The organism is Leisingera sp. ABD4_442, assembly GCF_056160905.1.
In genome coordinates this window covers 1-55,657 of record NZ_JBSWYB010000029.1, presented here as the reverse complement: position 1 = coordinate 55,657, position 55,657 = coordinate 1, and the positions used below count along the sequence as shown (strand labels likewise).

Below are 55,657 nucleotides of genomic sequence, written 5' to 3'. Positions count from 1 at the left end.
CCTCACCTATGTGCCGAATTACTTTGACATCCTGCCGATGTACCTGGTTGTGCTGATGCTGATGCCCTTGATGATGGGGCTGGAGAAGGCAGGTCTTTGGGCTGTCGGCATGGCCTCTGTGCTGATCTGGCTGACCGCCAACCCCTATATCATCGGCCTGGGCCCCGACGGGTTGTCGCTGCCTGCCGAGCCATGGTCGGAGCGCGAATGGTTCTTCAACCCCTTCGGCTGGCAGCTTTTGTTCTTCACCGGCTTTGCCTTCATGAAGGGCTGGCTGCCGAAACCGCCGGTCTCCAAGACGTTGATCGTGCTCACCGCCGCCTTCCTGATCCTATCGGCGCCTTATGGCTCCTGGAAGGTTTTCACCTGGGTCAAGGCCGCCAGCCCCGAACTTGCCGACCTGATCAAGCCGGGCCGCGATGCCATCGGCGAGTGGCGCGAAAAGACCGATTTCGGCCTGCTGCGCTACACCCATTTCCTGGCACTGGCTTATCTCGGCTGGGTTGCAGCGGGCGAAGGCGGCAAACGGCTGATCGCGTCGGGCTCCTCCACCGCGGCGCGCATCTGGGAAGTGCTGCTGAAAATCATCACCAAAGTCGGCCAGCAATCGCTTGCGGTGTTCGTTTTCTCAATGGCGCTGGCCCGGTTCATCGGCTTTGCGCTTGACCAGACCGACCGCGCGGTTATGACCACGGCATTCGCAAATCTGTTTGGATTTTTCTTAATCATTGGTTGCGCTTATGGCGCCGCCTGGTTCAAGTCTCAGCCCTGGAGAGCCAAGAAATGAGCTCTTTTACCCGCCGTAGCTTCCTGGCCGCTGCCCTGGGCAGCACCGCCCTGTCCGCACTGCCTGGGATGGCCAGTGAAGCCATGCCGTTTTCCCGCAGCCTGGTGATCGAAAAGGCCCGCGCGCTTGCTGCCAAACCCTATGCCGAACGCCCGGCGGTGCCGCAGGACTGGCTGGATCAGTCCTACGACGACTACAAGGCCCGCTGGTTCCGCACCAAAGACGCCCTGTGGTCCAAGACGGACCGCAGCTATAACGTCGACTTCTTCCTGCCGGGCCTCTACTTCCCGCGCGCGATCCAGATCAACACGGTGACGGACGGCATGGCCGAACATGTCCCGTTTGACATCAACCTGTTCGACAAGAACGAAAAGGCACCGGACCTCACCACCGACGGCCACCTGGGCTATTCCGGCCTGCGCCTGCGCACCGATCTGGATGACCCCACCAAGAAGACCGAGTTCTGTGTATTCCAGGGTGCCAGCTATTTCCGTGCTATCGGCATCGGCAACGCCTATGGGCAATCGGCCCGCGGCCTGGCCCTCAGGACTGCCGACCCCGAAGGCGAGGAGTTCCCGGAGTTCATCGAATTCTGGCTGGAGGCCCCCGCCCCCGGCCAGCGCCACATGGTGGTGCATGCGCTGATGGATTCGCCCTCGGTCACTGGCGCCTACAGTTTCTCCGTCACCCCCGGCAGCAGCACGGTGATGGATGTGGAGGCCACCCTCTTCGCGCGCGAGGAACTGCCCCACGCAGGCCTGGCGCCGCTTACCTCGATGTTCCTGTTTGACGCCACCAACCGCCACCGTTTCGACGATTTCCGCCCTGCAGTGCATGACACCGACGGCCTCCTGGTTCTCAATGGCAATGGCGAAACCCTGTGGCGGCCGCTGGCCAACCCGAAACGCCTGCAGGTGTCCTCCTTCGTGGACGACAACCCGCGCGGCTTCGGTCTGATGCAGCGGTCGCGCAAACTGTCGGACTTCAACGACCTCGAAGCCTTCTATCACAACCGCCCCTGCCTCTGGGTGGAACCCAAGGAAGACTGGGGCAAAGGGGCCGTCACCCTGGTGGAAATCCCGGCGGACAAGGAAATCTACGACAACATCGTCGCCTACTGGCGCCCGCGCGAGCCTTATGCCGCCGGGTCGGAGATCAGCCTGAACTACCGCCTCACCTGGGGCGAGGAGCCGGTGCTGCCGATGCCGCGCGTGATCGACACCGCCGAGGGCGAGCGGATCTTTGGCGGCGCAGGCCGGATCATCACCATCGACTTTGACGCGCATCCGCTGTTCGAAGACGGCCCCGACGCTCTTGACGTCCACATCCATTCTCCCCATGTGGCGACCACCGATGGCGTGCTGCAGCGCAATCCGGAAACCGGCGGCCTGCGGCTTGCCTTCTATTTCGATCCCGGCGACCGGGATCACGTTGAACTTCGCGCCCAGCTCAGGAAGGATGGCAGCCCCGCTTCCGAGGTCTGGCTTTACAGGTGGACCGCATGACTGCATGTGATCTGATGCCCCCGGAACAGCCTCTGGCAATGCCGGAACAGGACTTCAGCAAGGACTTCCGCGATGCAGAGGCCCCCGGCGGCGCCGCACCGCGCCAGGTGGCGCTGTGGCGCCTGCTGGCGTTTTCGCCCGCGATGGCCGCAACCGGTGTTCTCACCTGGGTGATGGGCGGCTGGTTCACCGATGGCGGTTTCTCAGTGCTGGAAATGATCCTGCTGGCGCTCATTGCCTTCAACTTCTTCTGGATCGCTTTCACGGTCTCCACCGTACTGCTGGGCCTCTACAGCCTCTCGCGCCGCGAGCGCACCGCCACCCGCGGCGCTGCCCGCCCGATGAAGGTGGCGCTCCTGATGCCGGTCTACAACGAGGTGCCCTGGTACGTGCTGGGCAACGCCCAGACCATGCTGCAGGAACTTCACGGCCGCGGCGGGCTGCATGAATACGCGATGTTCATCCTCTCGGACACCCGTGACGATGCCATTGCCGCGCAGGAGCGCGCCAGCGTCGCGGCGCTGCGCAGCATGCTGCCCCAAGGCACCGAACTCTACTACCGCCGCCGCGCCGACAATGAGGGCCGCAAGGTTGGCAATATCGCCGATTGGGTGCGCCGCTGGGGCGCGGGGTATGAGGCGATGCTGGTGCTGGACGCCGACAGCCTTATGACCGGCCGCGCCATTGCCCGGCTGGCCGACGCGCTGGCCCGCGATCCCGGCGCCGGCCTGATCCAAAGCTACCCGCAGCTGATCGGCGCGCAATCGGTCTTTGGCCGGATGCAGCAGTTCGCCAATGGCGTCTACGGCCTGGCGCTGGCCGAGGGCCTGGCCCGCTGGGCCGGGCACGAGGGCAACTACTGGGGCCATAACGCCATCATCCGCACCCGCGCCTTTGCCGCCTGTGCCGGGCTTCCCCTGCTCAGGTCGCGCTTCGGCGGCGGCGAAAAGCTGATCATGAGCCATGATTTCGTCGAGGCAGGCCTGTTGCGCCGGGCCGGCTGGTCGGTGCGCTTCCAGCCCCGCATCCGCGGCTCTTACGAGGAAACCCCCGCCACCCTGATCGACCACATCCTGCGCGACCGCCGCTGGTGCCAGGGCAACCTGCAGCACCTCAATCTTCTGCACGCCAAGGGCTTCCGCGCGATCTCCCGCTTCCACCTGTTTGCCGGCGCCATCGGCTATCTGATGGCACCGGTCTGGTTTGCGCTGCTGGTGCTCTGGGCCGTGATCGGCCGCAGCGAGGAAGCCTCGGTGATCAGCTACTTCAGCGAAGCCAACCCCTTCCGTCCCAGCTGGCCCGACATGTCCGAGCCCAAGCATGTGCTGGTGATCCTGCTGATCTACGCCATGCTGCTGGCGCCCAAGATGCTGGCCGCGGCGGCACTGCCGCTGACCGGCAGCCGGTTTTCCGAATACGGCGGCCCGGTGCATTTTGTGCTGTCCTTCCTGTCCGAGGTGCTACTGGCCATCCTCTACGCCCCGATCCTGATGGTGCAGCAGATGATCGCGGTGTTCCGCACCGCCCTTGGCCTGCAGCGCGGCTGGGCACCGCAGGCGCGTGACGGCGGCAGTTATTCCTTGCGCACCCTTGTGACCTGCCACGCGCTGGAAACCGTCAGCGGCGTTGCGCTCTGGGCCGGGATCCTGACCAGCACCGTCTCGCTGTGGCTGGCGCCTATCGCGCTGTCATTGGTGCTGGCGGTGCCGCTCTCGGCGCTCTCCGGCGTTAAGACGGTAAACCGTATCCGCCACTGGATGGCCACGCGCGAGGAGTTCACCGAACCCCAGATCACCCGCGCCGCCCGTGCCGCCCGCGCCGACTTGAAGGCGCTGCTCGACGGCAGCACGCCCCGCGGCACCCCTGCAGAATAAGGCGAAAGCTCCCGCGCCCGCAGGATGCCCCGGCTTGTGCCGGGCCACCCCTGGCTGCCTTGGGCCCGGCGCCGCGCTGACGCGCGGCGCGGCTGCATCACAGGGAGATCCTTGCCTTTGCAGCCGTCCTTGCGCGGAAAAGAACGACCGCAGCGCGCCCTTAGGGCGCGCTGCCCGGCCCAACGCCTTGGCCGCAAATCTCTGATTTTCGGGCCAAAGGGGCGGGAGCCCTTGCCTGTGCCAGTACCTGTGCCGTCCGCCTCAGCGCACGGCGGGCTGATCCTCAAACCAATCCGCCATCAGCCCGGCCCAGGCCTTGGGAACCGTATGGCCGCCGTCAAACAGCACCAGCTCCACCTGCGCGCCCGGCCCGCAGTCCCAGCTGCGGCGCAGCAGGCCCTTAGCACTCCACGCTCTGTCCGGCGCGTGGGAGGCACAGCCATTGGCCTCGCGCCAGACTTCCAGTGCCGCAAAAACATCGCCCTGCTGCCAGCGCCCGCCGCCCAGGATCCGCCCCTCCAACGGCACCACCTCGTCGCGCCAGCCATGCACCTGCAGCAGCCGCACCGGCCCCTCGCAGCGCTCCGGCTGCGGCCGCCAAAACGCGCCTGAGACCGGCGCATAAGCCGCAAAAGCTGCCGGATCACGGCAGGCCAGATAATGCACCATGAAGGCGCCCGCGGAAAAACCGGCCAGAACGGTCTGCGATTGCGAGGTGCCAAACCGCGCGTTGGCATCCGCCAGCACCGAGGCAAAAAATGCCCCCTCGTCCCGCCCTTCGTCAAAGGGGCCGAACCCCCAGTTCTGCGGCCCGGTGCCATCGCGCTTACGCCCCTCTGGCGCAATCACCGCATAGCCGCGCGCCGTCAGCCCCTCTACCAGCGCCCGGTTGCGCAGCACGCTGCGGCCGCTGCCGCCATAGCCGTGCAGAAACATCACCACAGGCACCGCCTCTGCCGCGTCCCGGTCCGGCAGCACGATATGGTACTGGCCGGCCTCTACGCTGCAAGCCCCGGGCTCTGCCCCGCAACCCGCTGCAGCGGTGCTGCCCCATGTTGCGGCCAGCACTGCCGCCGCCACACCTGATATCACTGCCTTCATCATCCCTCCCACCGTGCGACCGGCAAATTGCCTGCAATCCATCCCGGCCCCGCAGCGGATCCCAGCATCCCCTCCGGCACGTCGATTACATTCGTGTAACCGGCCTCGGCCAGCGCCAGGGTCAGCCGGGCGGACCGCACCCCGCGCGCGCAGATCAGCGCCACCGGCGCAGCAGGGTCCGGCCCCGCCACCGCCTGCAGCGCCTGCAGAAAATCCTCGCGCCGCATGTCAATCTGATGGCTGCCCACCGGCACGCCTGAGGCCCGCCATTCCTGCGGTGTACGGATATCCACCAGGGTAATCTCCCCCGCCTGCGCCTGGGCAAATGCCTGGGCCGCACTCAGCCGCGGCTGGCCATGGGCCGGCGGCTGACGGCGCTGCCACCAGTATCCCGCTGCCGCCGCGGCCGCCACGCCGCCCAGCAGCATCAGCCGCCGCGTCACTTTTGGGTTTTCCGAATATGCCACCGGCATCTCTCCTCCACTGCCGCTGCGCCGCCTGCCCCGCCGCGGGAGCTTTCCCCTGATCTAACAGGCCGCGGCCCGGCAATCACCAGAAACAGGATGATTCCGTCGGTCAAGTTCTTGTTATTGCGCGTCTGCTGCCCAATTATGCCCGTAACGAGCGTATTCAATCCGCTTCCCGCTGCGGCAATATTACCGCATTCGGGGCGGCGGGGGTGGTTCTGAGCAAGAAAATTGCTTAGCACTGGCCTAAAAACGACGCGCCAACCCGACAGGAGACTTGCACGTGTCCCTTTTCCTGATTGCGGCCCTGCCCTTTATCGGAGCCGTCTTTCCCGCGCTATTGATCCGCGCCGGACGCAATGCGGCTGCCTCTGCCGCCGGGCTGACCACGCTGCTCGCCTTCATCGGCCTGATGCTGCACATCCCTGCCGTGTTCCGCGGCGAGACCGTGTTTGCCGCCGTGGACTGGCTTCCGGCCCTTGGCCTCAACGCGCATTTCTTCCTCGACGGGCTGGGCTTCCTGTTTGCGGCAATGATCCTGGGCATCGGCCTGCTGATCATCCTCTATGCCCGCTACTACCTGTCGCGCGAAGACCCGATGGGCCAGTTCTACAGCTATCTGCTGCTGTTCCAGGGCGCGATGGTTGGCATTGTTCTCTCGGACAACATACTGCTTCTGCTGGTGTTCTGGGAGCTTACCTCGCTCAGCTCCTTCCTGCTGATCGGCTATTGGAAACACCTGCCCGAAGGCCGCCAGGGCGCGCGTATGGCGCTGACTGTCACCGGCTCCGGCGGGCTGGCGATGATTGCGGGGATGCTGCTCCTGGGCCATATCGCAGGCTCCTATGACCTCAGCGTGATCCTGCAGAACAAGGAAGCGATCCAATCCTCGGATCTCTACCTGCCTGCGCTGATCCTGATCCTCTTGGGCGCCTTCACCAAATCGGCGCAGTTCCCGTTCCATTTCTGGCTGCCGCACGCCATGGCGGCGCCGACCCCGGTCTCGGCCTATCTGCACTCTGCCACCATGGTGAAGGCCGGGCTGTTCCTGATGGCCCGCCTCTGGCCGGTGCTGGCCGGCACGCCAGAGTGGTTCTATATCGTTGCCACCACGGGCCTTGTCACAATGCTGCTGGGCGCGGTGATTGCGCTGTTCAAGGATGACCTCAAGGCGCTTTTGGCGTTTTCCACCGTCAGCCACCTGGGCCTGATCACCATGCTGCTGGGCTTTGGCACCAAGATCGCCGCGGTGGCCGCCGTCTTCCACATCATCAACCATGCCACATTCAAGGCCGCCTTGTTCATGACCGCGGGCATTGTCGACCACGAGGCCGGCACCCGCGACATCAAACGCCTTGGCGGCTTGCGCCACCTGATGCCCGTCACCTTTACAATCGGTACAGTTGCGGCGCTGTCGATGGCCGGCATCCCGCCCCTCAACGGCTTCCTCTCCAAGGAAATGATGCTGGAAGAAACCGCCCACACCCTCTGGAACGGCTCGCACCTGCTCGTGCCCGCGCTGGCCACCGTGGCGGCGCTGTTCTCGGCGGCCTATTCCTTCCGGTTCATCGCGCATGTCTTCCTCGGCCCCAAACGCAACGACTACCCCGGCCACCCCCATGACCCCAACACCGGCATGTGGATCGGCCCGGCCTTCCTGGTGCTGCTTGTGGTTCTGATCGGCCTTGCCTCGGCCAAGATCGCAGGCCCAATGGTCGCCACAGCCGCCACCGCCGTCATTGGCGGAGAAAAACTGCCCTATTACTCTCTCAAGCTTTGGCACGGGCTGACCCCGGCCCTCTACATGTCCATTGCCGCCGTTGCGGGCGGTGCAGTTCTGCTGACGCTGCATGCCCCCCTTCAGCGCATCTGGAACGCCATGCCGCGGCCCGAGGCCAAGACCATCTTCGAGGCGCTCATCACCGCCTTCACCCGTCTCAGCCAATTCGTGACCGAAGGGCTGCATAACGGCGTCCTCACCCGCTACGCGGCGATCATGGTCTCCTTCACCGTCGCCATCGGCTATTTCGCCTACCGCGGCGGCACCCTGGGGGCTGAAACCCGTCAGATCCAGGATCCCGGCGCCCTGCCCATCACCGGCTGGTTTGCACTGGTGGTGGCAACCCTCTTTATCGTCGCCAAGCACCGCAACCGCCTGCTGTCGCTGGTGCTGATCGGCGTTGTGGGCCTGGTGGTCTCGATGTCGTTCAACTACCTCTCGGCCCCCGACCTGGCGCTGACCCAGATCTCGGTTGAGGTGGTCACCATCATCCTGATGCTGCTGGCCTTGAACTTCATGCCCAAGGAAACCCCGGTTGAAACCCCGGTCCTCACACGCCTGCGCGACGGTGCAATTGCGGTGGTGGCGGGCCTTGGGGCGGGCGGGCTGATCTATGCGCTCTTGATGCGCGACTTCGCCTTCCCGACCATCTCGGATTTCCACCTCGCCAATTCCTACAAGGGCGGCGGCGGCACCAATGTGGTGAACGTGATCCTCGTCGACTTCCGCGGCTATGACACCTTTGGCGAGATCATCGTGCTGGGCATCGCCGCCATGGTGATCTTTGCCCTGACAGAGGCCGTTTTGGGGTCCAAGGTCCGCGCCTACCTGCTGAACCGCGAGCCGGACCTGCCGCAGGCCGGCGACGCCCACCCGCTGATGATGGTGGTGGCAACCCGGGTGATGATGCCTCTGGCACTTATGGTGGCGGCCTATATCTTCTTCCGCGGCCACAACCTGCCGGGCGGCGGATTCATTGCCGGTCTGATAGCGGCCATTGCCATCATCATGCAGTACATGGCCTCCGGTTTTGCCTGGGCAGCCGAGCGGCAGCGCTACCCCTATCACGCCATCATCGGCTCCGGCGTGCTGATCGCCGCCGCCACCGGCATGGGTGCCTGGTTCAACGGCAAGCCCTTCCTGACCAGCGATTTCGGCTACCTGCACTGGCCGCCGCTGGAGGAGTTCGAATGGGCCACCGCCGCACTCTTTGACCTCGGCGTCTTCCTGGCCGTTGTCGGCGCGGTGCTCTTGGCACTCGAAAGCCTGTCGCGCTTTGCCTGGCAGCCGGGGATGAGCACGGAACACGCAATGGACATCAACCCGGCACGCGACGAAGCGGCCAAGACCGGGACGGAGGGATAACCATGGAACTTCTCGTTGCCTCTGCCGTGGGCATCCTGACGGCGGCAGGTGTCTACCTGATCCTGCGCCGCCGCAGCTTTCCGGTGATCCTGGGCCTGTCGCTCCTGACCTATGCGGTCAACGTCTTCCTGTTTGCCACCGGCAGGCTGGTCACCGGCGCGCCGCCGATCCTCAACAAGTATGAGGAGGTCGCCTATACCGACCCGCTGCCGCAGGCGCTGGTGCTGACCGCCATCGTGATCTCCTTTGGCATGACGGCCGTGGTGGTTATGATCGCGCTGGGGGCGTATCTGTCTTCCCGCGATGACGGCACCGCCATGCCCATTGAGGCAGACGGCGCAGAGGAGGACGCATGATGGAGCATCTTTTGATCGCGCCGGTGGTGCTGCCGGCCCTTGTTGCCCCCTTCATCATCATGGTGCTGCGCCACCATCTGGACCTGCAGCGGATCTTCTCGCTGGCCAGCGCAGTGCTGCTGGCAGGTGTCACCCTGGCGCTGGCCGCGCAGGCCGCTGACGGCACAGTAAAGGTCTACGAACTCGGCGACTGGCCCGCGCCTTTTGGCATCGTGCTGGTGCTGGACCGGCTGTCGGCGATGATGATCGTGCTCACGTCGCTCTTGGCGCTGCCGGTGCTGCTTTATGCCATCGGCTCAGGCTGGGACACCCGCGGCGCCAACTTCCACGCGCTGTTCCAGTTCCAGCTGATGGGCATCATGGGCGCCTTCCTGACCGGCGACGCCTTCAACCTGTTTGTCTTCTTCGAGGTGCTGCTGATCGCCTCCTATGGTCTGATGATCCACTCCGGCGGCACCCGCCGTTTCCAGGCCGGCGTGCAGTATGTGGTGTTCAACCTCCTGGGCTCCACCCTGTTCCTGTTTGCGCTTGGCACGCTCTATTCCGTGACCGGCACCCTCAACATGGCCGACCTCGCCGTGAAGGTCGCCCAGATCCCGGCGGAGGACACCGCCCTCTTGCGCGTCGGCGCAGTGATGCTCCTCTTGGTGTTTGCCATCAAGGCATCGCTCCTGCCGCTGCACTTCTGGCTGCCCTCGGCCTATGCCAATGCGCCGATGCCGGTGGCGGCACTCTTTGCCATCATGACCAAGGTCGGCGCCTATTCGATCCTGCGCATCTACACGCTGGTGTTCGGCCCCGAAGTCGAAGCGACCGCGGGCCTGACTGAAAGCTGGCTGCTGCCCGCCGCCCTTTTGACGCTTGGCGCCGGCGCCATCGGCGTCCTCGGCTCCAAGAAGCTGGGCCGCCTCGCCGCCTTCGGCGCCATCGCCTCCATGGGCACGCTGCTGATCGCCATTTCGCTGTTCACCCAGACCGCCGCCGCCGCCGCGCTCTACTACCTGGTGCACTCCACCCTGGCCGCTGCGCTCTTGTTCCTGGTCGCTGATCTGGTGATGGAGCGCCAAGGCCAGTGGATCCTGCCGCAGCTGCCCATGCCGCAGACCGGGCTGATCTCGGCGCTGTTCTTTGCCGCCGCCATCGCGCTGGCTGGGATGCCGCCGCTGTCGGGCTTCCTGGGCAAACTGCTGGTGCTGGACGCCACCCGCGGAGCGGCCCTCGCCCCCTGGATCTGGGGCGTGATCCTGGTAGGATCGCTTGTCACCATCATCGGCATGGCCCGCGCGGGATCGCTCTTGTTCTGGAAGGGCCACGGCCTGCCGCCCGAAGATACAGACACCAGCGCAGAGCCGCCGGTGGGCACATTGCCCGCCCGCCCGGCGCAGCTGCCCTTCGTGGCCTGCTTTGGCCTCCTTGGCGGGCTGATTGCGCTCACCGTCTTTGCAGGCCCCGCCACCCGCTACGCCGAGGCAACGGCAGCACAGCTCTATGCGCCCACGGCCTATATCGACACCGTTCTGGGGAGGACCGCGGAATGAAACTGATCTGGCGGCTGTTCCCGCACCCGTTCCTCACCCTTCTGCTGACCCTCACCTGGCTCCTGATGGTGAACCGGTGGTCGCTGAACTCGCTGGTCTTCGGCTTCCTGCTGGGGGTTGTGATCCCCTTCGTGACCCAGCCCTACTGGCCCAACCGCCCCACCCTGCGCCGCCCGTTCAAAATCGCGGAATACATCCTGGTGGTGCTCTTGGACATCGTGCAGGCCAATATCATCGTCGCCCGCATCGTTCTGTTCAAACCCAACGCCGACCGGCGCCCCAATTGGATCACCGTCCCGCTGGACCTGAAAACGCCGGAGGCGATCACTGCCCTTGCAGGTACCATCACCATGACGCCCGGCACCCTGTCGGCGGATGTCTCGGACGAGGGCCACGCCCTGCTGGTCCATTGCCTGGATGCCCCCAACCCCGACGCGGTGCGGGATGAAATCAAACAGCGCTACGAGCGCCGGCTGATGGAGATTTTCGAATGATCGAAAGCGCCGCCACCTTTGCCTTCGCCTGCTTCGCGCTCGCCATGCTGATGAACCTCTGGAAGGTCGTGACTGCCCCTGACGTCGCCGACCGTATCCTGGCGCTCGACACCATGTTCATCAACGCCATCGCACTGATGGTGCTGTATGGCATGGCGCTGGGGACTGAGATCTTCTTTGAGGCCGCGATGATCATCGCCATGCTTGGTTTTGTCTCCACCGTGGCCTACGCGCGCTTCATTCTGCGCGGCAACATCATCGAGTAAGGAGGCTGAGAGATGGAAACCCTTTTTGAATTCCTCGTTGCCGCCTTCCTGGTGACAGCCGGGATCTTCGGCATTGTCGGCTCCTTCGGTCTGCTGAAACTCAATGACCCGATGTCGCGCCTGCACGCGCCCACCAAGGCAACCACCCTTGGTGTCGGCGGCGTGCTGCTGGCCTCGATGCTGCACGCCGCAGCGTTTGAGAAGTATTTCTCCTACCACGAGCTGATGATCACCCTGTTCCTGTTCCTGACCGCACCGATCACGGCGAATTTCATTGCCAAGGTGCACATCCACCGGCAGGAAACCCGCGACACCATGCCCGAGGCCGGCGGCGACGATCACTGGGCCACCCATGACACGCCCGAGGATGAGGAACGCCGCCAGGCGTCCCAGACCCCGCCTGCCGAAGAATAAGCACGCCCAGCCAGGAAGGCCTAAACCGTGATCGACACCTCCCGCCTGCCGCTGACCCGTGACCTGGTTCTGGTTGGCGGCGGCCACACCCACGCGCTGGTCCTGCGCAAATGGGGGATGAAACCTCTGCCCGGCGCCCGGCTGACGGTGATCAACCCCGGCCCCACGGCCCCCTATTCCGGCATGCTGCCGGGCTTTGTGGCAGGTCATTACCAGCGGGACGAGCTGGACATCGACCTTGTCCGCCTCGCCCGTTTTGCAGGCGCGCGCGTGGTGCTGGGCGCCGCGGAGCATATCGACACCGCGGCGCAGCTCGTGCATGTGCCGGGCCGCCCGCCGATTGCCTATGACGTGGCGTCCGTCGACGTCGGCATCACCTCCGCCATGCCGGATCTGCCCGGCTTTGCCGAATACGGCATCCCGGCGAAACCTCTCGGCCGCTTCGCCGCCCAATGGGCTGCCTTCCGCGAAGGGGACGGCCCGGCCCGTGTTGCCGTGATCGGCGGCGGTGTCGCCGGGGTGGAGCTGATCCTCGCCATGGCCTATGCTCTCAAATCCCGCGGCCGTCTGGAACAAGCCACATTGATCGACAGCGGCGACGCCCTGCGCGCCATCGGCGCGACGGCCCGCCGCACTCTGCGCCGCGCCTTGGTCGAACAGGGGGTGCGGCTTGAGGAAAACGCCAAAATCGAACGTATCGAGGAAGGCTACATCCTGCTGCAGGACGGGCGCGAGATCCTGTCGGATTTCGCCACCGGCGCCGCGGGCGCCCGCCCCTACGGCTGGCTCACCAACAGCGGGCTGGAACTGAACGACGGCTTCATCCGTGTCAGCGAAACCCTGCAAAGCACAGCCGAAAACGTCTTTGCCGCCGGCGACTGCGCCCATATGGATTTTGCCCCCCGCCCCAAGGCCGGCGTCTACGCCGTCCGCCAGGCACCGGTGCTCTACCATAACCTGCGCGCCCTGATGACTGGCGATCCCTTGCGCAAGTACAAGCCGCAGCAGGACTACCTGAAACTGATTTCCATGGGCTCCAAGGAAGCGCTTGGCGAACGCTTCGGCACCACCCTCGCAGGGCCGCTGATGTGGACTTGGAAAGACCGTATCGACCAGGCTTTCATGGAGAAATTCCGCGACCTGCCCGCGATGGACCCGCCGGACCTGCCCGCAGAGCACACCCTGGATATGGAGGCGGCACTGGGTGACAAACCCATGTGCGGCGGCTGCGGCGCCAAGGTCGGGCGCGACGCGCTGCTCGGCACGCTTGCAGGGCTTGGCGGCACGGACCGCAAGGACATCACCCCCCTGCCCGGCGACGACGCGGCCCTTCTGACCACCGGCGGTGTCAAACAGGTGGTCAGCACCGACCACCTGCGCAGCTTCACCAATGACCCGGTGCAGATGACCCGCATCGCCGCTGTCCACGCGCTTGGCGACATCTGGGCAATGGGGGCCGAGCCGCAGGCCGCCACCGCCAACCTGATCCTGCCGCGCATGTCCCCCGCCCTGCAGGCCCGCACCCTGCAGGAAATCATGACCGCCGCCGCAGAGGCCATGCAGGCAGCAGGCGCTGCCATCATCGGCGGCCACACTTCGCTGGGGGATGAGCTGACCGTGGGCTTCACCGTCACCGGCCTCTGCCCCCGCCCCGCAATCACCCTTGCAGGCGCCAAGCCGGGCGATGCCTTAATCCTGACCAAACCCCTCGGCTCCGGCGTGCTGATGGCCGCAGAAATGGCGGGCGAGGCAAATGGTGAATGGGTCGCCGCCGCGCTGGAGCAGATGGGCCAGCCGCAGGGCACCGCTGCCCGGATCCTGCAGGATGCGCATGCAATGACCGATGTCACCGGCTTCGGCCTCCTGGGCCATCTCCTGGGCATTTGCGAGGCGTCCGGAACCGGGGCAGAGCTGTCCGCCAGCAAGATCCCCCTGATGCAGGGCGCCGCCGAACTGGCAGACCGCGGCATCCGCTCCTCTCTGTTTCCCGCCAACCAGGCTGCTCTGCCAGAGCTGAATACCTCTGGCTGGCAAGACCTGCTGTTCGACCCGCAAACCGCAGGCGGCCTGCTGGCAGCTGCAGCCGCTGATCAGGCTGAAAACCTGCTGGCGCAGCTGCACGCCGCCGGATACCCGGCCGCCCGCATCGGCAAGATCACAGACGGCACCGGAACCATAACCCTCAGCGCCTGACTTCCCGAAAGGGCTGAGGGGAAAGCCCCTCTTGGCCCTTCGGGGCCAATTCACCCCGGAGTATTTTCAGACCAGAAAGAAGCGCAAAGACCGGGGCTTCTGTCTTGTTGCAAATACCTGGTCCCGCTGCGCGTCAGCGCAGCGCCACGCCCAACGGGAGCGGGGTATCGCAGATGCCCCGGCGACGGGCGGGAGATCCCCTGTCAGAGACCAGACATGCACTGCGCCACTTGCGCCGCGGCGGCGTTCAACCCCGCCTCATCCAGCGTATCCGCTTCGACCGTGGCGGCCACCTCCGCGCCAATGGCCGCACGGGACTTGCGGTAAGCGGGGTCGTAGTGTTCCACCATCAGGGCTTGCGTCAACGCAGCCTTGTCCCCCGCCTCGATGCTGGCAAACCAGCCATCCACCACGGCCCCGGAACGATGGGCGCGCAGCGGTCCCAGCTTGTCCCTCAGGCGCTCCGCATCCGACAGGACATCGTCATAAGCTTCCACCAGATACCGGCAGCGCGCTGCCACCGGCACTTGCAAATCGATCCTAGGCGCCTGCTTCATCGCGTCCCAGACGGCGGGCGGGATGATCCGCTGGCCGATCTTGCTCGACTCAGCCTCCACCAGAACCGGGCGGGCCGGGTCCAGTTTCATCAGCGCGCCTGCCAAGGCGGATTCGAACCCCTTCTGCGAGGGTTGCGGCGCCGGCATATCCCCCAGAAGCGAGCCCCGGTGATTGGCCAGCCCCTCAAGATCCAGCACCTGCACGCCCAAGGCCCCGGCCCGTTTCAGCACCTCGGTCTTGGCCGATCCGGTATAGCCGTCCAGCGCCACCAGCCTATGCGGCAGCGCGGCTTGATAGAGCGCCGCATTCACCAGGCGGCGGTAGCTTTGATAGCCGCCCTCCACCACCTCGGCACGCCAGCCGATCTGTTGCAGCATCCAGGTGAACGACCCCGACCGCTGGCCGCCGCGCCAGCAGTAGACCAGCGGCTTCCAGCCGCCCTCATGGTGGCTCAGGCTTTGCTCAATGTGGTTGGCGGCATTGCGAAACACCAGCGCCGCCCCCAGCTTGCGCGCCTTGAACGGGCTGTCCTGCACATAGATGGTGCCGACCTTGGCCCGTTCGTCATTGTCCAGCACCGGCAGGCTGATCGCCCCCGGCACATGGTCTTCCGCAAATTCCGCCGGGCTGCGCACGTCGATCACGGTGTCGAACCCGTGGGCATAGAACTCTTGCAAGGAGGTGAATTTCAGCGCCATGGCCCATGCCTACCCCGCCCGTTCGGCAAGGAAAAGCCGCAATTGCCGCAGCTGCGGCAATAAAACTTGCGCGCACTGCGCACAGTTCAGTAAGGCAATCAGGGCAATGCACACCCGCCCCTGCTGAACGCCCGGCAGCTCCTGAAAGGCAAGAAACAGACGGCCATGAACAACGACCCTTTGGACATCCACACCCTGCCCGGCCACCTGATCCGGCGGCTGCACCAGATCTCCGTGGCCCAGTTCCTGGAACGGATGGCCGAAGAAGGCACCGACCTGACGCCGGTGCAGTTTTCTGCCTTGGCGGCGATCCGGCAGCACCCCGGCATCGACCAGGCATCGGTTGCGGGTCTTATTGCCTATGACCGTGCCACATTGGGCAAGGTTGTGGACCGGCTGGTGGAAAAGGGCCTGGTGGCGCGCCGGGTCTCCCAGGCCGACCGCCGCGCCCGCGAGGTCAGCCTGACCTGCGAAGGCGAAGCGCTGCTGGAGCGCATCCTGCCCATCGTGCGGGCCGCCCAGCCGCGCATCCTGACCGGCCTGACAGAAGCGGAGCAGGACGTCTTTACGAAACTGCTGCAAAAGGCGACCCTGGCGGCCAACGGCCTCAGCCGTGCGCCGCAGCGCGACCTGCCGACCCGCGAGGCCGCCGAATAGGCTCAGATCAGCCGCCCGCGCGGGATGTCCTCCTCCCCGAAAGGCTCAATCAGCTCCGGCCCCTCAGCCCGGTTGGAGTTCACCGCCGGATCGACGCGGTGAAAGTCCAGCACGCCCTCCGCCCCCGGCTGCATCAGCCGGGCAGCGCCATGGCCCTCCTCGCCCAGCCATTTGGCCCAGTCCCCAGGCTCCAGGATCAGCGGCATCCGGTGGTGGATGGCCGACATCCCCTGATTGGCTGCGGTGGTAACAATGGCGCAGGTCTTGACCGGATCATCCTCCCCCCAGCTCTGCCAGACAGCAGCAAAGGCAATCGGCGCCGCGTCACTGCGATGAATGTACCAAGGCAGCCGGGCGCCCTCCTCCGACTTGGTCCATTCATAAAACCCGGTGGCCGGGATCAGGCAGCGCCGCGCGCGGGCGGCCTTGGCAAAGGCAGGCTTCTGCGCAATCGTCTCCGCCCGCGCGTTGATCAGCAGCGGCCCGGCGGTCTCAGACTTGTACCAATACGGCAGGAACCCCCAGCGCATCGCAACCAGCTGCCGCCCCGCACCGCCCGCCTGCACAACATGCACCGCGTTAGTCGGACAGACGTTGAAGTCCGGCACCTGGGGCAGATTATTCGCAGGCTGCGCCGCAAACAGCTGCGCCATTGCATCCGCAGGCAGGGTTATGGCAAATCGTCCGCACATGCTGATTTCTAACCCGGGCCGCGGCGCAGATGCAAAGCCTCGCCGGCTCAACGCTATTCAGCGGCTCTGACAGGATGATAGATAGGCCTTATGACTCTTCAGAATGATCTCCAATCCGCCTTGGGCTTTCTCAACCAGGGCAAGTTCAAACAGGCGCTGAAGCAGTCCAAGGGCGGCATGAAGCGGCACAAGAGCCACCCGGATTTCCCCAATATCGCCGGCATCTCATTGTCGGGCCTGGGCAAGCACCGCGATGCTGTGCCCTATTTCAAAAAGGCGCTGGCACTGGCGCCCGGTTTTCACGACGCCCGCAAGAATCTGGCACAGACGCTGCTGTTCATGCAGCAGGGCGAACAGGCGATGAAACTGCTGGAGCGGGTGCTGAAAGACCAGCCCGGCGACCAGGCCGCGCTCTATCTGAAGGCGCAGGCAGAACTGATCATGAACGCGCTGGAAGCGGCCCTGGCTACCGCCAACGGCGCCTTGGCACTTGATGCCAGACAGCCGCGTATGCTGCGGCTGCGGGCGATGGCGTGGAAAACCCTGGGCGATGAGAAGGCAGCGCTGGAGGATTACCAGGCCACCCTGCGCCTCAACCCCAATGATGTTGACGCGCTGATCAACATCAGCCTGCCGCTGGCCCGGCTGATGCGGCAGGAGGAGGCCACCAGCGCCGCGCAGAAGGCTGTCGCAGTGGATCCCCGCAATATTGAGGCCCGCCGCCGCCTGGCTAGCCAGCTGATCTCCAACGGCGAAAGCGCTGCGGCACGCGAGCAGTGCCTGGCCCTGATGGAGCTGGACCCCAAGGACACCCAGGTTCTGGAAATGCTGGCCCGCCTCAACAGCCGCGAGCAGAACGCAGAGCTGCAGCCCATCGCACAAAAAGCGCTGAAGGCGGCCCCTGCCGGTTCGCTGGACCGTGCCAACATCAGCTTTGCCCTGGCGCGGATCTGCGACCAGGCCGGCGACAAGGCGGCCTTTGCCGCCCACAATGACGAGGCCAACGCCTGTATGGCGGCGCAGAATTCTTATGACTATGAAGAAACCGAGCAGCAGTTCAGCCGGATCATGGCTGCCTTCCCGGCGCAGATCACCCCGGCGGAGACCGCGCCAGACGGTCCGCGCCCGGTCTATGTGGTGGGGATGCCGCGCTCGGGCACCACACTCACCGAAACAGTAATCGGCTCGCACCCGTCAGTTTTCCCGCTGGGCGAACGCGGCGTGCCGGCCTACCTGCTGCATCCCTACCTGGACCAGGATCAGCCGTTCACGCCTGAGGCCGTCCGCAACTTTGTGGCGGAGGACATCAGCCGCCTGCCCGAAATGCCCGAAGGCACCGCGGCCTATGTCGACAAGATGCCCGACAACTACCGTCTTCTGGGCCACCTGCTGACCGCCTACCCGGATGCACGTTTTGTTCATCTTTGCCGCGACCCGCGCGATGTCGCCCTGTCGATCTGGCGCGGCTATTTCTCCGGCAGCTCGCTCACCTATGCCTATGACCTGAAGGCAATGGCGCACCGCTTCAACCTTTATGGCCGGCTGATGCAGCACTGGCGGCAGGTGATGCCGGGCCGGATCTATGACCTGCGCTATGAAAACCTGGTTGCGGATATCGAGGGCGAAAGCCGCAAACTGGCAGAGTTCTGCGGGCTGGAGTGGGTCGAGGATATGGCCCACCCGGAACGGCACGAAGGCCAGGTTCTGACGCTGTCAAATACGCAAGTAAGGCAAACGGCGCACACGCGCTCAATCGGCAAATGGGAGAAATACGCCGATGTTCTGGCGCCCTTCATCGACGGGCTGGACCCGGAAATTTGGCCGGAAATCCGGCCTGAAATCAAAGGTTAACGGACGTTACTTGGTGTAGGCCTTGCGTGCGATCTCGATCCGCGCGTCCATCATCGACATCTCTTTCAGGATCTCCTGCCGGCGGCTGCGGTCGCCGGCCTCGCGCAGCTCCGCCCGCAGGCGCTGCAGCTCGCGCGACAGGCTGACAAACTCCGGCACCCCGCCGCTTTCCCGCACCAACCGGTTGACCAGCTCATTCTCCGGATCCTCGCACTTCGGCAGAGGCCTGCCGGCGCCTTGCAGATTATCAAAGGCGCCGTCCCTCTCGGCAGCTTCGATGCGGGCGTTGATGAGGTCAATCAGCGGGTGGTCCATGCCCGCCATTCTGCCATGCGCGCGGGCGGTGCGAAAGCCCCTGCCCCCCGTTAACGAACGGGTGGCGAAGGTTAAGGATGCTTAAAAATAATGCGGCAGCCTTCCTGCCCGAATGTTTCGCGCGCGAAACATTGGGTCCGATCCGGACCTATGTGCCGCGGTCTATTTCACCTGCAAAATCCGCCCATCGGTATAGGGCGTATAGGGGCCTTGTGCGGCCAGATACTCCGCCAGCACATCCGCCAGGTCGGGACCAAAGTCATAGGCGTTCTTGTCGTCGCCCTCGAACATTGCATAGCCGTCGCCGCCATTGCGGACGTAATCGTTGGTAACCACCACATAGGTCTTGGCCGGATCAATGGGCACAAAGCCGTCGCCTTCAGCCACCAACACCTCTGTGACACGGCCTGCGTTCGGCGCGGCGGAGCTGTCCCAGCTGAATTTCAGCCCAGCGACCTGCGGAAACCGGCCTTTGACGTCCTCCACCTGGCTGACGCCGTTCTCCAGCGCCGCAACCAGCGTCTTGCCGTCAATCTGGAATGTCGAGAGCGTGTTCTGGAACGGCAGGATGGTCAGCACCTCGCCCATAGTAACCTCCCCCGCATCCAGGCTGGCGCGAATACCGCCGGAGTTGGCAATGGCAATGGTCACGCCCTGATCCCTGACCCGATCCAGCATCGCATCGGCCACCAGGTTGCCCATCTGGCATTCCTGCACCCGGCACACATCACGGCCGCCCTCAACGGGTTCCGCCGCCTCTGCCACCACTTTGTTGCGGATCTCATCCAACGGCTGGGCCAGCTCCGCAATCCGGTCCAGCGTCGCCGCGTCCTCGCTGACGGCGGCATCCATGATCAGCGGTTCGCCAGCGGCGCTGACAACATTGCCGGCATCGTCAAAAGTCACGTTCAGCTCACCCAGGAACTTGCCATAAGCATAGGCCTGCACGATCTGCACCCCGTTCACCACGGTCGGGTAAGGCCCTGCGGCCTTCTCTGATGTGCTGGAGAGGTAGGTATTCGAATGACCGCCGACGATCACATCCACACCGGAGGTCTCCGCTGCCACTCGCTGATCCACCCCGTAACCGGAGTGGCTGAGAACCACGATCTTATTGACGCCCTCGGCGGTCAGCCGGTCCACCTCCGCCTGCACCGCTGCCACCGGGTCGGAAAAATGCACGTGTTTGCCGGGGCTCGCCAGTTCATGGGTATCTTCCGGCGTCAGGCCGATCAGGCCGATCCTCTCACCGCCGCGCTCGATCACCGTGGATTTCCTCAGCACATCCGCCAGCGCCGGTTCCTGCGACACATCCGCATTCGACATCAGCACCGGAAAGCCCACGGCATCCATGAACCCGCGCAGCACCTCCGGCCCGTCGTCGAATTCATGGTTGCCCACGGTCATCCCGTCATAACCCAGCTTGGTCATGAACTCCGCCGCGGCCTTGCCCTTGTAATAGGTGTAGAACAGCGAGCCCTGAAACTGGTCGCCGCCATCCACCAGGATCGCATTCTCCGCCCGCGCCCGCGCGTCCGCTATGGCCGTCACCAGCCGCGCGGTGCCGCCGAAACACTTGCCCTCGGCCTGATCCTCCGCATCGCAGGTGCTGTCGTATTTGTTGATCGGCTCGAACCGCGAATGGAAATCGTTGGTGTGCAGAATGGTCAGCTTGTACTCCGCCGCCGCCGCACCGGCGGTCAGGGCCAGGGCTGCAACCGATATGAGAATACGTGCAATCATGAGGAGCGCTCCCGTTGTTCTGTTTTGAGGGGGAGCCTGCGCCCAAACCCCGCGCCGGTCAAAGGGGAAAAGCCGCCATGCTGCCTCCCCTGGCGTCAGCTTGACCGGCGGCTAGCCCCCAATCCCCCTTGATTCCTTTGCAAACGCAGGGCATCAGGCCGATATGCTGATTTACAAGATTTTCCGGGCGGACGAATGGGCCGCGCTGCAGGCCGCGGGCGAGACGCCCGGCGCGCCGATTGATGTGGCGGACGGCTATGTCCATTTCTCCACTGCTAGCCAGGCGGCCGAGACTGCGGCCAAGCATTTTGCAGACGCCGAGGGGCTGACCCTGCTGGCCTGCGATGCGGACGCAATGGGAAGCGATTTGAAATGGGAAATCTCCCGCGGCGGTGCCGAGTTCCCGCATCTCTACCGCAATATCCGCATGGGTGACGTGGTCTGGGCCAAGCCGCTGCCGCTGGTCGGGGGCATCCATCAGTTCCCGGAGGAGATGGCATGAAGCTGACTGAAAAGCTGGCCCTGGCGGCGATGCACCGGATTGATCCGGAGGCGGCACATGGCCTGTCAGTGAAGGCGCTGACCATGGGGCTGGCGCCTGCCCACGGCCCGGTGATCTCTGCCCGGTTGAAAACAACGCTGGCAGGGATCGAGCTGCCGAACCCGGTCGGGCTGGCGGCAGGTTATGACAAAAACGCCGAAGCACTGGCACCGCTGTCAAAGTCCGGTTTCGGCTTTATCGAGGTGGGCGCCGCGACGCCCCGCCCGCAGCCTGGCAACCCCAAACCGCGCCTGTTCCGCCTGACCGAGGACAAGGCCGCGATCAACCGCTTCGGCTTCAATAACGAGGGCATGGAGGCGATCGGCGCCCGGCTGTCGCAGCGCCCGCGCGACGCGGTGATCGGGCTGAACCTCGGCGCCAACAAGGACAGCGCGGACCGCGCCGCGGACTTTGCCAAGGTGCTGGCCCACTGCGGCGCGCATCTGGATTTTGCCACCGTCAACGTGTCCTCCCCCAACACCGAAAAGCTGCGCGACCTGCAGGGCAAGGCGGCACTGTCGGCGCTGCTGGCGGGCGTGATCGAAACCCGCGAGGGGCTGTCGCGCCGGGTGCCGGTGTTCCTGAAGATCGCGCCGGACCTGGACCGCGCAGGGATCGAGGACATTGCCGCAGTCGCGCTGGAAACCGGCATCGACGCAGTGATTGCCACCAACACCACCCTGTCGCGCGACGGGTTGCAGAGCGCCCACAAAGACGAGGCCGGCGGTCTGTCCGGCGCGCCGCTGTTTGAGAAATCCACCCGGGTTCTGGCGCAATTGTCGGAGCTGCTGGACGGCAAGGTGCCGCTGGTCGGCGTCGGCGGTATCAGCACCGCGGAACAGGCCTATGCCAAAATCTGCGCCGGTGCGAACGCCGTGCAGTTCTACACCGCGATGGTCTATGGCGGGTTGTCGCTGGCCGGCGAGATTGCCCGCGGGCTGGACGAACTGCTGGCGCGGGACGGGTTCGAGAACGTCGCGCAAGCGGTTGGAAGCAAACGGAAGGAATGGCTGTGATCACCTATTGGCATTACCCGAAATGCTCAAAATCCCGCGCGGGCCTCGTGCTGCTTGAGGAGCGCGGCGCAGAGGTGCAGACGCGTGCCTATCTGGAGGATGCGCCCTCGGTTGAGGAACTGAAGGCCGTTTTGGCCGCGCTTGGCGTCTCTGCAGTTCAGATGATGCGGACCGGCGAGAAGATCTTCAAGGCGCTGGGGCTTACAAAGGACAGCGCCGAGGAGGAACTGCTGGCTGCGATGGCAGCGCATCCGATCCTGATCGAGCGCCCGATTGCCATCAAGGACGGCAAGGCCGTGATCGGCCGCCCGACCGAGGCGATCGAAACCTTGCTCTGACCGTTTCCCGGCGCGGGAAACGGCCAAAAATCCTGCGAGGATTTTTGGGGGTGCAAAGCACCGGTTTTCCGCGCCGGAAAACAGGCCGGAATTCTCGCAGAATTCCGGCTGTCTCAGACGCCCACCTGCGCCTCTAGCCGCGGGTAGCGCAGGCCCAGCGTCACGCCGCGGGCAATGTTCAGCACAATCAGTGCGGCCCACAGGCCGTGATTGCCAAAGGCCGGCACCAGCACCAGCAACGCCACCACGTAGATAGCCACCGATTGCAGCATCGCCCACCGCATGTCGCGGGTCCAGGTGGCACCGATATAGATGCCATCGAACATATAGCTGGCGACACTGAGCACGGGCAGCACGGCGGCCCAGACCAGGAACATCCGCCCTGCCTCGCGCACCTCCGGCGAGGTTGACATCAGGTCAATGAGCCATGGCCCGCCAACAGCAAAGGCGATGCCCAACAGCACCGCACCGCCCACGCCCCATTGCGAGGTGATCACCGACGCCCGGCGCACGCGATCCCGCGCTTTGGCACCGACAGCCCCGCCCACCAGCGCCTCAGCCGAGAAGGCAAAGCCGTCCAGTGCAAAGGCAGTGATCTCGACAAATTGCAGCAGGATCTGGTTGGCGGCGAGGTTCACGTCGCCGATGCCGGAGCCGATGAACAGGAAGGTGGTGAAGGAGCCGGTGAGCAGAACCGAGCGCACCATGATGTCGCCGTTCACCTGCATCATCCGTTTCAGCCGCGCCGGATCAAAGACCCGCGCCCAGTCGCGCCATTGATCACCACCAAAGGCATCGCGGCAAAGATACAGCCCCAATGCCAGGCCGCTCCATTCGGCGATCAGTGTGGCGATGGCAACGCCTTCCACCCCCCAGCCGAGGCTCAGCACGAACCACAGGTCCAGCACAATGTTCAGCCCGTTCATCCAGACCTGCAGCAGGAACACGCCGCGGGTGCGCTCCACCGCGATCAGCCAGCCAGTGACCGCATAAAGCGCGATGGTGGCCGGTGCGCCCCAGATGCGGATCTGCAGGTAGTCACGGGCCAGGCTTTCGACCTCGGCACTGGCGGGCGCCAGCGCAAAGGCGCCCCAGAACACGGCGCCTTGCGCGATGATAAAGACGGCTCCGGCAGCAAAGGCCAGGAGCAGCCCGCGCATCAGAAGCGCGCCGGTTTCACCCCAGTCCCCCGCGCCGCGGGCCTGTGCCGCCAGCCCGGTGGTGCCCATGCGCAGGAAGCCGAAGATCCAGTAGATCGTTGCCAGAATCACTGCACCGATACCGACCGCGCCGATTGGCGCGGCCTCGCCCATCTGGCCGACCACGCCGGTATCCACGGCCCCAAGGATAGGCACCGTGGCGTTCGACAGCACAATCGGCAATGCGATGCTGAGCACCCGTTTATGGGTGATCTCGGTGTCCGCGCTGGTCATCCGGTCAGCCTTCGCCGTTATTGTCCTGCGGCATCAGGAAATGGCCAGTGGCCTGGGCAAACAGCTTATCCTTGTGGTCCTGCCAGGCCTCCACATGCACCGAGGCATAGCGGCGGCCGGAACGGTTCACCCGCGCCCGTGCATAGGCATCGCGCGGCAGGCCGGAGCGCAGGTAGTCGACGGTGAAGTCGATGGTCTTGGGCTGGCGCGGCAGGTTGCCCTTGGCCATCTCTGCCGGGTCCAGATCACCGGATTCGATGCGCTGCCACAGGTGCGACCAGTTGAGCGTGATCATCGCGGTGATTTCCAGGAACGCCGCCGTCACCCCGCCGTGGATCGCAGGCAGGAACGGGTTGCCGATCAGCTTGTCGTCGAAATTCAGAACCGCTGTCAGCTCATCGCCGCGGCGCTCGAAAGTCACGTTCAGAAAGCGGATGTAGGGCACCGAGTCGACCAGCGCCGACAGGGCTGCATCGCGGCGCTGCTTGACCACCTGGATCGGTTCGGGACGGGGGCGGCTCAAAACTTCTTCTCCACGGTAAAGGCGCCGGAGGCGGTGGCGACGGGACGGTCGGTGTCCTCGTCCATTGCCACGGCGCGGACAAAGGCAACGGTGCGGGTGATCTGGTGGCAGGTGGCGCGAGTGGTGATTGCCTGCCCTGGAGTGGCGGGCCGCATATAGTCGATGCGCAGGTCGATGGTGGCGGTGCCGCCTGGGGCGGACGGGTGGCTCATCACCGCTGCGCCGCAGCATGTGTCCATCAGGGCTGAGACCGCACCGCCGTGAATGACGCCGGTGGCGGGATCGCCGATCAGCTTTTCATCATAGGCCATGCGGATCTCGGCGGTGCCGTCGCCGATCTCTGTCAGCTTCATACCCAGTTGCTTGGCGTGCGGGATTGCTTCGATGAACTGGCGCGCGAGCTCTGTCTTATCGGCCATGGGGCTGTCCTTTGAAATCTCTGTCCCATCTTTGGACCCGGTCCGGCGCAAGCGCAAGTGTGCCGCCACGGAGGTTGCACTGTTCGCTGCAAGTGCATAGGTTCCCGGCAAGGGAGAAGACGGATGGCCGACAACAGATTGTCATTCAAGGAAATGTGCGCCGAGTTCGAGGTCACGCCGCGAACGCTGCGCTATTATGAATACATCGAATTGCTGCATCCGGACCGCGAAGGCCGGTCGCGGTTTTACGGCGCGCGGGAGCGTGCCCGGATGAAGCTGATCCTGCGCGGGCGCAAATTCGGCTTTCAGCTGGAAGAAATCCGCCAATGGCTGCTGATCTACGAGAAAGAGGGCAACGACGCCCAGAACCATGCTTTCATGGAAATGGCCGACCGCCAGCTGGTGGAGCTGGAAAAGCAGCGCGTCCAGATCAATGAGGCCATTGAAGAGCTGAGCGCGCTGCGCGAAAGCACCCGGGCACTGCTGAAGTAAGCCCTGCACATCTTGCCGAAAGTGAAACCCTGCCCCGGTGGCGGGGTTTTCTGTTTGCAGACCCAGCAGCCGGATTCGCCCCGGTTCCTGGCCAGAAGCGCTGCCGGAACCCGTCTGCAGGCAGCAAGCAGCTCCATAACGTTACGTCACTTTATGTGCGTTTTGCGAACCAGTAACACCATGCAAAGTGACGCAACGTACAACTTACGTAAACGTAAAGTAAGTCTTGATCGAAATCCGGACTGCGACCAGCTTAGTCCTGCACCAAGCCGTAAGAGTGACGACGATGACCGAAGAAACCATGACCATCCGCGAGATGTGCGAGGCCTTTGACGTGACGCCCCGCACGCTCCGGTTCTACGAAGCCAAGGAACTGCTGTTCCCGATCCGCGACGGCCAGAAGCGGCTGTTCACCAAACGCGACCGCGCCCGGCTGAAGCTGATCCTGCGCGGCAAGCGGTTCGGGTTCAGCCTGGAGGAAATCCGCCAGCTTTTGGAGCTGTACCATGTCGGCGACCAGCAGGTGACCCAGCTCACCAAAACCTATGAGGTCGCGCGTGAACGGCTCGCCGATATGGAGCGCCAGCGCGAGGAGCTGACCGAGGCAATCGAGGACCTGAAGGACCAGCTGGCCTGGGGCGAGAAGATGATCGCCTCAATGAAGGCCAAGCAGGAGGCGGCCGAATAGGCCGCCGCCCCGCCCTTTCCTGCCGGCCTGCCCGGCATTGACCTGAGCAACACGACCCTGAAGAGGACCGCAATGCCTGCCTATCGAGCCCCCGCCAAAGACGCCCAGTTTATCCTGCACAATGTGCTGAAAGTGTCCGAAAGCGGCACCCCTGGATACCATGAGCTGGAGCCGGACTTCACCGGCGCCGTGCTGGAGGAGGCAGGCAAGATCGCCAGCGAAGTGCTGCACCCGCTGAACGTGGTGGGCGATCAGGAGGGCTGCCGCCTGGAAAATGGCGTGGTCTACACGCCTGCGGGGTTCAAGGAAGCCTTCGAGCAGATGAAAGAAGGCGGCTGGACCGGGCTGGACATGCCGGAGGAATTCGGCGGCCAGAACATGCCCTATGTGATGGGCACTGCGGTGGGTGAGTTCTTTTCCGCCGCGAACCAGGCCTTTACCATGTACCAAGGCCTGACCCATGGCGCGGCTTCGGCCATTCTGGCGCATGGCACGGAGGAGCAGAAGGCCGCCTATCTGCCCAACATGATCAGCTGCCGGTGGACCGGCACCATGAACCTGACCGAGCCGCATTGCGGCACCGACCTGGGCCTGATGCGCACCAAGGCGGAACCTCAGGGTGACGGCAGCTATAAGATTTCCGGACAGAAGATCTTCATCTCCTCCGGCGATCACGACATGGCTGAGAACATCGTGCACCTGGTCTTGGCCAAGATCCCCGGCGGACCGGACGGCATCAAGGGCGTGTCGCTGTTCATCGTGCCGAAGTTCCTGGTGAACGCGGATGGCACCCTGGGCGAGCGCAACGGTGTTGCCGTTGGCAAGATCGAAGAGAAGATGGGCATCCACGGCAACTCCACCTGTGTGATGAACTATGACGGCGCCACCGGTTACCTTCTGGGCGAAGAGCACAAAGGCATGCGCGCCATGTTCACCATGATGAACGAGGCGCGGCTGGGTGTCGGCATGCAAGGTCTGGCACAGGCCGAGGCCGCCTATCAGAACGCAGTTGAATACGCCAAGGACCGGCTGCAGGGCCGCGACGTGACCGGCGCCAAGAACCCGGACGGCCCGGCCGATCCGCTGATCGTGCACCCGGACATCCGCCGCTCGCTGATGGACCAAAAGAGCTTTGCCGAGGGCGCGCGCGCGTTCCTCTTGTGGGGCGCCACCCTGATCGACCAGGCGCACCGCGCCGGTGACAAGGATGCGGACGGGCTGATCTCGCTGATGACGCCGGTGATTAAGGGCTTCCTGACCGATCAGGGCTATGACATGACCGTGCTGGCACAGCAGGTCTATGGCGGCCACGGCTACATCGAGGAATGGGGCATGTCGCAATACACCCGCGACGCCCGCATCGCGATGATCTACGAGGGCGCCAACGGCGTGCAGGCACTGGATCTGGTGGGCCGCAAGCTGGGACAGCACGGCGGCAAATATGTCCTGGCTTTCTTTGACCAGGTGAAGACGTTCTGCCAGGAAAACAAAGACATTTCAGAGACTTTCGCCAAGGACTTCATCAAACCCCTGCAAGCGGCCTCCAAGGACCTGCAGGCGGCCGGCATGTTCTTTATGCAAAACGGTATGAAGGATCCGAACCACGCGCTGGCAGGGTCTTATGACTTCATGCACCTGTTCGGGCAGGTCTGCCTGGGGCTGATGTGGGCAAAGATGGGCAAGGCGGCGCAAGAAGCGCTTGACGCGGGGCCGCCTGACGCGGCGTTCTATGAGACGAAACTCGCAACCGGCCGGTACTATATGGCACGGCGGCTGCCCGCGACCAAGCTGCACCTGGCCCGCATCGAAAGCGGTGCAGATGCGGTGATGGCGCTGGACGCGGACGCCTTCTGATGCCCTTGGGCGCCCTTTCGCGGGGCGCCCTGCGCAAGCCCCAGCCGGTGCTTTGACACACAAAGGACCACAAGATGCCGAAACGTTTCCGCCTGACCCGCCGCCTGCCGATCGCAATGACGGAGGACGGCTACCGCAGGCTGAAGAGGTTCGCCCAGGAGGCGGGGCTGGATGAGGGAGAGGCGCTGTCATTCCTGTTCGAGAACTTCGACAGCGTGACGGACTACGAGAACCTGAGCCACCGGCTGCGGCTGTTCAACGCCGAGCTGGAGGCGCGAAAGCGCTAGAAAAGCGCAGCAAAGGGAGAGAAATGACCAAGACGCATTCCGCATGGATGACGGATGAGCATCAGATGCTTGGGGAGATGACGGCCCAGTTCATCAGCAATGAATGGGCGCCTAAGTTCGAGACCTGGCGCAAGCAGGGCCTGATGGACCGGGAAACCTGGACCCAGGCGGGCGCGCTTGGCCTTCTCTGCCCCTCGATCCCCGAGGAATACGGCGGTGCCGGCGGTGATTTCGGCCATGAGGCGGTGATCCTGATGGAAGGCAGCCGCGCTAATCTGGCCAGCTGGGGCAACGGCATCCACTCCGGCATCGTGGCCCATTACATTCTGGCCTATGGCACCGAGGAGCAGAAACAGCGCTGGCTGCCGAAGATGGTGACCGGCGAGCTGGTCGGCGCGCTGGCGATGACAGAGCCCTCCACCGGGTCGGACGTGCAGGCAATCAAGACCAAGGCCGCGCGCGACGGCAACGCCTACCGGCTGTCAGGGCAGAAGACCTTCATCACCAACGGGCAGCACGCCAATCTGATCCTGGTGGCGGCCAAGACCGACCCCAGCCAAGGCGCCAAAGGCGTGTCGCTGGTCGCGGTGGAGACCGATGGCGCCGAAGGCTTCAGCCGCGGCCGCAACCTCGACAAGATCGGCTGCCACGCAGCGGACACGTCGGAGCTGTTCTTCAGCGATGTGGCGGTCCCGCCGGAAAACATCCTGGGCGGCGCCGAGGGCCAGGGGTTCTACCAGATGATGCAGCAGCTTCCGCAGGAGCGGCTGATCATCGCCTGCGGCGCGGTCGGCGCAATGGAAGGCGCGGTGGAGCGCACCGTTGCCTACTGTAAGGAGCGCGAAGCCTTTGGCGGCCCGCTCACGCAGTTCCAGAACACCCGTTTCAAGTTGGCCGAATGCCTGACTAAGACCAAGGTCGCGCGCGCCTTTCTGGACGAATGCATCAGTGAGCATCTGCAGGGCAGGCTGACAGTCGAAAAGGCCGCGATGGCAAAATACTGGATTACGGACACCCAGGGCGAAGTGCTGGACGAATGCCTGCAGCTGCATGGCGGCTATGGCTACATGCAGGACTACGCGGTGGGTGAGATGTGGGCTGACGCACGGGTGCAGCGGATCTACGGCGGAACCAATGAGATCATGAAGGAGCTGATTGCGCGGTCGCTGTAGGCGCAGGGGCCGCGGCGGGATCGCGGGAGGCTGATGATGGATTTTGAGTATTTGGGGAAAGATGAAGCAAAGGCAGTGTCCCTACCCCTAGCTTTCGCCAAATGGGCAGGGACGTCTTCACCTTTCACGGCCATCGGCTCTCCAGCCTGTACCGCAAGCCCAAGGTAACAAACGGAGCGATGAGGCGGGTTAATGCCCCATCATCTTTCCAAAAATACTCCACGGGGGTGCGGGGGTGTGAAACCCCCGCTCCGCCATCCGAAACAGGGAGAAACAGATGACACTCAAACTGCATTGCTTTGGTGAAAGCGGTAACTCTTACAAAGCCGCGCTGGCACTGGAGCTGGCCGGGCTGGACTGGGAACCGGTCTTTGTCGATTTTTTCGGCGGCGCGGCCCGCACGCCGGAGTTCCGGGATTTCTCTGCCATGGCCGAAGCGCCGGTTCTTGTAGACGGGGATGTAACACTCAGCCAGTCCGGTGCGATCCAGCAGTATATCACCGACAAGACCGGCAAGTTCGGCGGCCGCCCCGAGGATAAATACGAGGTGCTGCGCTGGGTGCTGTGGGACAATCACAAGATGTCCAGCCAGGCCGGGATGACCCGGTTTCTGATCAACTTCCTGCCGGAACAGCACCGCTCGCAAGAAGTGATCAGCTTCATGCAAGGCCGCCTGAAGGCCGCCTATGCCACGCTGGAACACCATCTGGAGGGCCGCGAGTGGATTGTGGGCGATGGCCTCACCAATGCCGACATCAGCTGCTGCAGCTACCTCTATTACCCCGAACCCTTCGGCTTTGACCGCACCGACTGGCCCAATATCGACGCCTGGCTCACCCGCATCAGCGAACAGCCCGGCTGGAAACACCCCTATGATTTGATGCCCGGCAACCCGTCGGACCGGGCGTGAGGAGAGCACAATGACAGACGCATATATCTATGACGCGCTGCGCACCCCGCGCGGCAAGGGGCGCAAGGATGGCGCCTTGCATGAGGTGACCTCGGTCCGCCTGTCGGCGCTGACTCTGAACGCGATCAAGGAGCGCAACAACCTCGAAGGGCATGCGGTCGAGGATGTGATCTGGGGCAATGTCACCCAGGTGATGGAACAGGGCGGCTGTCTGGCGCGCTCGGCGGTGCTGGCGTCCGACCTGGACGAGCGCATTCCGGGCCTGGCGATCAACCGCTTCTGTGCTTCCGGCATGGAGGCGGTGAACCTGGCGGCAAACCAGGTGAAAGGCGGCGCGGGCGATGGCTATATCGCGGGCGGCGTTGAGATGATGGGCCGGGTGGCCATGGGCAGCGACGGCGCGGCGATTGCGGTGGATCCGAGCCTTGCGATGGAGACCTATTTCGTGCCGCAGGGCATTTCGGCCGATATTATCGCGACCGAATACGGTTTCACCCGCGATCAGGCAGACGCTTTGGCAATGGAGAGCCAGCGCCGGGCCGCCAAGGCCTGGGAGGAGAAGCGGTTCGGCAAATCCGTTATCACAGTCACCGATCAGAACGGCCTGCCGATCCTGGCCCACGACGAATACATGCGCCCCGGCACCGATATGCAGGCGCTGGGGTCGCTGAACCCTGCGTTCCAGATGATGGGTGAGCAGATGCCGGGCTTCGACAAAGTGGCAATGCTGAAATACCCGCATCTGGAGCGGATCAACCACATCCACCACGCGGGCAACTCGTCCGGCATCGTCGACGGTGCTGCAGCGCTGCTGATCGGCAACAAGGAGTTCGGCGAACGCCATGGCCTGAAACCGCGCGCGCGCATCAAGGCCACCGCCAAGATCGGCACCGATCCGACCATCATGCTGACCGGCCCGGTGCCGGTGACCGAGAAAATCCTGGCCGACACCGGCATGACCATTGGCGATCTGGACCTGTTTGAGGTGAATGAGGCCTTTGCATCCGTCGTGCTGCGCTTCCAGCAGGCGTTTGACGTCGATCCGGAACTGGTGAACGTCAACGGCGGCTCCATCGCCATGGGCCACCCGCTGGGCGCCACCGGTGCGATCATCATCGGCACCCTGCTGGATGAGCTGGAGCGGCAGGACAAGGAAACGGGGCTTGCCACCCTGTGCATCGCATCCGGCATGGGCGCCGCCACCATCATCGAGCGCGTCTGATGGCAAAGCTGGACCTTTCCCAACTGCCCTGGCGCTCCGGATCGGGCTATCCCGGCAAGCTGGCTGAGCCCTGCGCAGGCCGCAGCGTGCAGCCCTTGGGCGACCCTGGCGGGCTCAGCCAGTTCGGTGTCAACATCGTGCGGCTGGAACCCGGCGCGGTGTCTTCCTTGCGCCATTACCACATGGAGCAGGACGAGTTCGTGATGGTGACTGAAGGCATCTGCACCCTGATCGACGATCAGGGCGCGCATGAGATGATGCCCGGCGACTGTGCCGCCTTCCCGGCGGGCGAGGAGAACGGCCACCACCTGGTGAACCGTTCGGACAAGCCCGCGGCGTTTCTGGTGGTGGGCACACGCACCGCAACCGAGACCGGCTATTACAGCGATTTGGACATGATGGTGAAATTCGCCGGCGGCGACTTCACCTTCACCCGCAAGGACGGCAGCCCGCTGACGGCTGACCAGACTGGAGAAGACACATGAGCGATTTCAAATACGGCGTGGACGCAGACGGCGTCGCAATCATCACCTGGGACGCCGAGGGCAAGAGCATGAACGTCCTCACCCGCGAGGCCTTTAGCCTGGTGGAGGAATACGTGGACCGGGCGCTGGAAGACGAAGCGGTCAAGGGCATCGTGATCACCAGCGGCAAGAAGGACTTTGCCGGCGGCATGGATCTGAACGTGCTGGCAACGATCCGCGAGGAGTCGGGTGAGAACCCGGCCCAAGGGTTGTTCGACTTCACCATGGGCGGCCACCGCATCCTGCGCAAGCTGGAGCTGGCGGGCATGGACCCGAAGACCAAGAAGGGCGGCAAGCCGGTCGCCTGTGCCATCAACGGCACCTGCGCCGGCATCGGCACTGAGATTGCGCTGGCCTGCCATCACCGGGTGATGACCTCCAACCCCAAGGCGAAAATCGGCCTGCCCGAGATCATGATCGGCATCTTCCCCGGCGGCGGCGGCACCACGCGGTACTCCCGCATGGTGGGCGCAATGGCGGCGGCGCCTGTCCTGCTGGAAGGCAAGATGATGGACCCGAAGAAAGCCAAAGGTGCGCAACTGATCGACGCCGTGGCCGATGATGCGCTAGCGGCGGCCAGGGAGTGGGTGCTGAACGCCAAACCCTCGGACCTTGTAAAACCCTGGGACGCCAAGGGCTACAAGATGCCCGGCGGCGCGCCGTATCACCCGGCGGGTTTCATGACCTTTGTCGGCGCCTCCGCCATGGTGAACGGCAAGACCCAGGGCGCCTTCCCGGCAGCCAAGGCGCTGCTGTCCTCCATCTATGAAGGCGCGCTGGTGGACTTTGACACCGCGCTTAGGATCGAGGCGCGGCACTTCACCTCGATCCTGATGAACCCCTCTTCCTCGGCGATGATCCGCAGCCTGTTTCTGAACAAGCAGGCGCTTGAGAAAGGTGCTGTGCGGCCCAAGGATGTGCCGGACCAGCAGGTAAAGAAGATCGGCGTGCTGGGGGCTGGCATGATGGGGGCCGGCATTGCGCTGGTGTCTGCTCAGGCCGGTATGGAGGTGGTGCTGATCGACCGCGACCAGGACGCCGCCGACAAGGGCAAGGCCTACTCCGAAGCTTACATGGACAAGGGCATCAAACGCGGCAAAGCCACGCCTGAGAAGAAAGAGGCGCTGCTGGCGCAGATCACAGCCACCCCGGATCTGGACGCGCTGAAGGGCTGCGACCTGATCATCGAGGCCGTGTTCGAAGACCCCGGTGTCAAGGCCGAGATGACCCAAAAGGTCGAGGCGATCATTCCCGAAGACTGCATTTTTGCCTCCAACACGTCCACCCTGCCGATCACCGAGTTGGCCAAGGCATCGAGCCGGCCGGAGCAGTTCATCGGCATCCACTTCTTCTCGCCCGTCGAGAAGATGTTCCTGGTGGAGATCATCAAGGGCAAGGAGACCGGCGACCGCGCGGTGGCCAAGGCGCTGGACTACGTGCGCCAGATCCGCAAGACGCCGATCGTGGTCAACGATGCGCGTTTTTTCTACGCCAACCGCTGCATCATCCCCTACATCAACGAAGGGATGCGGATGATCACCGAGGGCGTCTCGCCCGTCCTGATCGACAACGCGGCGCGGCAGCTTGGCTTCCCGGTGGGGCCGGTGCAGCTGACCGATGAGACCTCGATTGACCTTGGTGCCAAGATTGCCCGTGCCACCAAGGCTGCGATGGGCGATGCCTATCCGCAAAGCCCGGCGGATGATCTGATCTTCTGGATGGAGGAACAGGGCCGTCTGGGGCGCAAGTCGAATGCAGGCTTCTTTGAGTACGACGACAAGGGCAAGCGCGTCGAATACTGGACAGGCCTGCAGGAGAAATACCCGTCGGCGGCGGAGCAGCCCGACATGATTGAAGTGCAGGAGCGGCTGATGTTTTCTCAGGTGCTGGAAGCGGTGCGCGCCCTGGAGGAAGGCGTGCTGATGGACATCCGCGAGGGCGACGTCGGCGCGATCCTGGCCTGGGGCTTTGCACCCTGGTCCGGCGGCCCGCTCAGCTGGCTGGACATCCTCGGCACGCCATACGCGGCGGAGCGCTGCGACAGCCTGACCGAAAAGTTCGGAGAGCGCTTCGCCTGCCCGCCGCTGCTGCGGGAGATGGCCGAAAAGAGCCAAAGCTTTTACACCCGCTTTGCGCCGGACCAATCTGCGGCTGCCTAACCTGCGGCTTGAATGGAAACGGTCAGCGATTTGCTGGCCGTTTTCCTATTTTCTGCAAAATGTTACCGGATGTTTCTCATGTTACATCCTGACAGAAGGGCGCTCCGCCCCCAGCACCGCGCCGTCTGCGGGCCAATACTCTTCCTCAGCCATCATCGACAAAACCAGCCCGCGCGCCTCTTCCGGCGGCAGCACCCTGTAGGCGCTCTCTTCGTTGAAGACGCGGCCGCACATCAGGTTGCGCGGGGCGGCAGAAAAGCCCAGCATCCCGGCCTCAAGATAGATCACTTGATCCTGGGCAAAGCGCGGCGTCACCAAATCCAGCTGCGCCCCTGGATGCATCCGGCGGATGCCGCGGTAGCCTTCCAGTGTGCAGGCCGGCACCACGGCAAAGGGGTCGCCCTGGGCGTCCTCCACCAGCTCGCTTTCCAGCAGCACGCCCTGATCCGGCATCAGCCAAAGCGGCACCCGGTTCATTAGCGCATCGCGCGGCACCAGCAGCGGGCAGCGGGCCGGGTCTAGCTCACCCTCGCCCGGCACGATGGTCTCGCGCTGCAGCTCCAGAACCGGCTGCATGCCATGGTCGAAGGTCAGCACCTTGTCGCCTACCGCCAGCGCCTCCACCTCGCGCCAGCCCAGGTTGGAGGCTACATGGGTGCCTGCCAGAAATCCGCCCTGGCCCACGGGGATCAGGGGAAAACCGCTGCTCATCGCCCGTCCCGACGAGACCGGCGCGCGTTTCAGGAGCCAATCCAGCATCCGCGTTCCTTTCCTGCGGCCTGGGCATTCTGCCCGCCGGCCGGGTTCCGATCCTTGCTGCAAACCGCGGCATTAAGAGCGCGCAAATACGGCAAGAAACAGTCACTGTTCATGGTCTTGCACCAATCCGCAGGTTTGGAACCTGTTTGGCCCCATACCGCCAGGCTTGGCGCTGTGTCATGTCATTGGGATACGCGCGAATCGTTAAAAGAGTATTCAAATTGCGCAATGTCATCCGCGCAGGCCCTGCCAATCGCCTCGGCCGCGGCATCATCATAATAGGACCGCCAGTCCCGCTGCCGTCCGCTTTCGTTGATCCGGGGCAACTCCAGGGAAAACCCGAGGTGATCAAACAAGGGCTGGGCATCCTCCTGAAAACGCTCCAGGCGGATATACAGCCGGCATTGCTCCGCCCCGTCCGCATGGCGCATGTATGAGGCGGCAGGGCTGCCGCGGAAGGCACCGATGATCTGCGGGTGCTTAACAAAGGCGCGGAAGTCCAGGCCTTGGGCCAGGCCGATGGCCGGATGATCGAAGCTTTGTTCGCGCAGCCAGTGGTAATAGCTGACCGCCCGGTCCCAGGGGTTGCGCACCAGGGTAAAGGCAAAGAGGCCGCGCAATGTGTCCTGCGGCACCAGCCCTTCGATATCGGCCAGGGTGGAATGCTTCCATAGCCGCCCGCGCGCCTGTGCGCCCTTCAGGCGGCGGCGGCGCTTCAGGGCCTTGGGCGTGTCGCCCAGCATCATGTCATCTGCCATGGCGCGTGCTTCCAGCGCCAGCGCCAGCGCCGTGCCGCCGGTCTTGGGAATATGGATAAAGACGTATTGGCGGCCCAGCGACAGGATCATGCTCCGACCCTAGGCAATCTGCCCGCCGAAGGAAACAGCGGCCATGGCCCCTGCCCCTTCCTTCTGCTTCTTTCTGGTTTCAAATACTCCGGGGTGAATTGGCCCCTGGGGCCAAGAGGGGCAGCGCCCCTGTCCCAGCTACCTTGAGCGCAACGCGATGGTGGAACCTGCGCCCATGATCAGCGCAATGCCCAGCATCTGCCAGCCGTCCAGCGCCTGGCCGAACACAACCCAGGCAAAGGCCGGGCCGACAATCATCACCGAATACTCGAAGACCGACACAAAAGACGCCTCGCCCAGCTGATAGGCCTTGGTGATCAGGAACACGCCGCCAACGGCTGCAAACCCCTGCAGCAGAACCAGCGGCCAAATCTCCATCAGCGTCCAGACCCAGCCGCGGGTCAGGAACCCCTCGGCGCCTTCCGGCACCGGCTGCGGCCAAAGCTCAAGCCCCGCAAGCGCCAGCCCGCCCAGCAGCGCCTGCACCAGCAAATAGGCAAACAGCATTGCCACCGTGCTTTCGCCCTGGCAAAGGCGCCCGGTGGCGATGGAGCCCAGGGCATAGAACAGCCCGCCCGCCACCGGCAGCAGGATCAGCCAGTCAAAATCCGCGGGATCCGGCTGCAGCACCAAAAGCACCCCCAGGAAGCCGGCCGCAACAGCCGCAATGCGGAACAACCCGATCTGCATCCGCAGGAACAGTACCGAGATCACCACGATCAGGATCGGCGAGGTGAACAGCCCTGCCAGCGCCTGGGCAATCGGCATCAGCGCCACGGCAGAGAAGTAGAACACCATTGAGACCGCAAGCAGCAGCGCCCGCAGGGTGACCGGCCAGATCCGCGCCGGCATCATGCCGCCCAGTCCCGCCCGCGCCATCAGCCACAACAGCGGCAGTGCGACGATAGTGCGCAGGATGTAGAATTGGCCCAGCCCGATATGCTCTGCCATGGCGGGCACCGCATTGTCGGTCATGCCGATGATGGTCATGGCCGCAACCATACATTGCGCCGCTGCGGCCTGACTGCTGCCCTGAGCGGAAAGAGTTGCTGTTTGTTTCATACTCTTCCCATTGCCCGCAACTTTCCGCAATATCTGTCCTCTAAGCGACACCAAAGTGATTCAGGGGAGGAAACTGATGGGGTGGATGGCGGATGAAACCGGTCTGGAGAAGACCGCCGCGAATTATGTGCCGCTGACGCCGCTCAGCCATCTGCAGCGGGCGGCGCAGGTGTTTCCGGACCGTCTGGCGGTCAGCTATGGCAAGCACCGCAAGAGTTACGCGGAGTATCACGAGCGCTGCACCCGCCTGGCCTCCGGCCTGGTCCAGCTGGGGGTGAAGCCCGGCGATGTGGTGGCGACCCTGCTGCCCAACATCCCGGCCCAGGCTGAGGCGCATTTCGGCGTGCCCGCCTGCGGCGCAGTGCTGAACACCATCAACACCCGCCTGGACGTGGGCACGGTTGCCTATATCTTCGGACACGGCGAGGCCAAGGCGGTGCTGGTCGATCCGCAGTTCATTGAGCTGGCGGAGGCCGCCGTGGAGGAAATGGACGGCCCCGCCCCCATCCTCATTGAAGTGGCTGATGATCAGGCGACCTGGCACGCCACCGGCCGCCACATGGAATACGAGGCGCTGCTGGCCAGCGGCGATCCGGAGTTCCAGTGGATCATGCCCGAGGATGAGTGGGAAAGCCTGGCGCTGAACTACACCTCCGGCACCACCGGGCGGCCCAAGGGCGTGGTCTATCACCACCGCGGCGCCTATCTGATGACCATGGGCACGGTGGTGTCCTGGCGGATGGTGCTGCATCCGGTCTACCTGACCATCGTGCCGCTGTTCCACTGCAACGGCTGGAACCACACCTGGATGATGCCGCTGGTGGGCGGCACTCTGGTTTGCTGCCGCGATATCACCGCACAGAACATCTACAACGCCATCCATTACGAAGGCGTCACCCATTTCGGCGGGGCGCCGATCGTGCTGAACATGATCGTCAACGCATTGGACGAGGAACGCCGCACCTTTGACCACACGGTCGAGGTCTTCACCGCCGGCGCCCCGCCCGCCCCTGCAACGCTGTCGAAGATCGAGAACCTTGGCTTCAACATCACCCATGTCTACGGCCTGACCGAGACCTTCGGCCATGTCACCGAATGCTACTGGAAAGCAGAGGACTGGGACGCGCTGGACAAGGCCGGCATTGCCGCCAAGAAATCCCGCCAGGGTGTCGCCATGCCGATGCTGGAGCCGGTGGTGGTGCGCGACAGCGAACACAATGTGCTGCCGATGGACGGCCAAGCCCAGGGCGAGATTGCCCTGCGCGGCAATGTGGTGATGAAAGGGTATCTCAAGAACCCCGAGGCCACCGCCGAGGCGTTCAAGGGCGGCTATTTCAACTCGGGCGACCTGGCAGTGCAGCACCCCGACGGCTACATCCAGATCGCCGACCGGGCCAAAGACATCATCATCTCCGGCGGCGAGAACATCTCCTCTGTCGAGGTGGAGGGCGTGCTGATGGCGCATCCGGATGTGCTGCTGGCCGCGGTTGCGGCGATGCCGGATGAGAAATGGGGCGAGGTGCCCTGCGCCTTTGTCGAACTGAAAGCCGGGGCGAAGGAAGACGCTGCGGCGCTGATCGCCTTCACCCGCGAGACTCTGGCGGGCTTCAAGGCGCCCAAGAAAGTCGTGTTCCAGGAGTTGCCCAAGACCTCCACCGGCAAGATCCAGAAGTTCGAGCTGAGGAAAATCGCCAAGAACCTGTAACTTTCCTTGGCAAAACTGCGTTCAGGGGCGGCAAAGCAAATTGCCGCCCTTGTTTTATATGCTTATTCTGGCGCCAACGATACGGATGGGGACCGGGCAGGCTGCATGACGGCATTGAAGGAATTTGAGCGGCTGGAGGCTGCGGGCCTGTGGCGCGCAGATCCTGAGGCGCAGCGGCGGGATGTGATCATCTCGCTGGGCGATGCGACGCTGACCATTTCCAGCATGAACGATCTGCCCCTGGCGCATTGGTCGCTGGCGGCGGTGGAGCGCGCCAACCCCGGGGAATTCCCGGCCCTGTTCCACCCCGATGGAGACCCCGGAGAGACGCTGGAGCTGGCCCGAGACGAGACCGCCATGCTGGAGGCCATCGCCCGGGTGCAAACGGCCATTGGCCGCTCCCGCGCGCGGCCCGGGCGGCTGCGGGCGATCGGCATTCTTGGCACATTGGCGCTGGTGCTGGCGCTGCTGGTGCTGTGGCTGCCCGGCGCCGTGACCCGCCATACCGTCAGCGTGGTGCCGGATATCAAGCGCAAGGCCATCGGCCAGGCCCTGCTGGGACGGATCGAGCGGGTTTCAGGCCCGGCCTGCGCTACGCCCGAAGCGGCGCCGATCCTGACCAAGCTGGCACAGCGCACCGGTGTGCGGCAGCTGGCCATTCTGCGGTCCGGCATTCCCGGCAGCCTGCATCTGCCTGGCGGCATCGTTTTGCTGAACCGCTCCTTCGTCGAGGATTTTGAGGACCCGGCGGTCGCTGCGGGGGCGGTGCTCGCGGAACGTGCCCGGGCTGAAGCCAGCGACCCGATGCAGGAGCTGCTGGAGGCAGGCGGCTTCCTGGCCACCTTCAAGCTGCTGACCACCGGCGATCTGGACCGCGCCGCGCTGGACGCCTATTCCGAGGCGACCCTGTCCAGTCCGCGGCCGCAGCTGGCCGACGAGGCGCTGCTGGCGGAATTTGCCCGTGCGGCGCTGCCGTCTTCCCCTTATGCCTATGCGCTGGACATCACCGGCGAGACGGTTCTGGGGCTGATCGAGGCCGATCCGATGGCGGGCCGCGAGCTGGAGCCGGTGCTGAACGACCGCGACTGGGTGCAGCTGCAAAACATCTGCGGCTGACTCTGCCCCCTTGAAAATGCCCGGCCTTGCGGTAATTTGGCTTCCAAGCGAGGACGGCCTCCCCCATTCCGGGACAGCGCTCCGGGACGGCCCGGGAATATTCACGGGGATAGGCCATGCGCACTGCCAAAGACCGGATCCGTCACGCCATATCATTTGAAATCCTTGGCCTCTTGCTGGTGACACCCGCCGGGGCCTGGCTGTTTCACATTCCAATGCAGCATTTCGGCATTGCCGCGCTGGTCTGCGCCACGCTGGCGACACTATGGAACTATGGCTACAATCTGTTGTTTGACCGCGCCATGCAGCGGCTGGCCGGAACCACGCAAAAGACCGTATTGCTGCGGGTGGTGCATGCTGTCCTGTTTGAACTGGGTCTGTTGCTGGCGCTGATGCCCTTTCTGGCGTGGTTCCTGGGCATCACGCTGCTGGAGGCGCTGGTCATGGACCTTGGCTTTGCCGGCTTCTACCTCGTTTATGCGTTTTGCTTCAACTGGGCTTATGACATCGTCTTTCCACTGCCTAGGCCCAAACCTGACACCCCGGCTGGCGCCCTCTGAGCTGCCGCTGCCCCTGTAACGCAAAAAGCCAGGGCAAGCCCTGGCTTTTTGTGTGTCTCTTTTGACCCTTACTTGCTCAGCCTGGCCCCCGCAAACCCCGCGGCCTGCGTCTTGGCCAGCGCAGCAGAGGCATCTGCAGCCTGGCGGAAGGGGCCGGCCAGCACCACCTTGTAGGCCTGGCCCTTGCGGCTGACAGTGCCGAGACGGACGGGCAGACCAGTGGCGGCCAGCTGCCGGGCGGCCGTCTTGGCCTGGGCAGGATCGGCAATGGTCGCGGCACGGACATAGCGCACTGCGGCCCGCTCTTTAGGCGCGGCAGCACCGGGTTCGGACCGGGTGGACAGGCGCAGGCCGGAAGGCTGCGCCTCTGCCGGGCTGCGGCGCACATCGCGCGGCAGCGTCACCTCGGGGCGGTCCAGCGGCAGCTGCACCAGCTTGCGCGGCACCCCATTGGTCCAGATCTGCGCCATCTGCGCATCGCCCTCTGCGGTGCGCACGCCGCGCATCGGGTTCATCCGGCCGTCAGCGCGCTCCACTGTTTCATACCCTTGCGGGGCCTGGGCAAAGGCAGTGACCACAGCGGGGCGTACGGTGCGCACTGCCCGCTGCGGGTTGAGCCGGCCATCGGTCCAGACCGGGCGGTAGCCTTCCGGCACCGTAAAACTGTTGCTGAGCCGGCGGTCCTGGTAGATATGCGTCTGCACCACGCGGGTGTTCGGCGTCAGCTGCACCGAAGACCGCGGACCGCTGACCTGGCCGCCATAGGTTACCGGGGCTTTGCGCTGCGGACCGCAACGCACGCCGGTGGAGTTTGTGTACTGGCGGCTGATATCCGACAGCCCCTGACATGCACCGTCAGCAGCGGGCTGCGCTGCCGCCGGTGCTGCTGGTGCCGGAGCCGGTTTAGGCGTCACCCGGACCACTTTTTGAGGGGCTGGCTTGGCCGCTGGAGCTGCCGCCACCGCCGCCGGGCGGGCGCTGGTGGATTGCGGCGTGCGGCGCGGCTTGGCTGTGGTGACAGCTGCCGGTGCAGCTGCAGAAGGCTTGGCTGGTGGGGCTGTGCGCTTGGCTGGTGGCGCCGAAGCGGTTTGCGCAGGCTGCTGGCTGGGCTCCAGAGTGATCAACTCCGGCGGCGGCGCAACTTGCTGCTGAGCCGTGGTGCCAGCCAGTTTTGTCGGTGCAAACCCGCAGATCTGCTTGCGTGAGCGGGTCACCCGCGGAATCCAGCTGACATTGCCGTCGATACCTGCGCGGATATAGACACAGCCGCGGCTGTCCACATACTGCTTGCCTTTGTAAGACAAGGGCGGGAATTCGGCGGGTGGACTGGTTTCACGCAGGGTTTGTGCCTGTATACCTGCTGCGCAGGTTGTCCCCGCGATGATGGCCAGTGCAATAATTCTAGTTATTTTCATTCCTGCGCCCCACAAAATATGGCAACAGGATGCCCGAATCCGGCCTGTGAGTAAAGATTCCGCGGCAACAATAAGGCAGCAACCGGGCAATTTTTGCGTCAATTGAAATAAAATTGCGCTCATACCCGGAGCAGAGGCCAAGGCGCTTGGGAACGCCTTGGCCAGTAAGGGATCACTTGGTGCCGAACATCCGGTCGCCGGCATCTCCGAGGCCCGGCAGGATATAGCCCTTCTCATTCAGCTGGCGGTCCAGCGAGGCGGTGACGATTGGCACATCCGGGTGAGCTTCCTTCATCCGTTCGACGCCTTCGGGCGCGGCCAGCAGGCAGAGGAATCGGATGTCAGTCGCGCCGGCATCCTTGAGCAGGTCGATGGCGGCAGCCGAGCTGTTGCCGGTGGCCAGCATCGGGTCAACGGCGATCACCAGCCGGTCCTTCAGCCCTTCCGGCGCCTTGAAGTAATATTGCACCGGCTTCAGGGTTTCCTCGTCGCGGTAGAGGCCGACAAAGCCGACACGGGCTGAGGGCACCAGCTCCAGCACCCCATCCAGCATGCCGTTGCCCGCGCGCAGGATCGACACCAGCGCCATTTTCTTGCCCGCCAGGATCGGCGCTTCCATTTCCTCCATCGGGGTGTCGATGGTGGTGGTGGTCAGCGGCATTTCGCGGGTGATTTCATAGGCCAGCAGCTGGGTGATCTCGCGTAGCAGGCGGCGGAAGCCCTGGGTCGAGGTCCCCTTGTCCCGCATCAAGGTCAGCTTGTGCTGCACAAGCGGGTGATCAACAACGGTCAGGTGGTCGGTCATGGGGCACTCCTAAAATTTGGTTTTGCGCGCTTTTACGGGCTTGGCGGCGGCAGGCAAGCAGGTTTTGACCATAGGGTCAAAGAAAACTCTTGCCGGGGCCCTGGGCCAGAACATTCAGGTGGGCGGCGATTGAGGCTGCCACATCGGCGAATTTGACCTGCCCGATGGTGCCGGCGTCAAGCCCCGCGATCAGAACCGGCACCTGTTCGCGAGTGTGGTCGGAACCCGGCCAGCTGGGGTCGTTGCCGTGATCGGCAGTGAGCAGCAGCAGGTCGCCCTTGCGCAGCTTGGGCAGCAGGCGGCCCAGTTCCGCGTCGAACCATTCCAGCGCGCGGGCATAGCCGGAAATGTCGCGGGTGTGGCCGTACAGGCTGTCGAACTCGACAAAGTTGGCAAAGGTCAGGCTGCCGTCCTCTGCTGTCTCCACAGCTTCAAATAGATGCTCCATCAGCTTGGCATCCGGGCCTTTTTTCAGGGTGTCGATGCCGGCCATGGTGAAGATATCGCCGATCTTGCCGATGGCATGGACACTGCCTTCTGCGTCCTGAACCCAGTTGGTCAGCACCGGCGCCGGCGGCGTGATTGCATAGTCGCGGCGGTTGGTGGTGCGGGTAAAGCCGTCTTCCGCGGAGCCCAGGAACGGGCGCGCGATGACACGGCCCACTTTCATCGCGTGCAGGCGCGGCGCAACGGCCTCGCAAAGGCTCAGCAGACGGTCTAGACCAAAGGCCTCCTCATGCGCGGCGATTTGGAACACGCTGTCGGCAGAGGTGTAGCAGATTGGTTTGCCGGTCCGAATGTGTTCAGCGCCGAGGTCATTGATGATTTTGGTGCCGGAGGCATGGCAATTGCCGAGAATGCCAGCCGTGCCAGCCTGCTCTGCTACAAAGGCTGAAAGGTCTTCAGGAAACGACGGCGCCTGATCGGGAAAGTAGTGCCAGTCCCAGGGGACCGGCAGGCCTGCCAGCTCCCAATGGCCTGACGGTGTGTCCTTGCCGCGGCTGAGTTCGCGGGCGCAGCCCCATATCCCCTGCGGTTCGGCATCCAGTCCCGGAAAGGGCACAGATGAAGCCAGCCGCATGGCCGCGCCAAGGCCGAGGCGTTCCATGTTCGGCACTTGCAGGGGGCCGCTGCGGCCCTCCTCTGCTTCTCCGGCTGCGCAGGCCTGCACGATATGGGCCAGCGTATTGGCACCGAGGTCAGGCAGATCGCCATTGAAGAAGGCGCCGGCATCCGGCGCGCCGCCTATTCCGGCGGAATCCATCACCACAACAAAGGCTCGCGGCATCAGGAGATCCTTTCGTGAACCAATGGCAGGGTGCCGGGTACCGCCCCAATGGCAATGGCTGCAAGGACTGCGGCCTCTGCCATGTCTGCAGCTTCATCGCTGGCGGCGTGGATGCGGGCAAGTGTCTCCCCTGCCCTGATGTTCTCGCCCAGGCGGACGATGTCCGATATGCCGACGCCCGGGTGAATACGGTCGCTCTCGACCATCCGGCCGCCGCCAAGGGCGACAACGGCCAGGCCAAGCGCTTCGCCGTTCATGGCAGCAACATGCCCGGCTTCGGGGGACTTCACCTCGCGCACCACTTCCGCGCCGGGCAGGTGATCCTGCCAGGTGGCGGCAAAATCCGCAGGGCCGCCCATGGCAGCGATCATCCGGGCGAAGCGATCCGCCGCGCGGCCGTCGCTGAGGGTTGCTGTAATCTTTGCTGCACCTTCCCTTGCCTCGGCTGCGAGGCCTGACAGGGCCAGCAGTTCACCGCCCAGAATGGCGGTTATCTCAGCCAGCGGGCCTTGTGCGCCGCCGGTCAGCACTTGCATCACCTCTGCCACCTCCAGCGCATTGCCAAGCGCGGGCGCCAGCGGCTGGTTCATGTCGGTGATCAGCGCCGAGGTCTTGCAGCCCGCCGCATTGGCAGTGTCGCACAGCGATTGCGCCAGCGCACGGGCATCATCCGCAGTCTTCATGAAGGCGCCGGAGCCGATCTTGACGTCCAGCACCAGCGCGTCCGGGGAGGCGGCGAGTTTCTTGGAGAGGATCGAGGCGGTGATCAGGTCCAGGCTTTCCACCGTCGCGGTCACATCGCGGATCGCATAAAGCCGCTTGTCCGCCGGAGCGATCTGCGCCGTGGCGCCAACGATGGCGCAACCGATGTCCTGCATCATGCCCCGCAGGCGGTCTTCGCTGACTTGGGTGGAGAGGCCGGGAATGGCCTCCAGCTTGTCGAGCGTGCCGCCGGTGTGGCCCAGCCCGCGGCCGGAAATCATCGGCACATAGGCGCCACAGGCCGCCAGCGCCGGCGCCAGCAGCAGCGAGACGCAATCGCCCACGCCGCCGGTCGAGTGCTTGTCCAGCACCGGGCCGTCCAGGTCCCAGGCCAGCACATCGCCGGTGTCGCGCATCGCCAGCGTCAGGGCGCGGCGGCCTTCGGTGCTGAGACCCTGCAGGCAAACGGCCATGGCAAAGGCGCCGGCCTGGGCGTCAGATACCGCGCCGCTGGCCAGTCCTTCGGCAAACCAGCGCAGCGCGTCCTCGCCGGGTGTATCACCGCGCCGCAGCTGTGCGTTGATGGCGCGGGCGTCCATCAGGTCCGCTCCATATGGCCCGCATCAAAGGCGCCGGGCAGCAACGCGCCGATGGTGATTTCCTGCTCGGCGCCATCAGTGGTGCCCATGGTGACCTTAACGCTGCCTGCGCCGAATTCCTTAAGCTTCTGGCGGCAGCCGCCGCACGGCGGCACCGGCGCCGGGCTGTCGGCGATCACATAGACCTCGGCCAGTTCCGTCTCTCCCGCGGCCACCATGGCGGCGATGGCGCCGGCCTCGGCGCAGGTGCCTTCGGGGTAGGCCACGTTTTCGACGTTGCACCCTACATAAATCTGGCCCGAGGCCGAGCGGATGGCAGCGCCGACCTTGAAATTGGAATAGGGTGCGTGGGCGTTTTCACGGACGGCAGCGGCGGCGGCTTTGAGGCTCATTGATGATTCCCCGTTTTTTGATCATCTGGTCAGAATGCCGCAGCCTAGCTGAAATGCCCCGGGGAGCGGAAGCCCCCCGGATGCTGTTCTCTGGTCAGGTTTGAGTTTAGGCCAGCGTGGTATTGAACACGCCTGGCAAGGTCACCTCCAGCAGTTCCACTTCGCCAGACGGATCGCTGAGACGGGTCTTCATGCCGGGCGGGATGACAAAGGCATCGCCTTGCTCCAGCCGGTAGGGCTCACGGCCCTCGCCCTCCAGCGTGACCGCGCCATTCATCACAAAAGTGAAGTGGATGTCGGTGTCATGGGCGGCCCATTGCGGGTCTCCTTCACCCCGGCGCACCACCTGCACACCCGCGACGCCCTTGGTGTTTTCGGCAATGGTGGTGTCGCGGCAGATATAGCCCGGCAGACGGAACGGAAGCCATTCCGCACCTTCGGCCCTGTTGTAGACAAAACGCTGGCCCTGCCATTCGCGTTCGGGCCGGTAATGCGGTGTGGGCAGGGTCATCTCGTGGTCGATCTCGGTGACATGCTCAGCAGGCACGCCGATTTCGATCACCTGCACGTTGTCGCTCGCCTCCAGCACGCGGTGGCGGATTTCGGGGGGCTGGATGAAGCAATCGCCCGCGGTCAGACGCATCTTTTCGCCCTGGTCCTCGTAGACCACATCAACCCAGCCGTGGATGCAGAAGATCAGCTGGAAACCGACCCGGTGGAAATGCACCATATCCGGCACCGGTCCGCCGTCGGGAATGCGGATGTGGCTGGCGATGATCGAGCCGCCCAGCCGGTCCGGCACCAGGTCGCGGTAATGCATGCCCGCGCGGCCGATGATCCAGGGCGCCTGGTCTTTCAGGCGGCGCACCACGAAGCTGTGCACGGTTTCCGGCATCACCATTGGCGGGTGGCGTTCTTCGATCTCGATCTTCGTTCCGTTGGGCGCTGTCAGACGGCGCTGCCCTTCGGCAAATCCATCAGGATCTTCTGTCAGAATACGGATAGTGCCGGGGTCTTCCGCGGCCCCCTTTTCAATCCTGAGCCGCAGCCCGTGGCCGGAGAAGACGGCAATGCGCGGATCATCCGCCGGATAAATCATATCCATCTTCATACCCAAGACTTTGGTAAAAAACGGAATATCATTGCGCAGGTCATCTGTCGGCAGGCGGAATTCGGCGATTGCGTCGCTCATTTTTCACTCCCAATTCATTTTGCAGGAGAGTGACCTTGCGGCAGAGTGAATGCAAGAACCCGCCGCCGCCTCTGCCGCCGCGTCCATTTGCGTCAGTTTGGACTAGGTTTCCGGCAGAAAAAATGGTTTAACGCTAAACAATAGGGTTTCCGAGGAGCGCCAGATGTCCGATTCACAGAACCTGCGCCAAGCTGCGCTCAACTATCACGAGTTTCCGCAGCCCGGTAAGCTGGAGATCCGCGCCACCAAGCCCATGGCCAACGGGCGCGACCTGGCCCGTGCCTATTCCCCCGGCGTGGCGGAGGCCTGCACCGAGATCAAGGCGGACGCGGGCAATGCCGCCCGCTATACCTCGCGCGGCAATCTGGTTGCGGTTGTGTCGAACGGCTCGGCGGTTCTGGGATTGGGGAACATCGGTGCGCTGGCGTCCAAGCCGGTGATGGAAGGCAAGGCGGTTCTGTTCAAGAACTTCGCGGGCATTGACTGCTTTGACATTGAAGTCAACGAAAGCGATCCGGAAAAACTGGCGGAAATCGTCTGTTCGCTGGAGCCGACGTTTGGCGCGATCAACCTAGAAGACATCAAGGCGCCTGACTGCTTTATCGTCGAGAAAATCTGCCGCGAGCGCATGGGCATTCCGGTCTTTCACGACGACCAGCATGGCACCGCGATTGTGGTGGGAGCGGCCGCCAAAAATGCGCTGCATGTGGCGGGCAAGTCGTTTGAGGAGATCAAGATCGTCTCCACCGGCGGCGGCGCTGCGGGGATTGCCTGCCTCAACATGCTGGTGAAGCTGGGGGTGAAGCGCGAGAACATCTGGCTGTGCGATATTCACGGGCTGGTCTATGAGGGCCGGACCGAGGATATGAACCCGCAGAAAGCGGCCTTTGCCCAGGCCTCGGACAAGCGGACATTGGACGAGGTGGTGGACGGCGCCGACCTGTTCCTCGGCCTCTCCGGCCCCAATGTGCTGAAGCCGGAGATGGTGGAGAAGATGGCGGAGCGGCCGATCATCTTTGCCCTGGCCAACCCGACGCCGGAGATCATGCCGGAAGCCGCCCGCAAGGTGGCGCCGGAGGCGATCATTGCCACAGGGCGCAGCGATTTCCCCAATCAGGTCAACAACGTGCTGTGCTTTCCCTTCATCTTTCGCGGGGCGCTGGACGTCGGCGCGACCGAGATCAATGACGAAATGCAGATCGCCTGTGTCGACGGCATTGCGGAACTGGCCCGGGCCACCACCAGCGCCGAGGCCGCCGCAGCCTATAAGGGCGAGCAGCTGAATTTCGGCGCTGATTACCTGATCCCCAAACCCTTTGATCCGCGGCTGGTGGCCGTGGTGTCCTCTGCCGTGGCCAAGGCAGCGATGGAAAGCGGCGTGGCAACCCGCCCGATCGAGGATATCGAGGCCTATAAGCAGAAGCTGAACCAGACGGTGTTCAAATCGGCCCTCTTGATGCGGCCGGTGTTCGAGGCGGCACGCGCTGCTGCCCGCCGGATTGTCTTTGCCGAGGGCGAGGACGAGCGCGTGCTGCGCGCCGCGCAAGCGATCCTGGAGGAGACCACCGAAACCCCGATCCTGATCGGCCGCCCCGAAGTCATCGAAAGGCGCTGCGAGAAACTGGGGCTGGACGTGCGCCCGGGCCGCGATTTCCAGTTGGTGAACCCGGAAAACGATCCGCGCTATTACGACTATTGGAACAGCTATCACAAGGTGATGCAGCGCAAGGGTGTGACGCCGGATCTGGCCAAGGCGATCATGCGCACCAACACCACCGCGATCGGCGCCATCATGGTGCACCGGGGCGAGGCAGATAGTCTGATCTGCGGCACCTTTGGCGAATATCGCTGGCATATGAACTATGTGCAGCAGGTGCTGGGCGGCAACAGCTATTCGCCGCACGGGGCGTTGTCGATGATGATCCTGGAAGACGGGCCGCTGTTCATCGCCGACACCCATGTGCGGATCGAACCAACCCCGGAGCAGATCGCCGAGACCGTGATGGGGGCCGCCCGCCATGTGCGCCGGTTCGGGATCGAGCCGAAGATCGCGCTGTGTTCGCAATCGCAGTTCGGCAATATCTCCTGCGACACCGGCTCGCGCCTGCGGGACGCGCTGGAGATCCTGGACGGCAAGCGCCGGGATTTCGCCTATGAGGGCGAGATGAATATCGACACCGCGCTGGACCCTGAACTGCGCGGGCGGATCTTCCCCAACTCGCGGCTGGAGGGTGCGGCCAACGTGCTGATCTTTGCCCATGCGGATGCGGCCTCTGGTGTGCGCAACATCCTCAAGATGCGGGCCGGCGGGCTGGAAGTGGGGCCGATCCTGATGGGCATGGGCAACCGGGCGCATATCGTTTCACCGTCGATCACCGCGCGCGGGCTTTTGAACATGGCCGCCATTGCCGGCACCCCGGTGGCGCACTACGGTTAACTCCGCGGCTGGGCATTACCGCTGGCCGCCCATCCCGGGAGGCCAGCAAGGGGGACCAGCCATGAAAGGGCATTGCCATTGCGGCGCCGTGCATTGGGAGAGCCAGGCCGAGGCGGCCTGGAGCTGTTATTGCCACTGCGCCGATTGCCGCCGCAACTGCGCGGCGCCTGTCACCGCATTTTTCGGTCTGCCGCATGACGCGGTGGAATGGTCCGGCGCGGCGCCCGCGGTTTACAAGTCCTCGGAGACTGTCGAACGGCTGTTCTGCGGCGCCTGCGGAACCCAAATGGCCTATCGCAATGCCAAGGACACGGCGAATATCCACCTTTACACGGCAACCCTGGAAAGCCCCAGCGATATGCCGCCGCGGTTTCACGTGTTCCATTCCGAACACGTCACCTGGCTGGAGGTGAAAGACAGCCTGCCCCGCTACGCGAAATCCTCGGGCGGGTGATTCCCGGGCTGCCGCCGGGATTTGCAGCCGCAGAATTTGCAGTTTTGCAATTCCAGCCCGAAACCCCTGATTATTCTGCAGCAAAGCCCTGTTTGCAAAACCAGGCAACTGCAAACAGATGCCGGACTGTAAAAAGTTTACAGACAGCCTGAAGCGCGGGCGTGAAGCTGTAAATTCCTTGACCAACCTTGCGTGAGGGCGGCTCAAAACTTGCCCGTTTGCCGCCTTCTCGCCTACCCAGAAGGCAGGAGGAGATGAACACCATGGGATATCAGGACATTTACGCCGACTGGCAGCAGGACCCGGAAGCCTTCTGGATGGAGGCCGCCCAGGCGATCAGCTGGGACGAGGCCCCGAAGCAGGCCCTGTTTGACAAGGGCGAAGGCCTTTATGAATGGTTTGCCGATGCCAAGGTGAACACCTGCTATAACGCCGTTGACCGCCATGTCGAACAGGGGCGCGGCGAACAGACCGCGATCATTTATGACAGCCCGGTCACCCAGACCAAACGTGCGATCTCCTATGCCGAGCTGCGCAACCGCGTGGCCACCCTTGCCGGAGCGCTGCGTGCCAAGGGCGTGGAGAAAGGTGACCGCGTCATCATCTACATGCCGATGATCCCCGAGGCGCCGGAAGCGATGCTGGCCTGCGCCCGCATTGGCGCAGTGCATTCGGTGGTGTTCGGCGGCTTTGCCTCCAATGAACTGGCGGTGCGGATCGACGATGCCAAACCCAAGGCGATCATCGCCGCCTCCTGCGGCATCGAGCCGGGCCGGATCGTGCACTACAAACCGCTCTTGGACGGCGCCATCGACCTGGCGAGCCACAAGCCCGACTTCTGCGTGATCTTCCAGCGCGAGCAGGAAGTGGCGGAGCTGACCCCGGGCCGCGACGTGAACTGGCACGGCTTCCAATACGGTGTTGAGCCTGCCGAATGTGTCCCCGTCGAGGGCAACCACCCCTCCTACATCCTCTACACCTCAGGCACCACTGGCCAGCCCAAAGGCGTGATCCGCCACACCGCAGGCCAGCTGGTGGCGCTGAACTGGACGATGAAGAACATCTATAACGTCGATCCGGGCGACGTGTTCTGGGCGGCCTCGGATGTGGGCTGGGTCGTGGGCCACAGCTATATCTGCTATGCGCCGCTTATCCACGGCAACACCACAATCGTGTTTGAGGGCAAGCCGGTGGGCACCCCGGATGCGGGCACCTTCTGGCGGGTGATTTCGGAACATAAGGTCAAGAGCTTCTTCACCGCGCCGACCGCCTTCCGCGCTGTGAAACGCGAGGATCCGAAGGGCGACTACGTCAAGAAATACGACCTGAGCTGCCTGCAGCAGGTTTACCTGGCGGGCGAGCGTGCGGACCCGGACACCATCACCTGGGCGCAGGAGCAGCTTAAGGTTCCGGTGGTCGACCACTGGTGGCAGACCGAAACCGGCTGGTCAATTGCAGCAAACCCGCTGGGGATTGAGGAACTGCCGACCAAGCTGGGCTCACCGGCGGTGCCAATGCCCGGCTACGAGGTCGACATCCTGGACGAGGGCGGCAATCCGGTGGCACCGGGCGAGCTGGGCGCAATTGCGGTGAAACTGCCGCTGCCGCCGGGCACCTTGCCGACCCTGTGGAACGCTGAGGAACGGTTCAAGAAGAGCTACCTGACCACCTTCCCCGGCTATTACGAGACCGGCGATGCGGGCATGAAGGACAAGGACGGCTATCTCTACATCATGGCGCGCACCGATGATGTGATCAACGTGGCCGGGCATCGCCTCTCGACCGGTGGCATGGAAGAGGTACTGGCGGGCCATCCGGATGTGGCAGAATGCGCAGTGATCGGCGTCGCCGACAGTCTCAAGGGGCAGATGCCGGTGGGCTTCCTGTGCCTCAATGCCGGTGCGGACCGCGACCACGGCGACGTGGTGGCTGAGGTGGTCAAGCTGGTGCGCGAAAAGATCGGCCCGGTCGCCGCCTTCAAGCTGGCGGTGGTAGTGGACCGCCTGCCCAAGACCCGCTCCGGCAAGATCCTGCGCGGCACCATGGTCAACATCGCCGATGGCACCCCGTGGAAGATGCCCGCCACCATCGACGACCCGGCAATCCTGGACGAGATCACCGCAGCGCTGCAGACCATCGGCTACGCCAAGTAATGCACCCGTTTCCCGGCGCGGGAAACGGCCAAAAAATCCTGCGCGGATTTTCAAGGCTCCGCCAGCAGGCGGAGCCTGTTTTCCGAGCCGGAAAACAGACCGGAATTCTCGCAGAATTCCGGCGTTCTGCCGCCCGGTTTTTCTTGCAACTCTCCCCTGCCCGCCTAGGCTGCAGAACCAGGGAGAGAGCAGATGGCAAATGAAGAGCTTTGGCGCCTGAGCGCAACAGAACTGACCGGTTTGACCCGCGCAGGCGATTTGAGTGCCGAAGCCGCAGTGCAGGCCTCGGCAAACCGGATGAATGCGGTGAACCCCACCCTGAACGCAGTTGTCGAGGATTTGAGCAACGAAGCGCTGGAGCGCGCCCGTGCACTGGACAAGGCGCGCGCAAGCGGCGCTGCGCCCGGCCCGCTGCACGGAGTTCCGGTTACCATCAAGATCAACGTCGATCAGAAGGGCCACGCGACCTCTAACGGGGTCACCGCGCTGAAAGACCTGATTGCCCCGGCAGATGCCCCGGTGGTTGAGAACTTGCAAAAGGCCGGTGCAGTGGTGATCGGCCGCACCAACACACCGGAATTCTCCTTCCGCGCCGATACCGACAATCCTCTCCACGGGCGCACGCATAACCCCTGGGGGAAGCATATCTCAGCCGGCGGCTCTTCGGGCGGCGCAGGGGCTGCGGTGATGGCCGGGATCGGCGCCCTGGGCCACGGCAATGACATCGGCGGCAGCTTGCGCTTTCCCGCCGCCGCCAATGGCGCAATCACAGTAAAGCCGGGCCTGGGCCGGGTGCCGGCCTGGAATCCAAGCCAGAGCGCCGAACGCGGGCTGCTGGCGCAGCTAATGTCAGTTCAAGGCCTGATCACCCGTTCGGCGGAGGATTTGCACCTGTCGATGCCCAGCCTCATCGCGCCGGACCCGCGCGACCCGTTTCATGTGCCTCTACCCTGGCGCGGTGCGGCGCTGGAGGGACCGGTGAAGGTCGCCTTTACCAAGAACACCTACGGCTACGACCTGCACCCCGAGGTCGAGGCGGCGCTGGACTTCGCCCGCGATGCACTGCGTGATGCAGGCTATCAAGTTGAAGAGGCGGATCCCCCCAATGTATTCGAGGCCGGGCGCACTGGCTACCGGGCGCTGATGGGCGAAATTTACGCGCTGATGAAGGGCGACGTGGACGCCGCGGGCTCGCAGACCGTACGCGATATCTTCGCCGTCTATTTCCAGGAGTTTCCGCCTTTTGCCGGGGAGGAACTCTTGAAAATGATGGCCAAGCGCACCCATTACGCGCGTCAGTGGTCATTGTTTATGGAGAAGTTCCCACTGGTGCTGTCCCCCTTCCTGCCGCAGCCTTTCTTCAAACCGGACCGCGATACCGAAGGGGCTGATGGGGTGCATGAGGTGCTGGGCTGCGCAGTCTATTCCTATGCGATGAACTTCCTTGGCCTGCCCGCAGCATCGGTCCCGGCCCGGCTGGCGCCGCTGTCAAAAGGGCCGCAGCCCATCAATGTCCAGATCGCTGCGCGCCGCTGGCGCGAGGATCTGGCGGTGGACGCCTGCGCCGCAATCGAAGCCAGGGCGGGCCGCATGTGCCTGCCGCTGTGGGACCGGATGCAGGCAGACGGCCAAGCCTAACAGTTCCCGCCTCCCCCATAATCGGCCGAATGATCTTTCAGGAAATGCAGGTCAAACCGGTACCAAACCGTTCAAAGCCGCTCGATTAGGGCTGCGACACGATCCGTTGCCCGCTTTTGGCGGCACAAAGGAGCAAAGCACAGCCCCGGCGCATAGGACCGCTGCGCATAAGGTCCCGGGGAACGGGTTGAGCCGCCCCCGGGGAACTTCCGTACCCAGTCTACTCACTACCAAAAGCGCTCGCCTCTATCGTCAGAGAACCCGGCGTCTTCACATAAGGTTCAGCAGGCATGACCAGTGGACAACTCAGAAAACGGCAACATTCAAAATACCGGAACGGCTCTGCGGCACTTCAGACCTTCAGCAGATACCATCCACACCTGCCTGTGGGTAAATCTTCGCACAGAATCGTTACCTGAATGTTCACAAAACCGTGAACCCGCCGTTAATCCTCTAGGTAAACTGCTCAGAAATCAGTCTTTCTTCGAGCCCATGGCCCGGATCAAACAGGATTTTATGGCGTATTTGCGTATCTGTCCGGATTTCAACCCAGTCGATATCCGCCACAGAAATGGAGTCTGCGTCGGCCATCACCGGGCGCTTGTCAGCCTCCAGCACGTCAAATCGCACCATTGCGTTGCTGGGCAGCAATGCCCCCCGCCAGCGCCGGGGCCGGAACGCCGCAATCGCAGTCAGCGCCAGCACATCAGCCCCGATCGGAAGGATCGGCCCGTGCGCAGAATAGTTATAAGCGGTGGATCCGGCCGGCGTGGACACCAGAGCCCCATCACAGACCAGCTCCTCCATCCGCACGCGCCCATCCACCGAAATTCGCAGACGCGCCGCCTGGGGACCTGCACGCAACAGCGAGACCTCATTGATGGCCAATGCCTGATGCACAGCGCCGCGGCGGTCCATGGCGGTCATCGACAGGGGATTGATGATCTCCTGAACCGCCTCCTCCAGTCGCTCGATCAGCCCGTCTTCGCGGTATTCGTTCATCAGAAACCCGACAGTTCCGCGGTTCATGCCATAAACCGGTGCCGGGTGATCCACCATGGTGTGCAGGGTCCGCAGCATGAAACCGTCCCCGCCCAGGGCCACGATAATATCAGCCTGTTCGGGGGGGACATGGCCGTAGCGGCGGCTGAGGCCAGACAAGGCATCCTGCGCTGCTTCGGCGTCACTTGCCAAAAAGGCGATTCTCAAACCCATCAAATCTGTTTCCGGTGTTAGGCATGTGGTTCCGAAACAATCACAGCTTTCCTGCAAAGACCATAGTTGCCGTTCTGTCGCAGGGAAATGTCGCTTTACAGGCTTCCTGCGCAATGAAGTTTCCGATACGAAACCAGCAATTCTGATCCCTACTCCAACGGAGCCACCATGACTGAAGCGACCCGTGACCCCGGCTTTTTCACCCAAGCGCTTTCTGAGCGCGATCCTGAACTTTACGCCTCGATCACGGCCGAGCTGGGCCGCCAGCGCGACGAGATTGAGCTGATCGCCTCCGAGAACATCGTCTCGGCCGCGGTGATGGAAGCGCAAGGCTCTGTCCTGACCAACAAATATGCCGAAGGCTACCCGGGGCGCCGCTACTATGGCGGCTGCCAGTATGTCGACGTCGCCGAAAACCTGGCCATCGACCGCGCCAAGGAACTCTTTGGCTGCGAATACGCAAACGTGCAGCCGAACTCCGGCTCCCAGGCCAACCAGGGCGTGTTCCAGGCGCTCTTGAAGCCCGGCGACACCATCCTGGGCATGGATCTGGCCTCCGGCGGCCACCTGACCCACGGCGCCGCGCCGAACCAGTCGGGCAAGTGGTTCAACGCGGTCTCCTACGGCGTGCGCCGCGACGACAACCTGATCGACTACGACCAGCTGGAAGCGCTCGCGGTTGAGCATCAGCCGAAGCTGATCATCGCCGGCGGCTCCGCCATTCCGCGCGTCATCGACTTTGCCCGCTTCCGCGCCATTGCCGACAAGGTCGGCGCCTATCTGCACGTCGACATGGCGCATTTTGCAGGGCTGGTTGCGGCCGGCGAGCACCCCTCGCCCTTCCCGCATGCGCATGTGGCCACCACCACCACCCACAAGACCCTGCGCGGCCCCCGCGGCGGCATGATCCTGACCAATGACGAGGCGATCGCCAAGAAGGTGAACTCGGCGATCTTCCCCGGCATCCAGGGCGGCCCGCTGATGCATGTGATCGCCGGCAAGGCGGCGGCCTTCGGCGAGGCGCTGAAGCCGGAGTTCAAGGCCTACCAGCAGCAGGTGAAGGCGAACGCGGCGGCGCTGGCGGA

General features: G+C 63.9%; 51 protein-coding genes (1 of these 51 cut by a window edge). 32 read left to right on the top strand and 19 right to left on the bottom strand.

Annotated elements, in window-relative coordinates; all coding sequences use genetic code 11:
* The 3 genes in view from ACXAHG_RS17880 to mdoH are tightly spaced (each overlapping or abutting the next) and all read left to right on the top strand, a layout consistent with a single transcriptional unit that may run on beyond the window.
* Positions 1–787 carry the 3' portion of an OpgC family protein gene (locus ACXAHG_RS17880; RefSeq protein ID WP_475059468.1) on the top strand. The gene continues 476 nt to the left of window position 1, outside the view, so 787 of the gene's 1,263 nt are visible here — the last part of the coding sequence; the start codon falls outside the window, past its left edge; its stop codon occupies positions 785–787.
* On the top strand, positions 784–2,292 hold the full coding sequence (locus ACXAHG_RS17875; RefSeq protein ID WP_475042693.1) for an OpgD/OpgG family glucan biosynthesis protein: 1,509 nt from the start codon (positions 784–786) through the stop codon (positions 2,290–2,292). Before ACXAHG_RS17880 ends, ACXAHG_RS17875 begins: the two co-directional genes overlap by 4 nt.
* Entirely contained in the window at positions 2,289–4,166 is a 1,878-nt protein-coding gene (gene mdoH, locus ACXAHG_RS17870) for a glucans biosynthesis glucosyltransferase MdoH (protein WP_475059466.1), read from the top strand. Before ACXAHG_RS17875 ends, mdoH begins: the two co-directional genes overlap by 4 nt.
* A gap of 261 nt (positions 4,167–4,427) precedes the next feature.
* On the opposite strand, the gene ACXAHG_RS17865 is transcribed toward mdoH, so the two are convergent.
* Together ACXAHG_RS17865 and ACXAHG_RS17860 are read right to left on the bottom strand one after the other, a co-directional pair.
* A complete protein-coding gene (locus ACXAHG_RS17865) occupies positions 4,428–5,267 on the bottom strand; it encodes a CE1 family esterase (RefSeq protein WP_475059464.1) in 840 nt (279 codons plus the stop codon).
* The gene (locus ACXAHG_RS17860; protein ID WP_475059462.1) at positions 5,267–5,740 is read right to left on the bottom strand and encodes a rhodanese-like domain-containing protein; all 474 of its coding nucleotides are present in this window, start codon (positions 5,738–5,740) and stop codon (positions 5,267–5,269) included. The genes ACXAHG_RS17865 and ACXAHG_RS17860 overlap by 1 nt, the downstream gene beginning before the upstream one ends.
* A 277-nt stretch (positions 5,741–6,017) precedes the next feature.
* Between ACXAHG_RS17860 and ACXAHG_RS17855 the strand changes: the two genes are divergently transcribed.
* Genes ACXAHG_RS17855 through selD form a run of 7 tightly spaced genes read left to right on the top strand, consistent with a single transcriptional unit; the run spans position 6,018 to position 14,140 of the window.
* Positions 6,018–8,879, top strand: coding sequence for a monovalent cation/H+ antiporter subunit A (locus ACXAHG_RS17855; RefSeq protein ID WP_475059460.1), 2,862 nt, complete (start codon positions 6,018–6,020; stop codon positions 8,877–8,879).
* A gap of 2 nt (positions 8,880–8,881) precedes the next feature.
* Positions 8,882–9,235, top strand: coding sequence for a Na+/H+ antiporter subunit C (locus tag ACXAHG_RS17850; protein ID WP_475042686.1), 354 nt, complete (start codon positions 8,882–8,884; stop codon positions 9,233–9,235).
* The gene (locus ACXAHG_RS17845; RefSeq protein WP_475059476.1) at positions 9,235–10,773 is read left to right on the top strand and encodes a monovalent cation/H+ antiporter subunit D; all 1,539 of its coding nucleotides are present in this window, start codon (positions 9,235–9,237) and stop codon (positions 10,771–10,773) included. Before ACXAHG_RS17850 ends, ACXAHG_RS17845 begins: the two co-directional genes overlap by 1 nt.
* Positions 10,770–11,267, top strand: a complete 498-nt coding sequence (locus ACXAHG_RS17840; RefSeq protein ID WP_475059457.1) for a Na+/H+ antiporter subunit E — start codon at positions 10,770–10,772, stop codon at positions 11,265–11,267. The genes ACXAHG_RS17845 and ACXAHG_RS17840 overlap by 4 nt, the downstream gene beginning before the upstream one ends.
* A complete protein-coding gene (locus ACXAHG_RS17835; RefSeq protein WP_019295814.1) occupies positions 11,264–11,533 on the top strand; it encodes a K+/H+ antiporter subunit F in 270 nt (89 codons plus the stop codon). The genes ACXAHG_RS17840 and ACXAHG_RS17835 overlap by 4 nt, the downstream gene beginning before the upstream one ends.
* A 12-nt stretch (positions 11,534–11,545) precedes the next feature.
* Positions 11,546–11,947, top strand: a complete 402-nt coding sequence (locus ACXAHG_RS17830) for a Na+/H+ antiporter subunit G (RefSeq protein WP_475042683.1) — start codon at positions 11,546–11,548, stop codon at positions 11,945–11,947.
* Positions 11,948–11,977: 30 nt separating this feature from the next.
* The gene (gene selD, locus ACXAHG_RS17825; RefSeq protein ID WP_475059474.1) at positions 11,978–14,140 is read left to right on the top strand and encodes a selenide, water dikinase SelD; all 2,163 of its coding nucleotides are present in this window, start codon (positions 11,978–11,980) and stop codon (positions 14,138–14,140) included.
* 203 nt (positions 14,141–14,343) lie between these two features.
* Here selD and mnmH read toward each other — a convergent pair whose 3' ends face one another.
* The gene (gene mnmH, locus ACXAHG_RS17820; RefSeq protein WP_475059454.1) at positions 14,344–15,396 is read right to left on the bottom strand and encodes a tRNA 2-selenouridine(34) synthase MnmH; all 1,053 of its coding nucleotides are present in this window, start codon (positions 15,394–15,396) and stop codon (positions 14,344–14,346) included.
* A gap of 165 nt (positions 15,397–15,561) precedes the next feature.
* Here mnmH and ACXAHG_RS17815 point away from each other — a divergent pair, with 165 nt between their 5' ends.
* Positions 15,562–16,053 (top strand): MarR family winged helix-turn-helix transcriptional regulator, encoded by a 492-nt coding sequence (locus ACXAHG_RS17815; RefSeq protein ID WP_475059452.1) that lies wholly within the window; start codon positions 15,562–15,564, stop codon positions 16,051–16,053.
* A gap of 2 nt (positions 16,054–16,055) precedes the next feature.
* On the opposite strand, the gene ACXAHG_RS17810 is transcribed toward ACXAHG_RS17815, so the two are convergent.
* On the bottom strand, positions 16,056–16,745 hold the full coding sequence (locus ACXAHG_RS17810) for an SOS response-associated peptidase (protein WP_475059450.1): 690 nt from the start codon (positions 16,743–16,745) through the stop codon (positions 16,056–16,058).
* 90 nt (positions 16,746–16,835) lie between these two features.
* Between ACXAHG_RS17810 and ACXAHG_RS17805 the strand changes: the two genes are divergently transcribed.
* Positions 16,836–18,596 (top strand): tetratricopeptide repeat-containing sulfotransferase family protein, encoded by a 1,761-nt coding sequence (locus tag ACXAHG_RS17805; protein WP_475059448.1) that lies wholly within the window; start codon positions 16,836–16,838, stop codon positions 18,594–18,596.
* Positions 18,597–18,602: 6 nt separating this feature from the next.
* On the opposite strand, the gene ACXAHG_RS17800 is transcribed toward ACXAHG_RS17805, so the two are convergent.
* Together ACXAHG_RS17800 and ACXAHG_RS17795 are read right to left on the bottom strand one after the other, a co-directional pair.
* Positions 18,603–18,911 carry a DnaJ family domain-containing protein gene (locus ACXAHG_RS17800; RefSeq protein ID WP_475059445.1) on the bottom strand — a complete coding sequence of 103 codons (309 nt, stop codon included), beginning with the start codon at positions 18,909–18,911 and terminating at the stop codon, positions 18,603–18,605.
* 162 nt (positions 18,912–19,073) lie between these two features.
* Positions 19,074–20,654: a bifunctional metallophosphatase/5'-nucleotidase gene (locus ACXAHG_RS17795; protein ID WP_475059443.1), complete on the bottom strand. Its 1,581-nt coding sequence runs from the start codon at positions 20,652–20,654 to the stop codon at positions 19,074–19,076.
* Positions 20,655–20,817: 163 nt separating this feature from the next.
* Between ACXAHG_RS17795 and ACXAHG_RS17790 the strand changes: the two genes are divergently transcribed.
* The 3 genes from ACXAHG_RS17790 to arsC are packed head-to-tail and all read left to right on the top strand — an operon-like array spanning position 20,818 to position 22,549.
* A complete protein-coding gene (locus ACXAHG_RS17790; protein ID WP_475059441.1) occupies positions 20,818–21,156 on the top strand; it encodes a DUF952 domain-containing protein in 339 nt (112 codons plus the stop codon).
* A complete protein-coding gene (locus ACXAHG_RS17785) occupies positions 21,153–22,211 on the top strand; it encodes a quinone-dependent dihydroorotate dehydrogenase (RefSeq protein ID WP_475059438.1) in 1,059 nt (352 codons plus the stop codon). Before ACXAHG_RS17790 ends, ACXAHG_RS17785 begins: the two co-directional genes overlap by 4 nt.
* Positions 22,208–22,549, top strand: a complete 342-nt coding sequence (gene arsC, locus ACXAHG_RS17780) for an arsenate reductase (glutaredoxin) (RefSeq protein WP_475059471.1) — start codon at positions 22,208–22,210, stop codon at positions 22,547–22,549. The genes ACXAHG_RS17785 and arsC overlap by 4 nt, the downstream gene beginning before the upstream one ends.
* Before the next feature lie 113 nt (positions 22,550–22,662).
* Here the strand turns inward: arsC and ACXAHG_RS17775 are convergent, their stop codons facing one another.
* Genes ACXAHG_RS17775 through ACXAHG_RS17765 form a run of 3 tightly spaced genes read right to left on the bottom strand, consistent with a single transcriptional unit; the run spans position 22,663 to position 24,924 of the window.
* A complete protein-coding gene (locus ACXAHG_RS17775) occupies positions 22,663–23,982 on the bottom strand; it encodes an MATE family efflux transporter (protein WP_475059436.1) in 1,320 nt (439 codons plus the stop codon).
* A 4-nt stretch (positions 23,983–23,986) separates the two neighbouring features.
* A complete protein-coding gene (locus ACXAHG_RS17770; RefSeq protein ID WP_475059433.1) occupies positions 23,987–24,505 on the bottom strand; it encodes a PaaI family thioesterase in 519 nt (172 codons plus the stop codon).
* The gene (locus tag ACXAHG_RS17765) at positions 24,502–24,924 is read right to left on the bottom strand and encodes a PaaI family thioesterase (RefSeq protein WP_475042667.1); all 423 of its coding nucleotides are present in this window, start codon (positions 24,922–24,924) and stop codon (positions 24,502–24,504) included. The genes ACXAHG_RS17770 and ACXAHG_RS17765 overlap by 4 nt, the downstream gene beginning before the upstream one ends.
* Positions 24,925–25,047: 123 nt before the next feature.
* Between ACXAHG_RS17765 and ACXAHG_RS17760 the strand changes: the two genes are divergently transcribed.
* From ACXAHG_RS17760 to ACXAHG_RS17720, 9 genes are all read left to right on the top strand, one after another.
* Complete coding sequence (locus ACXAHG_RS17760) at positions 25,048–25,416, top strand: MerR family transcriptional regulator (protein WP_475042666.1); 369 nt, start codon at positions 25,048–25,050, stop codon at positions 25,414–25,416.
* Between the two features lie 286 nt (positions 25,417–25,702).
* A complete protein-coding gene (locus ACXAHG_RS17755) occupies positions 25,703–26,104 on the top strand; it encodes a MerR family transcriptional regulator (protein WP_475042664.1) in 402 nt (133 codons plus the stop codon).
* Positions 26,105–26,176: 72 nt separating this feature from the next.
* Positions 26,177–27,958 (top strand): acyl-CoA dehydrogenase C-terminal domain-containing protein, encoded by a 1,782-nt coding sequence (locus ACXAHG_RS17750; RefSeq protein WP_475059431.1) that lies wholly within the window; start codon positions 26,177–26,179, stop codon positions 27,956–27,958.
* A 74-nt stretch (positions 27,959–28,032) separates the two neighbouring features.
* Complete coding sequence (locus ACXAHG_RS17745; RefSeq protein WP_065266373.1) at positions 28,033–28,245, top strand: hypothetical protein; 213 nt, start codon at positions 28,033–28,035, stop codon at positions 28,243–28,245.
* 23 nt (positions 28,246–28,268) lie between these two features.
* The gene (locus ACXAHG_RS17740; RefSeq protein ID WP_475042662.1) at positions 28,269–29,417 is read left to right on the top strand and encodes an acyl-CoA dehydrogenase family protein; all 1,149 of its coding nucleotides are present in this window, start codon (positions 28,269–28,271) and stop codon (positions 29,415–29,417) included.
* A 277-nt stretch (positions 29,418–29,694) separates the two neighbouring features.
* On the top strand, positions 29,695–30,327 hold the full coding sequence (locus ACXAHG_RS17735; protein WP_475042660.1) for a glutathione S-transferase family protein: 633 nt from the start codon (positions 29,695–29,697) through the stop codon (positions 30,325–30,327).
* 10 nt (positions 30,328–30,337) lie between these two features.
* Positions 30,338–31,549 carry an acetyl-CoA C-acetyltransferase gene (locus ACXAHG_RS17730; protein WP_475059429.1) on the top strand — a complete coding sequence of 404 codons (1,212 nt, stop codon included), beginning with the start codon at positions 30,338–30,340 and terminating at the stop codon, positions 31,547–31,549.
* Positions 31,549–32,034 (top strand): cupin domain-containing protein, encoded by a 486-nt coding sequence (locus ACXAHG_RS17725; protein ID WP_475059426.1) that lies wholly within the window; start codon positions 31,549–31,551, stop codon positions 32,032–32,034. Before ACXAHG_RS17730 ends, ACXAHG_RS17725 begins: the two co-directional genes overlap by 1 nt.
* A complete protein-coding gene (locus tag ACXAHG_RS17720) occupies positions 32,031–34,232 on the top strand; it encodes a 3-hydroxyacyl-CoA dehydrogenase NAD-binding domain-containing protein (protein WP_475059424.1) in 2,202 nt (733 codons plus the stop codon). Before ACXAHG_RS17725 ends, ACXAHG_RS17720 begins: the two co-directional genes overlap by 4 nt.
* 81 nt (positions 34,233–34,313) lie before the next feature.
* Here the strand turns inward: ACXAHG_RS17720 and ACXAHG_RS17715 are convergent, their stop codons facing one another.
* From ACXAHG_RS17715 to ACXAHG_RS17705, 3 genes are all read right to left on the bottom strand, one after another.
* Positions 34,314–34,991 carry a Hint domain-containing protein gene (locus tag ACXAHG_RS17715; RefSeq protein ID WP_475059422.1) on the bottom strand — a complete coding sequence of 226 codons (678 nt, stop codon included), beginning with the start codon at positions 34,989–34,991 and terminating at the stop codon, positions 34,314–34,316.
* A gap of 182 nt (positions 34,992–35,173) precedes the next feature.
* Positions 35,174–35,839, bottom strand: a complete 666-nt coding sequence (locus tag ACXAHG_RS17710) for a sulfotransferase family protein (RefSeq protein ID WP_475059419.1) — start codon at positions 35,837–35,839, stop codon at positions 35,174–35,176.
* A 138-nt stretch (positions 35,840–35,977) separates the two neighbouring features.
* Positions 35,978–36,901, bottom strand: a complete 924-nt coding sequence (locus ACXAHG_RS17705; RefSeq protein WP_475059417.1) for a DMT family transporter — start codon at positions 36,899–36,901, stop codon at positions 35,978–35,980.
* A gap of 76 nt (positions 36,902–36,977) precedes the next feature.
* Here ACXAHG_RS17705 and ACXAHG_RS17700 point away from each other — a divergent pair, with 76 nt between their 5' ends.
* The 3 genes from ACXAHG_RS17700 (at position 36,978) to ACXAHG_RS17690 (ending at position 40,282) form a co-directional block, all read left to right on the top strand.
* On the top strand, positions 36,978–38,606 hold the full coding sequence (locus tag ACXAHG_RS17700; RefSeq protein WP_475059415.1) for an AMP-binding protein: 1,629 nt from the start codon (positions 36,978–36,980) through the stop codon (positions 38,604–38,606).
* Positions 38,607–38,711: 105 nt separating this feature from the next.
* Entirely contained in the window at positions 38,712–39,722 is a 1,011-nt protein-coding gene (locus ACXAHG_RS17695; protein WP_475042648.1) for a hypothetical protein, read from the top strand.
* A gap of 116 nt (positions 39,723–39,838) precedes the next feature.
* The gene (locus ACXAHG_RS17690; protein WP_475042646.1) at positions 39,839–40,282 is read left to right on the top strand and encodes a PACE efflux transporter; all 444 of its coding nucleotides are present in this window, start codon (positions 39,839–39,841) and stop codon (positions 40,280–40,282) included.
* Positions 40,283–40,350: 68 nt separating this feature from the next.
* Here the strand turns inward: ACXAHG_RS17690 and ACXAHG_RS17685 are convergent, their stop codons facing one another.
* The 6 genes from ACXAHG_RS17685 to ACXAHG_RS17660 form a co-directional block, all read right to left on the bottom strand.
* Entirely contained in the window at positions 40,351–41,697 is a 1,347-nt protein-coding gene (locus tag ACXAHG_RS17685) for an SPOR domain-containing protein (protein WP_475059412.1), read from the bottom strand.
* Between the two features lie 172 nt (positions 41,698–41,869).
* The gene (gene upp / locus ACXAHG_RS17680; protein ID WP_475059409.1) at positions 41,870–42,502 is read right to left on the bottom strand and encodes a uracil phosphoribosyltransferase; all 633 of its coding nucleotides are present in this window, start codon (positions 42,500–42,502) and stop codon (positions 41,870–41,872) included.
* 76 nt (positions 42,503–42,578) lie between these two features.
* On the bottom strand, positions 42,579–43,790 hold the full coding sequence (locus tag ACXAHG_RS17675) for a phosphopentomutase (RefSeq protein ID WP_475059406.1): 1,212 nt from the start codon (positions 43,788–43,790) through the stop codon (positions 42,579–42,581).
* The gene (locus ACXAHG_RS17670; protein WP_475059404.1) at positions 43,790–45,091 is read right to left on the bottom strand and encodes a thymidine phosphorylase; all 1,302 of its coding nucleotides are present in this window, start codon (positions 45,089–45,091) and stop codon (positions 43,790–43,792) included. The genes ACXAHG_RS17675 and ACXAHG_RS17670 overlap by 1 nt, the downstream gene beginning before the upstream one ends.
* Entirely contained in the window at positions 45,091–45,483 is a 393-nt protein-coding gene (locus ACXAHG_RS17665) for a cytidine deaminase (protein WP_475042637.1), read from the bottom strand. The genes ACXAHG_RS17670 and ACXAHG_RS17665 overlap by 1 nt, the downstream gene beginning before the upstream one ends.
* A gap of 106 nt (positions 45,484–45,589) precedes the next feature.
* On the bottom strand, positions 45,590–46,675 hold the full coding sequence (locus ACXAHG_RS17660; protein ID WP_475059402.1) for a cupin domain-containing protein: 1,086 nt from the start codon (positions 46,673–46,675) through the stop codon (positions 45,590–45,592).
* A 163-nt stretch (positions 46,676–46,838) separates the two neighbouring features.
* Here ACXAHG_RS17660 and ACXAHG_RS17655 point away from each other — a divergent pair, with 163 nt between their 5' ends.
* The 4 genes from ACXAHG_RS17655 (at position 46,839) to ACXAHG_RS17640 (ending at position 53,357) form a co-directional block, all read left to right on the top strand.
* Positions 46,839–49,112, top strand: coding sequence for an NADP-dependent malic enzyme (locus ACXAHG_RS17655; RefSeq protein WP_475059400.1), 2,274 nt, complete (start codon positions 46,839–46,841; stop codon positions 49,110–49,112).
* Positions 49,113–49,173: 61 nt separating this feature from the next.
* A complete protein-coding gene (locus tag ACXAHG_RS17650; protein WP_475059398.1) occupies positions 49,174–49,566 on the top strand; it encodes a GFA family protein in 393 nt (130 codons plus the stop codon).
* Between the two features lie 263 nt (positions 49,567–49,829).
* Positions 49,830–51,719 carry a propionate-CoA ligase PrpE gene (gene prpE / locus ACXAHG_RS17645; protein WP_475059395.1) on the top strand — a complete coding sequence of 630 codons (1,890 nt, stop codon included), beginning with the start codon at positions 49,830–49,832 and terminating at the stop codon, positions 51,717–51,719.
* 192 nt (positions 51,720–51,911) lie between these two features.
* Positions 51,912–53,357, top strand: coding sequence for an amidase family protein (locus ACXAHG_RS17640; RefSeq protein WP_475042628.1), 1,446 nt, complete (start codon positions 51,912–51,914; stop codon positions 53,355–53,357).
* A 453-nt stretch (positions 53,358–53,810) separates the two neighbouring features.
* Here the strand turns inward: ACXAHG_RS17640 and ACXAHG_RS17635 are convergent, their stop codons facing one another.
* Positions 53,811–54,572 (bottom strand): NAD kinase, encoded by a 762-nt coding sequence (locus ACXAHG_RS17635; RefSeq protein WP_475042626.1) that lies wholly within the window; start codon positions 54,570–54,572, stop codon positions 53,811–53,813.
* A 168-nt stretch (positions 54,573–54,740) separates the two neighbouring features.
* Between ACXAHG_RS17635 and glyA the strand changes: the two genes are divergently transcribed.
* On the top strand, positions 54,741–55,657 hold a 917-nt coding region (gene glyA / locus ACXAHG_RS17630), incomplete at its 3' end, for a serine hydroxymethyltransferase (RefSeq protein ID WP_475059393.1).

What these genes read in the sequence shown, in the direction of transcription:
- ACXAHG_RS17875 (WP_475042693.1), top strand. Translation starts at nt 784, where the DNA reads ATGAGCTCTTTTACCCGCCGTAGCTTCCTGGCCGCTGCCCTGGGCAGC.
- mdoH (WP_475059466.1), top strand. Translation starts at nt 2,289, where the DNA reads ATGACTGCATGTGATCTGATGCCCCCGGAACAGCCTCTGGCAATGCCG.
- ACXAHG_RS17865 (WP_475059464.1), bottom strand. Translation starts at nt 5,267, where the DNA reads ATGAAGGCAGTGATATCAGGTGTGGCGGCGGCAGTGCTGGCCGCAACA.
- ACXAHG_RS17860 (WP_475059462.1), bottom strand. Translation starts at nt 5,740, where the DNA reads ATGCCGGTGGCATATTCGGAAAACCCAAAAGTGACGCGGCGGCTGATG.
- ACXAHG_RS17850 (WP_475042686.1), top strand. Translation starts at nt 8,882, where the DNA reads ATGGAACTTCTCGTTGCCTCTGCCGTGGGCATCCTGACGGCGGCAGGT.
- ACXAHG_RS17845 (WP_475059476.1), top strand. Translation starts at nt 9,235, where the DNA reads ATGGAGCATCTTTTGATCGCGCCGGTGGTGCTGCCGGCCCTTGTTGCC.
- ACXAHG_RS17840 (WP_475059457.1), top strand. Translation starts at nt 10,770, where the DNA reads ATGAAACTGATCTGGCGGCTGTTCCCGCACCCGTTCCTCACCCTTCTG.
- ACXAHG_RS17835 (WP_019295814.1), top strand. Translation starts at nt 11,264, where the DNA reads ATGATCGAAAGCGCCGCCACCTTTGCCTTCGCCTGCTTCGCGCTCGCC.
- ACXAHG_RS17830 (WP_475042683.1), top strand. Translation starts at nt 11,546, where the DNA reads ATGGAAACCCTTTTTGAATTCCTCGTTGCCGCCTTCCTGGTGACAGCC.
- mnmH (WP_475059454.1), bottom strand. Translation starts at nt 15,396, where the DNA reads ATGGCGCTGAAATTCACCTCCTTGCAAGAGTTCTATGCCCACGGGTTC.
- ACXAHG_RS17815 (WP_475059452.1), top strand. Translation starts at nt 15,562, where the DNA reads ATGAACAACGACCCTTTGGACATCCACACCCTGCCCGGCCACCTGATC.
- ACXAHG_RS17810 (WP_475059450.1), bottom strand. Translation starts at nt 16,745, where the DNA reads ATGTGCGGACGATTTGCCATAACCCTGCCTGCGGATGCAATGGCGCAG.
- ACXAHG_RS17805 (WP_475059448.1), top strand. Translation starts at nt 16,836, where the DNA reads ATGACTCTTCAGAATGATCTCCAATCCGCCTTGGGCTTTCTCAACCAG.
- ACXAHG_RS17800 (WP_475059445.1), bottom strand. Translation starts at nt 18,911, where the DNA reads ATGGACCACCCGCTGATTGACCTCATCAACGCCCGCATCGAAGCTGCC.
- ACXAHG_RS17795 (WP_475059443.1), bottom strand. Translation starts at nt 20,654, where the DNA reads ATGATTGCACGTATTCTCATATCGGTTGCAGCCCTGGCCCTGACCGCC.
- ACXAHG_RS17790 (WP_475059441.1), top strand. Translation starts at nt 20,818, where the DNA reads ATGCTGATTTACAAGATTTTCCGGGCGGACGAATGGGCCGCGCTGCAG.
- ACXAHG_RS17785 (WP_475059438.1), top strand. Translation starts at nt 21,153, where the DNA reads ATGAAGCTGACTGAAAAGCTGGCCCTGGCGGCGATGCACCGGATTGAT.
- ACXAHG_RS17775 (WP_475059436.1), bottom strand. Translation starts at nt 23,982, where the DNA reads ATGACCAGCGCGGACACCGAGATCACCCATAAACGGGTGCTCAGCATC.
- ACXAHG_RS17765 (WP_475042667.1), bottom strand. Translation starts at nt 24,924, where the DNA reads ATGGCCGATAAGACAGAGCTCGCGCGCCAGTTCATCGAAGCAATCCCG.
- ACXAHG_RS17760 (WP_475042666.1), top strand. Translation starts at nt 25,048, where the DNA reads ATGGCCGACAACAGATTGTCATTCAAGGAAATGTGCGCCGAGTTCGAG.
- ACXAHG_RS17755 (WP_475042664.1), top strand. Translation starts at nt 25,703, where the DNA reads ATGACCGAAGAAACCATGACCATCCGCGAGATGTGCGAGGCCTTTGAC.
- ACXAHG_RS17750 (WP_475059431.1), top strand. Translation starts at nt 26,177, where the DNA reads ATGCCTGCCTATCGAGCCCCCGCCAAAGACGCCCAGTTTATCCTGCAC.
- ACXAHG_RS17745 (WP_065266373.1), top strand. Translation starts at nt 28,033, where the DNA reads ATGCCGAAACGTTTCCGCCTGACCCGCCGCCTGCCGATCGCAATGACG.
- ACXAHG_RS17740 (WP_475042662.1), top strand. Translation starts at nt 28,269, where the DNA reads ATGACCAAGACGCATTCCGCATGGATGACGGATGAGCATCAGATGCTT.
- ACXAHG_RS17735 (WP_475042660.1), top strand. Translation starts at nt 29,695, where the DNA reads ATGACACTCAAACTGCATTGCTTTGGTGAAAGCGGTAACTCTTACAAA.
- ACXAHG_RS17730 (WP_475059429.1), top strand. Translation starts at nt 30,338, where the DNA reads ATGACAGACGCATATATCTATGACGCGCTGCGCACCCCGCGCGGCAAG.
- ACXAHG_RS17725 (WP_475059426.1), top strand. Translation starts at nt 31,549, where the DNA reads ATGGCAAAGCTGGACCTTTCCCAACTGCCCTGGCGCTCCGGATCGGGC.
- ACXAHG_RS17720 (WP_475059424.1), top strand. Translation starts at nt 32,031, where the DNA reads ATGAGCGATTTCAAATACGGCGTGGACGCAGACGGCGTCGCAATCATC.
- ACXAHG_RS17715 (WP_475059422.1), bottom strand. Translation starts at nt 34,991, where the DNA reads ATGCTGGATTGGCTCCTGAAACGCGCGCCGGTCTCGTCGGGACGGGCG.
- ACXAHG_RS17710 (WP_475059419.1), bottom strand. Translation starts at nt 35,839, where the DNA reads ATGATCCTGTCGCTGGGCCGCCAATACGTCTTTATCCATATTCCCAAG.
- ACXAHG_RS17705 (WP_475059417.1), bottom strand. Translation starts at nt 36,901, where the DNA reads ATGAAACAAACAGCAACTCTTTCCGCTCAGGGCAGCAGTCAGGCCGCA.
- ACXAHG_RS17700 (WP_475059415.1), top strand. Translation starts at nt 36,978, where the DNA reads ATGGGGTGGATGGCGGATGAAACCGGTCTGGAGAAGACCGCCGCGAAT.
- ACXAHG_RS17695 (WP_475042648.1), top strand. Translation starts at nt 38,712, where the DNA reads ATGACGGCATTGAAGGAATTTGAGCGGCTGGAGGCTGCGGGCCTGTGG.
- ACXAHG_RS17690 (WP_475042646.1), top strand. Translation starts at nt 39,839, where the DNA reads ATGCGCACTGCCAAAGACCGGATCCGTCACGCCATATCATTTGAAATC.
- ACXAHG_RS17685 (WP_475059412.1), bottom strand. Translation starts at nt 41,697, where the DNA reads ATGAAAATAACTAGAATTATTGCACTGGCCATCATCGCGGGGACAACC.
- upp (WP_475059409.1), bottom strand. Translation starts at nt 42,502, where the DNA reads ATGACCGACCACCTGACCGTTGTTGATCACCCGCTTGTGCAGCACAAG.
- ACXAHG_RS17675 (WP_475059406.1), bottom strand. Translation starts at nt 43,790, where the DNA reads ATGCCGCGAGCCTTTGTTGTGGTGATGGATTCCGCCGGAATAGGCGGC.
- ACXAHG_RS17670 (WP_475059404.1), bottom strand. Translation starts at nt 45,091, where the DNA reads ATGGACGCCCGCGCCATCAACGCACAGCTGCGGCGCGGTGATACACCC.
- ACXAHG_RS17665 (WP_475042637.1), bottom strand. Translation starts at nt 45,483, where the DNA reads ATGAGCCTCAAAGCCGCCGCCGCTGCCGTCCGTGAAAACGCCCACGCA.
- ACXAHG_RS17660 (WP_475059402.1), bottom strand. Translation starts at nt 46,675, where the DNA reads ATGAGCGACGCAATCGCCGAATTCCGCCTGCCGACAGATGACCTGCGC.
- ACXAHG_RS17655 (WP_475059400.1), top strand. Translation starts at nt 46,839, where the DNA reads ATGTCCGATTCACAGAACCTGCGCCAAGCTGCGCTCAACTATCACGAG.
- ACXAHG_RS17650 (WP_475059398.1), top strand. Translation starts at nt 49,174, where the DNA reads ATGAAAGGGCATTGCCATTGCGGCGCCGTGCATTGGGAGAGCCAGGCC.
- prpE (WP_475059395.1), top strand. Translation starts at nt 49,830, where the DNA reads ATGGGATATCAGGACATTTACGCCGACTGGCAGCAGGACCCGGAAGCC.
- ACXAHG_RS17640 (WP_475042628.1), top strand. Translation starts at nt 51,912, where the DNA reads ATGGCAAATGAAGAGCTTTGGCGCCTGAGCGCAACAGAACTGACCGGT.
- ACXAHG_RS17635 (WP_475042626.1), bottom strand. Translation starts at nt 54,572, where the DNA reads ATGGGTTTGAGAATCGCCTTTTTGGCAAGTGACGCCGAAGCAGCGCAG.